This is a genomic window from Arthrobacter sp. ZGTC212, from assembly GCF_002929255.1.
Taxonomy (GTDB): Bacteria; Actinomycetota; Actinomycetes; order Actinomycetales; family Micrococcaceae; genus Arthrobacter_B; species Arthrobacter_B sunyaminii.
In genome coordinates this window covers 166,065-221,595 of the sequence record NZ_PJIJ01000004.1, presented here as the reverse complement: position 1 = coordinate 221,595, position 55,531 = coordinate 166,065, and the positions used below count along the sequence as shown (strand labels likewise).

General features: G+C 65.9%; 51 protein-coding genes and 1 tRNA gene. 25 read left to right on the top strand and 27 right to left on the bottom strand.

Features of this window, described 5'->3' with window-relative positions:
* The first annotated feature begins 199 nt into the window (after positions 1–199).
* Both CXQ89_RS16555 and CXQ89_RS16550 read left to right on the top strand, forming a co-directional pair.
* Positions 200–853, top strand: a complete 654-nt coding sequence (locus CXQ89_RS16555; RefSeq protein WP_104162063.1) for a TMEM175 family protein — start codon at positions 200–202, stop codon at positions 851–853.
* A 66-nt stretch (positions 854–919) separates the two neighbouring features.
* A tRNA-Ser gene (locus tag CXQ89_RS16550) sits at positions 920–1,007 on the top strand.
* A gap of 100 nt (positions 1,008–1,107) precedes the next feature.
* On the opposite strand, the gene CXQ89_RS16545 is transcribed toward CXQ89_RS16550, so the two are convergent.
* The 9 genes from CXQ89_RS16545 to CXQ89_RS16500 all read right to left on the bottom strand — a co-directional run bounded on the left by CXQ89_RS16545 (position 1,108) and on the right by CXQ89_RS16500 (position 12,037).
* Entirely contained in the window at positions 1,108–1,797 is a 690-nt protein-coding gene (locus CXQ89_RS16545) for a thioredoxin domain-containing protein (protein ID WP_104162062.1), read from the bottom strand.
* A gap of 186 nt (positions 1,798–1,983) precedes the next feature.
* Positions 1,984–2,565, bottom strand: coding sequence for a GNAT family N-acetyltransferase (locus CXQ89_RS16540; protein WP_104162061.1), 582 nt, complete (start codon positions 2,563–2,565; stop codon positions 1,984–1,986).
* A 132-nt stretch (positions 2,566–2,697) separates the two neighbouring features.
* Positions 2,698–3,606: an oxygenase MpaB family protein gene (locus tag CXQ89_RS16535; RefSeq protein ID WP_104162060.1), complete on the bottom strand. Its 909-nt coding sequence runs from the start codon at positions 3,604–3,606 to the stop codon at positions 2,698–2,700.
* A gap of 95 nt (positions 3,607–3,701) precedes the next feature.
* Positions 3,702–7,013, bottom strand: a complete 3,312-nt coding sequence (locus CXQ89_RS16530; RefSeq protein WP_104162059.1) for an ATP-binding protein — start codon at positions 7,011–7,013, stop codon at positions 3,702–3,704.
* Positions 7,010–7,825: a DUF4194 domain-containing protein gene (locus CXQ89_RS16525; protein ID WP_104162058.1), complete on the bottom strand. Its 816-nt coding sequence runs from the start codon at positions 7,823–7,825 to the stop codon at positions 7,010–7,012. The genes CXQ89_RS16530 and CXQ89_RS16525 overlap by 4 nt, the downstream gene beginning before the upstream one ends.
* On the bottom strand, positions 7,822–9,267 hold the full coding sequence (locus CXQ89_RS16520) for a DUF3375 domain-containing protein (protein WP_104162057.1): 1,446 nt from the start codon (positions 9,265–9,267) through the stop codon (positions 7,822–7,824). The genes CXQ89_RS16525 and CXQ89_RS16520 overlap by 4 nt, the downstream gene beginning before the upstream one ends.
* A 232-nt stretch (positions 9,268–9,499) precedes the next feature.
* Entirely contained in the window at positions 9,500–10,666 is a 1,167-nt protein-coding gene (locus tag CXQ89_RS16515; RefSeq protein WP_181032412.1) for a glycosyltransferase 87 family protein, read from the bottom strand.
* A 359-nt stretch (positions 10,667–11,025) separates the two neighbouring features.
* A complete protein-coding gene (locus CXQ89_RS16505; RefSeq protein ID WP_181032411.1) occupies positions 11,026–11,343 on the bottom strand; it encodes a GNAT family N-acetyltransferase in 318 nt (105 codons plus the stop codon).
* A 10-nt stretch (positions 11,344–11,353) separates the two neighbouring features.
* The gene (locus tag CXQ89_RS16500) at positions 11,354–12,037 is read right to left on the bottom strand and encodes a M15 family metallopeptidase (RefSeq protein ID WP_104162054.1); all 684 of its coding nucleotides are present in this window, start codon (positions 12,035–12,037) and stop codon (positions 11,354–11,356) included.
* Between the two features lie 86 nt (positions 12,038–12,123).
* Between CXQ89_RS16500 and CXQ89_RS16495 the strand changes: the two genes are divergently transcribed.
* The 6 genes from CXQ89_RS16495 (at position 12,124) to CXQ89_RS16470 (ending at position 16,894) form a co-directional block, all read left to right on the top strand.
* Positions 12,124–12,813, top strand: a complete 690-nt coding sequence (locus CXQ89_RS16495) for a response regulator transcription factor (protein ID WP_104162053.1) — start codon at positions 12,124–12,126, stop codon at positions 12,811–12,813.
* Positions 12,814–12,823: 10 nt separating this feature from the next.
* Positions 12,824–13,975: a HAMP domain-containing sensor histidine kinase gene (locus tag CXQ89_RS16490; protein WP_308471692.1), complete on the top strand. Its 1,152-nt coding sequence runs from the start codon at positions 12,824–12,826 to the stop codon at positions 13,973–13,975.
* A gap of 176 nt (positions 13,976–14,151) precedes the next feature.
* Positions 14,152–14,769: a transcriptional regulator gene (locus CXQ89_RS16485; protein WP_104162051.1), complete on the top strand. Its 618-nt coding sequence runs from the start codon at positions 14,152–14,154 to the stop codon at positions 14,767–14,769.
* Positions 14,766–14,984 (top strand): hypothetical protein, encoded by a 219-nt coding sequence (locus CXQ89_RS16480; protein WP_104162050.1) that lies wholly within the window; start codon positions 14,766–14,768, stop codon positions 14,982–14,984. Before CXQ89_RS16485 ends, CXQ89_RS16480 begins: the two co-directional genes overlap by 4 nt.
* A gap of 17 nt (positions 14,985–15,001) precedes the next feature.
* Positions 15,002–15,838, top strand: coding sequence for a PhzF family phenazine biosynthesis protein (locus CXQ89_RS16475; protein ID WP_104162049.1), 837 nt, complete (start codon positions 15,002–15,004; stop codon positions 15,836–15,838).
* A 243-nt stretch (positions 15,839–16,081) separates the two neighbouring features.
* Entirely contained in the window at positions 16,082–16,894 is an 813-nt protein-coding gene (locus CXQ89_RS16470) for an SDR family oxidoreductase (protein ID WP_104162048.1), read from the top strand.
* A 38-nt stretch (positions 16,895–16,932) separates the two neighbouring features.
* Here the strand turns inward: CXQ89_RS16470 and CXQ89_RS16465 are convergent, their stop codons facing one another.
* Positions 16,933–18,225: an MFS transporter gene (locus CXQ89_RS16465; RefSeq protein ID WP_258060177.1), complete on the bottom strand. Its 1,293-nt coding sequence runs from the start codon at positions 18,223–18,225 to the stop codon at positions 16,933–16,935.
* A gap of 270 nt (positions 18,226–18,495) precedes the next feature.
* On the opposite strand from CXQ89_RS16465, the gene poxB reads away from it, so the two are divergent.
* The 3 genes from poxB (at position 18,496) to CXQ89_RS16445 (ending at position 22,096) form a co-directional block, all read left to right on the top strand.
* On the top strand, positions 18,496–20,214 hold the full coding sequence (poxB, locus tag CXQ89_RS16460; RefSeq protein ID WP_104162047.1) for a ubiquinone-dependent pyruvate dehydrogenase: 1,719 nt from the start codon (positions 18,496–18,498) through the stop codon (positions 20,212–20,214).
* Between the two features lie 839 nt (positions 20,215–21,053).
* Positions 21,054–21,536, top strand: coding sequence for an N-acetyltransferase (locus CXQ89_RS16450; protein ID WP_104162045.1), 483 nt, complete (start codon positions 21,054–21,056; stop codon positions 21,534–21,536).
* Complete coding sequence (locus CXQ89_RS16445) at positions 21,533–22,096, top strand: GrpB family protein (RefSeq protein WP_104162044.1); 564 nt, start codon at positions 21,533–21,535, stop codon at positions 22,094–22,096. Before CXQ89_RS16450 ends, CXQ89_RS16445 begins: the two co-directional genes overlap by 4 nt.
* Positions 22,097–22,158: 62 nt before the next feature.
* Here the strand turns inward: CXQ89_RS16445 and CXQ89_RS16440 are convergent, their stop codons facing one another.
* The 5 genes from CXQ89_RS16440 to CXQ89_RS16420 form a co-directional block, all read right to left on the bottom strand.
* Positions 22,159–22,794: a response regulator transcription factor gene (locus tag CXQ89_RS16440; protein WP_104162043.1), complete on the bottom strand. Its 636-nt coding sequence runs from the start codon at positions 22,792–22,794 to the stop codon at positions 22,159–22,161.
* 13 nt (positions 22,795–22,807) lie between these two features.
* Positions 22,808–24,481, bottom strand: coding sequence for a sensor histidine kinase (locus tag CXQ89_RS16435; protein ID WP_104162042.1), 1,674 nt, complete (start codon positions 24,479–24,481; stop codon positions 22,808–22,810).
* A 23-nt stretch (positions 24,482–24,504) separates the two neighbouring features.
* Positions 24,505–25,146 carry a hypothetical protein gene (locus CXQ89_RS16430; protein ID WP_104104739.1) on the bottom strand — a complete coding sequence of 214 codons (642 nt, stop codon included), beginning with the start codon at positions 25,144–25,146 and terminating at the stop codon, positions 24,505–24,507.
* Positions 25,147–25,388: 242 nt separating this feature from the next.
* Positions 25,389–25,763 carry a hypothetical protein gene (locus tag CXQ89_RS16425; protein ID WP_104162041.1) on the bottom strand — a complete coding sequence of 125 codons (375 nt, stop codon included), beginning with the start codon at positions 25,761–25,763 and terminating at the stop codon, positions 25,389–25,391.
* A gap of 227 nt (positions 25,764–25,990) precedes the next feature.
* On the bottom strand, positions 25,991–26,734 hold the full coding sequence (locus CXQ89_RS16420) for a FadR/GntR family transcriptional regulator (RefSeq protein ID WP_104162078.1): 744 nt from the start codon (positions 26,732–26,734) through the stop codon (positions 25,991–25,993).
* Between the two features lie 170 nt (positions 26,735–26,904).
* Here CXQ89_RS16420 and CXQ89_RS16415 point away from each other — a divergent pair, with 170 nt between their 5' ends.
* The 5 genes from CXQ89_RS16415 to CXQ89_RS16395 are packed head-to-tail and all read left to right on the top strand — an operon-like array spanning position 26,905 to position 33,565.
* The gene (locus tag CXQ89_RS16415; protein ID WP_104162040.1) at positions 26,905–28,428 is read left to right on the top strand and encodes an ABC transporter substrate-binding protein; all 1,524 of its coding nucleotides are present in this window, start codon (positions 26,905–26,907) and stop codon (positions 28,426–28,428) included.
* A gap of 55 nt (positions 28,429–28,483) precedes the next feature.
* Positions 28,484–29,431: an ABC transporter permease gene (locus CXQ89_RS16410; protein WP_104104768.1), complete on the top strand. Its 948-nt coding sequence runs from the start codon at positions 28,484–28,486 to the stop codon at positions 29,429–29,431.
* A complete protein-coding gene (locus tag CXQ89_RS16405) occupies positions 29,431–30,318 on the top strand; it encodes an ABC transporter permease (RefSeq protein WP_104055666.1) in 888 nt (295 codons plus the stop codon). Before CXQ89_RS16410 ends, CXQ89_RS16405 begins: the two co-directional genes overlap by 1 nt.
* Positions 30,315–32,126: an ABC transporter ATP-binding protein gene (locus CXQ89_RS16400; RefSeq protein WP_104162039.1), complete on the top strand. Its 1,812-nt coding sequence runs from the start codon at positions 30,315–30,317 to the stop codon at positions 32,124–32,126. The genes CXQ89_RS16405 and CXQ89_RS16400 overlap by 4 nt, the downstream gene beginning before the upstream one ends.
* Positions 32,123–33,565: an amidase gene (locus CXQ89_RS16395; protein ID WP_104162038.1), complete on the top strand. Its 1,443-nt coding sequence runs from the start codon at positions 32,123–32,125 to the stop codon at positions 33,563–33,565. The genes CXQ89_RS16400 and CXQ89_RS16395 overlap by 4 nt, the downstream gene beginning before the upstream one ends.
* A 40-nt stretch (positions 33,566–33,605) precedes the next feature.
* On the opposite strand, the gene CXQ89_RS16390 is transcribed toward CXQ89_RS16395, so the two are convergent.
* Positions 33,606–34,379 carry an SDR family NAD(P)-dependent oxidoreductase gene (locus tag CXQ89_RS16390; protein ID WP_104162037.1) on the bottom strand — a complete coding sequence of 258 codons (774 nt, stop codon included), beginning with the start codon at positions 34,377–34,379 and terminating at the stop codon, positions 33,606–33,608.
* Between the two features lie 43 nt (positions 34,380–34,422).
* The gene (locus CXQ89_RS16385; protein ID WP_374952996.1) at positions 34,423–35,877 is read right to left on the bottom strand and encodes an aldehyde dehydrogenase family protein; all 1,455 of its coding nucleotides are present in this window, start codon (positions 35,875–35,877) and stop codon (positions 34,423–34,425) included.
* Positions 35,878–36,031: 154 nt separating this feature from the next.
* Here CXQ89_RS16385 and CXQ89_RS18465 point away from each other — a divergent pair, with 154 nt between their 5' ends.
* On the top strand, positions 36,032–36,184 hold the full coding sequence (locus CXQ89_RS18465; RefSeq protein WP_181032410.1) for a hypothetical protein: 153 nt from the start codon (positions 36,032–36,034) through the stop codon (positions 36,182–36,184).
* A 25-nt stretch (positions 36,185–36,209) separates the two neighbouring features.
* On the opposite strand, the gene CXQ89_RS18995 is transcribed toward CXQ89_RS18465, so the two are convergent.
* Positions 36,210–36,335 (bottom strand): hypothetical protein, encoded by a 126-nt coding sequence (locus tag CXQ89_RS18995; RefSeq protein WP_258060172.1) that lies wholly within the window; start codon positions 36,333–36,335, stop codon positions 36,210–36,212.
* 220 nt (positions 36,336–36,555) lie between these two features.
* Here CXQ89_RS18995 and CXQ89_RS16380 point away from each other — a divergent pair, with 220 nt between their 5' ends.
* Together CXQ89_RS16380 and CXQ89_RS16375 are read left to right on the top strand one after the other, a co-directional pair.
* On the top strand, positions 36,556–37,779 hold the full coding sequence (locus CXQ89_RS16380) for a toxic anion resistance protein (RefSeq protein ID WP_104162036.1): 1,224 nt from the start codon (positions 36,556–36,558) through the stop codon (positions 37,777–37,779).
* 2 nt (positions 37,780–37,781) lie between these two features.
* Positions 37,782–38,597, top strand: a complete 816-nt coding sequence (locus CXQ89_RS16375) for a hypothetical protein (protein ID WP_104162035.1) — start codon at positions 37,782–37,784, stop codon at positions 38,595–38,597.
* Between the two features lie 42 nt (positions 38,598–38,639).
* Here CXQ89_RS16375 and CXQ89_RS16370 read toward each other — a convergent pair whose 3' ends face one another.
* The 4 genes from CXQ89_RS16370 to CXQ89_RS16360 all read right to left on the bottom strand — a co-directional run bounded on the left by CXQ89_RS16370 (position 38,640) and on the right by CXQ89_RS16360 (position 43,613).
* Positions 38,640–40,019: an acetamidase/formamidase family protein gene (locus CXQ89_RS16370; protein ID WP_104162034.1), complete on the bottom strand. Its 1,380-nt coding sequence runs from the start codon at positions 40,017–40,019 to the stop codon at positions 38,640–38,642.
* A 445-nt stretch (positions 40,020–40,464) separates the two neighbouring features.
* Positions 40,465–40,593 carry a hypothetical protein gene (locus CXQ89_RS18990; RefSeq protein ID WP_258060171.1) on the bottom strand — a complete coding sequence of 43 codons (129 nt, stop codon included), beginning with the start codon at positions 40,591–40,593 and terminating at the stop codon, positions 40,465–40,467.
* A 202-nt stretch (positions 40,594–40,795) separates the two neighbouring features.
* The gene (locus CXQ89_RS16365) at positions 40,796–42,331 is read right to left on the bottom strand and encodes an LTA synthase family protein (RefSeq protein ID WP_258060168.1); all 1,536 of its coding nucleotides are present in this window, start codon (positions 42,329–42,331) and stop codon (positions 40,796–40,798) included.
* A gap of 208 nt (positions 42,332–42,539) precedes the next feature.
* Positions 42,540–43,613, bottom strand: coding sequence for a DNA polymerase IV (locus tag CXQ89_RS16360; protein ID WP_104055679.1), 1,074 nt, complete (start codon positions 43,611–43,613; stop codon positions 42,540–42,542).
* Positions 43,614–43,790: 177 nt separating this feature from the next.
* On the opposite strand from CXQ89_RS16360, the gene CXQ89_RS16355 reads away from it, so the two are divergent.
* The 3 genes from CXQ89_RS16355 to galK are packed head-to-tail and all read left to right on the top strand — an operon-like array spanning position 43,791 to position 46,914.
* A complete protein-coding gene (locus tag CXQ89_RS16355) occupies positions 43,791–44,591 on the top strand; it encodes a DeoR/GlpR family DNA-binding transcription regulator (RefSeq protein ID WP_104162032.1) in 801 nt (266 codons plus the stop codon).
* The gene (galT, locus tag CXQ89_RS16350) at positions 44,588–45,760 is read left to right on the top strand and encodes a galactose-1-phosphate uridylyltransferase (RefSeq protein ID WP_104162031.1); all 1,173 of its coding nucleotides are present in this window, start codon (positions 44,588–44,590) and stop codon (positions 45,758–45,760) included. The genes CXQ89_RS16355 and galT overlap by 4 nt, the downstream gene beginning before the upstream one ends.
* A complete protein-coding gene (gene galK, locus CXQ89_RS16345) occupies positions 45,757–46,914 on the top strand; it encodes a galactokinase (protein ID WP_104162030.1) in 1,158 nt (385 codons plus the stop codon). Before galT ends, galK begins: the two co-directional genes overlap by 4 nt.
* Before the next feature lie 10 nt (positions 46,915–46,924).
* Here galK and CXQ89_RS16340 read toward each other — a convergent pair whose 3' ends face one another.
* From CXQ89_RS16340 to CXQ89_RS16330, 3 genes are all read right to left on the bottom strand, one after another.
* Complete coding sequence (locus CXQ89_RS16340) at positions 46,925–47,947, bottom strand: NADPH:quinone reductase (RefSeq protein WP_104162029.1); 1,023 nt, start codon at positions 47,945–47,947, stop codon at positions 46,925–46,927.
* Between the two features lie 79 nt (positions 47,948–48,026).
* The gene (locus CXQ89_RS16335; protein WP_104162028.1) at positions 48,027–48,851 is read right to left on the bottom strand and encodes a histidine phosphatase family protein; all 825 of its coding nucleotides are present in this window, start codon (positions 48,849–48,851) and stop codon (positions 48,027–48,029) included.
* A gap of 60 nt (positions 48,852–48,911) precedes the next feature.
* Positions 48,912–50,105 carry a hypothetical protein gene (locus tag CXQ89_RS16330; RefSeq protein WP_104162027.1) on the bottom strand — a complete coding sequence of 398 codons (1,194 nt, stop codon included), beginning with the start codon at positions 50,103–50,105 and terminating at the stop codon, positions 48,912–48,914.
* A 106-nt stretch (positions 50,106–50,211) separates the two neighbouring features.
* Between CXQ89_RS16330 and CXQ89_RS16325 the strand changes: the two genes are divergently transcribed.
* Together CXQ89_RS16325 and CXQ89_RS16320 are read left to right on the top strand one after the other, a co-directional pair.
* A complete protein-coding gene (locus CXQ89_RS16325) occupies positions 50,212–50,817 on the top strand; it encodes a bifunctional 2-polyprenyl-6-hydroxyphenol methylase/3-demethylubiquinol 3-O-methyltransferase UbiG (protein WP_104162026.1) in 606 nt (201 codons plus the stop codon).
* 86 nt (positions 50,818–50,903) lie between these two features.
* The gene (locus CXQ89_RS16320) at positions 50,904–51,701 is read left to right on the top strand and encodes an SDR family NAD(P)-dependent oxidoreductase (protein WP_104162025.1); all 798 of its coding nucleotides are present in this window, start codon (positions 50,904–50,906) and stop codon (positions 51,699–51,701) included.
* Positions 51,702–51,739: 38 nt separating this feature from the next.
* On the opposite strand, the gene CXQ89_RS16315 is transcribed toward CXQ89_RS16320, so the two are convergent.
* Both CXQ89_RS16315 and CXQ89_RS16310 read right to left on the bottom strand, forming a co-directional pair.
* Positions 51,740–53,374, bottom strand: coding sequence for an alpha-amylase family glycosyl hydrolase (locus CXQ89_RS16315; protein ID WP_104162076.1), 1,635 nt, complete (start codon positions 53,372–53,374; stop codon positions 51,740–51,742).
* A 189-nt stretch (positions 53,375–53,563) separates the two neighbouring features.
* Positions 53,564–55,147, bottom strand: a complete 1,584-nt coding sequence (locus CXQ89_RS16310) for a triacylglycerol lipase (protein ID WP_104055697.1) — start codon at positions 55,145–55,147, stop codon at positions 53,564–53,566.
* 216 nt (positions 55,148–55,363) lie between these two features.
* Between CXQ89_RS16310 and CXQ89_RS18985 the strand changes: the two genes are divergently transcribed.
* A complete protein-coding gene (locus CXQ89_RS18985) occupies positions 55,364–55,486 on the top strand; it encodes a hypothetical protein (protein WP_258060167.1) in 123 nt (40 codons plus the stop codon).
* Positions 55,487–55,531 lie beyond the last annotated feature (45 nt).

Genomic DNA, 55,531 nt, shown 5'->3' with positions numbered 1-55,531 from the left:
GGAAGCTAAGACCCACTGCGCCGATGGTACTGCATCCGGGAGGGTGTGGGAGAGTAGGTCACCGCCGGACAATATTTCGGTAGAGAGAGTAAGGCCCCGCCATCGGCGGGGCCTTACTTGTTTAACCAACAACCAGGCAGCTGGACCTCCGGCGGTCTCCTGGGGTGACGCAGTGGGTGCAATCCGCCACACTGGCTGTGTGTCCATCAAGAGCATGAACGAAGCATTCGCCCAGCGGGTTAATTCCGGTGCGGACGTAGAGCGCACCGCTTTCTTCAGTGATGCAGTGTTTGCCATTGCCATGACCCTGCTGGCCGTGGATATCAAGGTTCCGCGGGTGGCCGGCGATGAGCTGGGCCGGGCCGTCGTCGAGCAGGGTCCGGAATTTGCCGCCTACCTGCTGTCTTTCGTGGTGACTGCAGCGTACTGGCTCAGTCATCACCGGCTTTTCCGGCTGTTGTCCGGCTATACAGTCGTCCTGCAGCGCCTCAACCTGGGGCTGCTCCTGATGGTCGGGCTTATCGGCTATGCCGCTGACATGATGGCCTTCTACAGTGATCAGGTGCTGGGTGTGGTGATTTACGCGACGATCCTCGGGCTGATCGGGGTGGCCAACACTACGCTGTGGGTCTATGCCGGGCGCCGCGGATTGTTTCAGGACGACATTGACCCCCAGCTTCTGGCCTACGCGCAGCGCCGCGTCGCGGTGACGCCTGCGGTCTTCCTGCTTTCCATACCGATTGCCTTTATTAGCCCCACTGCGGCCGCCTTGTCGTGGGCCGCCATCGTCGTCGGCAATCTGATATTTCGGTTCCTGGGGAGACGGGCGGCAGCGGCGGATGTGAAGCCTTGATCCCCGATTCGTTGGTTTGGCCCTTTGTCGGGTAGTCTTATATCTGCTTCTTCGGGAGCAAAGCCTGGAGGATTCGCCTAGCGGCCTATGGCGCACGCCTGGAACGCGTGTTGGGTTAACGCCCTCGGGGGTTCAAATCCCCCATCCTCCGCCAATAAGAAACACCCCGGTCCCTTGGACCGGGGTGTTTCTTTGTCTGGGCGGCGTTTGCGCCGGTCCAGCCGGGCGTGCGGGCCGCCTAGTAGGAGCAAATACTATTTTCCGAGTGCGTTATCCAGAGGCTTCTGGATTTCGCTGTAGGCGCCGGTCTCCAGCTGCACTGCCGTTCCATCGAGATACAGCGTGGGAGTGCCGGGTACCTCAAGGTCCTGGGCATCCTGCAGATCCCGGGCCACTCGCTCCTTGATGGCGTCGGAGGAGTAGTCGGACTGGAACTGCTCGATGTCCAGCCCCAGCTCCTCGGCGTAGCCGGTGAAGATTTCGTCCACGTTGGACTCGTTCTTCCAGTCTTCCTGGTGCTCGAAGACCTTGGCGGCCATGGCCTCCAACTTGCCCTGCTCCGCAGCGGCTTCGACGGCGCGGGCGGACGGCTCGGCGTTCTTGTGCTTGGGGAGCGGGTAGTTCCGGACGACGATGCGGACCTCGTCTCCGTAGTCGGCCTTGGCCTGCTGGATCAAGGGATCCATCATGGCGCAGTAAGGGCACTGGTAATCAGTGAAGAGGACCAGCGTGGCCTGCGGGTCCGCCGGGTTCGTAATGGCCCGGGCGTCCGCGGGAACCAGCTGGTCCATCTGGTCCGCCGGTACGGTGACTACCGGGGAGGGGGAAACAGAGGCGCTGACCGAGGTATCGGGGGAGGAAGAATCTCCGGAGGTTCCGCAGGACACCACGCCGCCGCTTACCAGCAGGCCGGCGATGATCAGTGACGGTACAGCTTTGTGCATAGTTCCTTTCCTGCATGGGGAGCGCGCGCCGATGCGCGCCGGATACGGGTTGGGAGTTGCTGTCCTTTAAATGGTTCCACCGGGGCCGGGGGGATTGGAAGGGGGCTTTCCGCCCGGTTCCTGTGATCTTGATCAGCTTGGCCTGTGACTCACAGGACGGTGCCGGTGAGCGCAGGACGACGCCGGTTACCGTGGCTCGATGCTGATACGCATGACGGTCTTGCGCTTGCCGATGTGCCGCTCGAAGGTGAATCCGGCCTTCTCGAACATGGCCCTCGTGCCGTTGTGGAGGAACGAGGATGAGGTTCTCTTGCCGGGGACGAGTTCGTTGGGGAACGAGACCACCTCTCCGCCGCCGGCCCGGGCGATCAGCTCAAGCGCACCGTCCAGTGCCTCCCGGGCCACCCCGGAGCGCCGGTGGTCCCGGTCGACGAAAAAGCACGTGATGCGCCACGGCGCCGGTCTGGTTTCGCCTGCGTCGTACTGCTTGCGGTGGTAGATCCCCGGCAGCTCGTCCGGACTGCCGTACTGGCACCAGGCAATCGCCGCGTCGCCGTCGAACACGAGTGCCGCGTGAGCTGCACCTTCGGCTACGAGCCGCTGCTTGAAGGTAGGGCCGTCGTACTCATTCTTGACGGTGTCCTGCGTGTCGCCGTGGAAGTACGAGCAGTAGCACCCGCCCCACACTCCGTTGTGCTTCTGCGCGAGGGCCAGCCACGCTGGATAGGTCTCCGGGGTGAGTGGTTTGATGACGTGTGCCTGTGCCATGCCCGCCTCCAGGATTGCCGCGGGATCACGCCACCCGCGTGTGTGCGAACAGTACATCCGATGCGGGGCCGGCCTTCAAGACGAAATCGGCCGGTGCGGCACTATTTCGAGTCCTGACTGGCTTCCCGCCGCTCAGTCCTGCTGCTGGGCCAAGCGGGCAAGTCGCTCGCGGGCTGAGCGTTCGGACGGGCCCATGTTTCCGAGCCCGAACTGGATGACGCGCAGCACCAGTCTCACCGGGCCGTGCACCGGCAGCTTGATTGGCCCCAGACGAGGTTCGCGGAGGCCGAGCAGTTCGCGGTGCCGCGGTTCCAGGGAGGCGACGGCGCCGGCGAACAGGACCCGGTAGCCGATGAGCTGATTCTTCGGCAGGGGAGGGTGGCGCAGGAACCGCACCACTTCCTGCACCGTGGCGCTGGAGCGCAGCTCGGGATCGAAGGCGGCCATCTGCTTCCGCAGCCCGGCCAGGTCCCGGGGCGGGCTGTCGATGCGCATCAGTTCACCGGCGGTGGCCCACTCGGCCACGTAGGCATCCGGGCCGCCGGGTATGGACCCGCCAAACTCCATGTGAGCGGTCAGGAACGCGTCGGTAAAGGCGAGGTGGACCCAGCGGGCCAGCTCGGGATCGTTCGCCGAATAGGGCCGTTCGACGCCGGCGGCATCCTCGTAGGTGCCCCGAACCCGTTCATGCAGCCGCAGCACCCAGTTTGATGCGCCGCGTGCCGCCGTCGTATCCCCGTAGGTGACGGTGAAGATCCAGCGGATGGTGCCCGCGAGCCGGCCGAGCGGATCTTCCTTGTAGTTGGAATAATCACGCACGCCGGCCATCGCGCCGGGGTGCAGCGCCTGCAGGAGCAGGGCACGGATGCCGGCGACGATCGTCGTCATGGACCCGTGGACCGCCCACACTGCGGAGTCCGGTCCGTAATAGCCGCGGTCAGTGCCGTTGGCGAGTTCCAGTTCCCATTCCGGGATGGTCTCGGCATTGTTGCTGAAGGTACCGACCAGCTGCCGGCGCCAGGAAGAAAGAAGCGTGCCCATCGTCCCAGTATGGCCCCGGCGGCTGGGAGGTGCCCGGCAAGGGGCACCTCTCCGGATCAGAGCACCCGGTGAGCCGAACCCCGGACCCCCGGGACCTAGCGCAGCTGGATGTCCACCGACCGGGAATTGCCCAGCCCGCGCTCCAGCACGCCGGAACGGTTGGTGACGTCGTCGCGCAGGATCTCGGTGACCGAACCCAGGAACCTGGACAGGTCCACCTTGTCCTCCGGGGCGGCGAGCAGCAGCTGGAAGCCGAACTCGTGCAGCGCGTTGATGGACGCCTCCGCGAAGGACAGCGAGGACTTCACGAACGCCTCATCCATCATCACGGTGCCGTAGGTGCTGAACCCCTGGGACACGATGCCCAGCTGGTAGGCCAGTGCTGAGGCCATGATGAACGCGGTGAACCGCTGGCCCTCGCCGCCGGACATCAGCGACGCCTGCAGGTTGGTGTACGTGTGGCCGTTGGCGAGGCGGTGGTTGCAGGTGATGGTCACGTGCGAGCGGACATCCAGCACCTCGGCCCGCCAGCGCTTCTCCTCCGGATCCTTCAACCGGTCCACCAGCGTCTCCAGGGCCGCGTAGCGGGCGTCCATCTCCGCCTTGTCCTGCCGCCGTCCCATCATCGGCAGCGCGTTCTTCAGCTCGGTACGGAACTTGTACGCGGCGTCGGGAACGGTGGTGGCTACCTCGATCTCCAGGTGGCTGCCCGCGTGGTATTCCACCCGTCGCAGCACGGAGTTCAAGGGCAGCAGCCGGGAGGAGATGCTGCGGCGTTCCTCATCGAGCAGCTGCAGCAGGTCGCTGAAGCGCTCGTAGGTGCGGTTGTTGAAGTACTCGCGGAACTCTGCCTCGCGCTGCGGCAGGCCCTCGGTGATGATGCCTTCGAACCGGTCCTCGTAGGCGCCGGCAGCCTCCACGGAGGTGCCGAAGTCCGAACCCCACTTGTCGGAGTACGTTTCGAAGGTCCGCTCCAGCTTCGCGCGGGTCTCCAGCAGGGTCTTCTCCAGCCGGCTCTGCTCGGTGATCAGGGACCGTTCCACCTCCCCGGCGGCCTCCTTCAGCGCGGCGGCCTCGGTCAGGTCCCCATACGGAGCAAAGAGATTCGCCAGCGCGGTGCGCAGCCCCTCGGAGAGATTGTCGGGCGCCTTGGCGGAGAGCGCGGTGCGGCGTTCGACGGCGGCGGCCAGGTCCGCGTTCAGCCGCGCAGTGTTCTGCTTCAGTCCGCCCACCCGCTCCGTGGCGGCGGTCAGGTCCAGCTCGGCGGTGTCCAGCTCAAAGCGGATCTGCTCCAGGTCCTCGTTGGCATCCCGCGCCGACTCCAGCCGGTCGGTGGCCTGCGCGACGGCGGCGCGGGCGGCCTCCGCGGACAGCTCCTCCCAGGTGCGGCCGTCGTCGAGCACGCGGCGCACAGCGGCCAGCCGGCGGACAATCTCATCCTGTTCCCGGGCGTGCTGCTGGGAGACGGTGTCCGCCTCCTCGAAGACGGCGCGCAGGGCCAGCAGCTCATTGCCGAGCGCCGCGACGGTGTCCTTGTTGTCAAAGCCCAGGACGTTGTCCGAGGCCTTGGTGTGCCGGTCATCCTTTTCCGTGGTGCTGCGGTTGCGCTTGACCGCACCGCCCAGGCTCACGCCCTTGGCGACGCCGGCCAGCCCGGCCGGGTCCTCCACGCAGACAAAGTCGTAGTGTGCGGTGATTTTCCGGCGCACCCAGTCGCCCATGGCGGAATCGTGGGTGACGAGCTTGGTGATCAGGTCATCGGGTCCGGGCTCGGCGGGGCCGTCCAGCGGCACGGAGACGTCGATGCAGCGCACGTAGCCCTGCATATCGTTTTCGCTCAGGAAGCGGGTAACGGCGGCCATGTGCTCGCCGGGCACCAGCAGGGCGGTGGCCAGGGAGCGCAGGGTGCGCTCGGCGGCCGGACGCCACTGGGCGTGCTCGGCGGGCAGGTCGATCAGCTCCGCGGCGAAGGGCATGTCCGCCTCGTCAATGCCGGTGGCCGCGCAGATCCGGGTCCGCTGGTCCAGGGATTCCTGCCGGATGCTGGATTTGCGGCGGCGGAAGGAACCGATCTCGTTCTCCAGCTTGGCGATCTGCCCCTTCAGCGACCACGCCTCGCCGTGCGCGTTGCTGCTGCGCTCCTTGGCGGCGTCCAGATCCTTGGTCAGGGACTTCATCAGGTCCGCAGCCCGGCTGCGGGCCGTGACCAGCCCGGCGGGGGAGAAATCGACGTCGATCCCCGCCGCGGTGAGCTCGTCGCGGAACGCGTTCTCCACGGTTTCGCGGGAGCGGAGCTGCGCGGCCGCGGCAGCGAGTTCGCGTTCCAGGGTGGCGATGGCGCCGCCGCCCTCTTCTGCGTAACGGGCGCTCAGGGCATCGCGCTGGTCCTTCAGGGTGGTCCGGCGGGCTTCCGCGGCGGACAGTTCCGCGCGGGCAGCCGCGGCTCCAGCTTCCAGCTTCTCGGCGGTGCGGCGTGCGCCGTCCAGGGCCAGGCGCTGCCGGTAGGCGGGAAGTCCTTCCTTGGTCAGGGCCCGGTTGTGCGCAAGGGCGTCCGCGGCCTGCCGGTAGCGGGTGTGCAGTTCGGGCACGGAGGCCAGGTGGTCGCGCTGCTGCCGGGCACGTTCGAGCTGGCGGCGGATGCTGCGCAGGTGGCTGAAGTCCTCCACCGCTTCCTCGGCGGCGGTGAGGGTGCGCGGGGTGTCCAGCACGTTGGTGCGGAAGAAGTCATTGACCGTACCGCCCAGGCCCTTGCCGGTCTGCAGGATGCGCAGCAGGTTGAAGGCCTTCTCATCTTCCACGCCCAGGGCCTGCCGGTAGCGTTCGGCGAACGTCTTGTGCGAATCGAACACGGCGGCGCCGGGCAGCAGCGTCTCCAGGCTGCCCTTGGTGAAGCGGCCGCGGATGCCGGTCTGCAGGGCGGCGAGGTCCAGCGGGCGGTTGTGCACCAGGTAGAAGCGGCCCAAGTTGTGTTCGGTGCCGGTGGCCGGCAGATCCATCACCACGGAGAGGGACGTGATCTGCCCCAGGCCGTTGTCGAAAGTCAGGCAGACCGCGGACCAGGTGGCGCCGGGCCGCTGGTAGGCGGTGCCCGCGCCGTCGTCCGCTCCCTGCGTGCCCAGCCGGCCGCGCATGTAGGAGAAGGCGGTGCGCTTTTCCTCGGCATTGGTGCCGTTGTTGTTCTGTGCAGCCTCGTTCATCTTCGGGCGGGCATCCATCACCAGCAGCATCGCGTCAAAGACGGTGGACTTGCCGACGCCGGAATCGCCGGTGAGCAGGGTGCCGGCACGGTCCACCTTGATGGTGTGCGCGCCGTCGAAGGTTCCCCAGTTCACGATCTGCACGGAGGAGAGCCGGTTCTGGCCGGGGTTGATCAGGTCTCCCATGGGGAGGGTGGTTTCGATGCTCATGCCGGCTCCTCGCCGTCGTTCGTGGCGGGTTCAGCGTTCTCAGGCACAGTGTCGGTGCCGTCCAGATCCAGGGTGGCCGCGCCGTCGTCCGCTGTGTCGTCCCCCGCGTCCCCGGACAGGGTGTTCATTAAGGTGACGATGTCGCCGATCTGGCTGTAGGGCAGGGCCAGCGGCAGGGCGGGGGAGATGACCCAGACGTTGTCCAGCTCGGTGGGGATGAGCAGGCGGCGGTCCTGGACGAGCTTGCGGATGGCGGCGTCCGCGGTGTCCTCCACGGATTTCGCGTCGCGCTGGCCCGGATCCACGTAGGACTCGAGCACCTCGAGGATGTCCTGCCGGGCGATGGTGGCCTCGTTCCCGGTGCCGGTGTGCCGGTCCAGGATCAAGCGCAGGCGCAGCAGCAGCAAGGTTTCCTCGCGGGTCATTTCGCGCTGGCGCTGCAGGGCGGAGGTGTGCGGTTCGGGCATTTCCACCGGGCGCAGCAGCGCGACCTTGCGGTCCTCGTCAATGACCAGGGTGAGGAACAGTTCGCTCAGCCGCACCCGCAGCTGCTCCTGGTTGTCCACGACGGTCTCGTACACGTTGTCGGAAGAGTTCGCGTCCAGGTACGGGCCGCGCAGCAGCCGGATCAGGGCCTGGCGCAGCTTCAGCGGCAGGGTGCCGGTGTCGCCGGGGAACAGTTCCGGGCCGTCGACGAGCAGGTCGCGCGGGGCGTCGGTTTCTTCTGCCTGGTCATCTGTCAGCTCCGGGTTTTCCGGGGTGATCTCGTCCAAGACGTTCTCGTCCGGGGCGGCGTGGATGGTCTCGCTCATTTTTCGGGGGCTTTCGCGACGGCGACGGCGGGCAGCAGCGCGGTGCGCTCGCTGCCGTCGATCTGGGTAAAGGTGACGGATTCAAGGGTGTCCCCGGCAGCACTGCCGCCGGCGAGCAGGGCACGGATGCTGTTCAGGTGCCGGTGCGCGGGCGGCAGCTGCTCGAACACCTGGGCCACCGTGGCACCGGGGCGTTTCGCCGTCGCCCGGGAGACGGCGTCGGCCAGCACCCGCCGGTCCGCGCGCGGGGTGCGGGCCGAGCGGTGGATGTCCGCCTCGGTGAACTGCGGAGGTTCGGGCAGTGTGCGCGGGGCGGCGTGGTCTTCGGGGTTGTAGACCCGGACCATGCTCAGGGACTCAAAGCCCGACCCGTACAGCTGCGGCGCGGGCACGACGGCGGCGCGGCGGCGTCCGCGCGGAGCCTTGTGGATCGCGGCCTCGGCGGCGCGGATGAGCTGGCGCAGCTGCACGGATTCGCGGTACTCGTCGCTCTGCACATAGGTGTGCATGGATTCGGAGAGCCGGCCGTAGATGCGGTGGATTTCGGTGGCCTGGTCCCGCATGTCGCTGATCAGCCGGTACAGGCTCTGCCGATCCTCGGAACTGAGGTTGTCCGCGAAGTCCCGTTCCAGCACCTCGGCGATGGCGGCCCGGAAGCGGGCCTGCTGGTCGGCGTCGTTCAGGAAGGCGGTGAAGCCCTCGTAGGTGCGGCCTTCGGCGGTGCTGCGCAGCTTTTTGTCCGCTTCCAGGATTTCGCCCATGGTCAGGCCCTTGGCGGCGTTGGATTCCACCATTTCCTGGCGCAGGTTGTGCAGCATCTTTTCCAGGCCGTCGCGCATGCGTTTGAAGTCGGCGGGCAGGGCGGCGGCGAGGTCGAGGATGTCGCGGGCGGCTTCGACGGCGGTGTCCTCCGGCAGCGGCGGGGGAGCCTCGCCGGTTTCCAGGGCGCGGATCATGTCCTCGCGGCGGGCGACCTCTTCCTTAAGGACGGCGATGCGGGCGGCGGGGTCCGGGTTCGATTCCTGCGCCAGGTTTTCCACCCGGTCCAGCAGGGTGGCCAGGCGGGAGGAGCTCAGGGACGTCTTGTCGCTGGTGTAGCCGTCAAGGTAGGAGAGGAAGCGGGCGGAGGATTCGGTGAGTTCGTAGACGAACTTTCCGTCCGCGCGGGGGCGGGCCAGGAAGCGGCGGGCCACCCAGTCATCGGCGTAGTTCCGGCCGGTCCAGTCTTCGCGCAGCTGCACACCATCCATGCGGAGCCGGTTCAGGAAGGAGTCCGTCATGGCATGGAAGTCGTCCAGCGGAACCCGCGGCCGGGGGCGGGTGAAGGCCTCCCGGAACAGCGCCAGCACCCAGGGATTTGCGGTGGTGAGTTTCCAGCCCGGGGTGGCTTGAAGCCGTTGCAGTTCAGCCCAGCGGGCAACGGCGTTTTCAGTGAAGGACATGCTGCGCTTTCCGCCCGGGGAACAAGGAAAAACGGGCCGTCTTGATTTTAGCCGCCGGGGGAGCGGAACCCTGCATTTGGTGCGGGCTGTGGCGGAGGAGGCCTGAAGCAGCCGTGCCGAAACTGCGGGGAGCGCCAACCGCTGGTGACGACGACGGCGCGGCTCGCCGATGCTCCAGTTCTCAGGCAGAGCACAGGTGTGCCCGACCCAGCTGATCACCCATTGGCGAGGGTTACGATCGGCATCCGGTTCCCCGCAGCGCCACCACCCACCAGACCATCAGCCCCACTGCCCAAAACACCCCCACACTCGAAGCCATCAGCCACGGTGCCGGAATCTGCGAGTCAAGGTTGGGAGCGCCCATAAGCAGTCCAATAGTTTTGGGAGAAAGCAGAAAGACACCCACGCCGGAAATGAGCAATCCCACGCCCCAACGCCGTAGCGCAGTCCCCGTTCGAGTGAAGTCCCCGATGTTGCGAGCCAGGACGGCAAGAAACAGGGGCACCCACACCCAGTGATGCGACCAGGACACCGGCGAGATGAGCAACATCAGGAGCGCCGTCGCCGCCGCGGCGGTCAGCCTATCCCCACGCCCGCCCGCCCGCCGAATGAGCAGCGCCGTCACACCAGTCGCCACCAGAGAGAGCACAAGCCAGGGGAGGTCCATGGCGAAATCCGGTCCGGCAAAGTGCAGGACCGCGCCCTTGAAGCTCAAATTGTCCACGTACCCGCCGCCGCCGATCCGCGAGGTATCCGGCAGCAGTTTCAGCCAGTAGGTCCGGGACTCGGCGGGAAGGATCAGGAAACCGATCCCGACGCTGGAAAAGAATCCCACTGCCATGTTGCGCAGCCCGCGCCAGTCGCCGCGGGCCAGGAAATACAGGCCGAAGACCAGGGGCGTGAGCTTGATGCCAGCAGCGATTCCGGTCAGCAGACCCGCGGGCCAGCTGCGACGGCTGATCAGAAAGTCGGCCATGATCAGACCGAACAGCAGGACATTGATCTGCCCGAACGCCACCGTCTCCCGCCACGGGCCAAGCAGCACCACAAAACCGACGCCGGCCACAGCCACTGAGCGTAGCCGGGAATGTTTCAGGACGGCGGACACCGAGGGTTGCCGGAAAATGTACGCCACAGCCACCAGCGAGGTCACCGCAGCGATCAACAGGGACAGCGCAGTGAAGAAATACAGTCCCCATACCGGTCCCAGCGGGGCAATCAAGGAGAAAACCAGAGCGGCAAACGGCGGATAGGTAAAGAGCAGGCTGCTGCCTTCTCGGTAAACCACTTCCTTGGTGTACAGCTCCCCGTGGGCATCGAGGACGCTCTGTCCGCCGCTGAGATAGACACTGAAATCCAGTCCGTGCAGCGGGGCAAATTTGAACGCAAGGGCGGTCATTGCAGTTGCGGCAACAAGCGCACCGAGTGTCATCGGCAATTGGCGGGACCTGGAGCGCGCAGGCACTCCAGATGGCGCTGGGTACGTCACGGGTGTTACTTCCTTCGTATCTAATGGGCGTTGCGGTGTGCAGGCAGGTGATGGCCGATCAAGCCGGATTCATCCGCGGATCCCAGGTTGGGTCCGGGTACATCGGCGGACAGCCGTACGCGACGGCGTCGGGTAGGTATTCGAAATGCCAGGGTTCGTTGCCGTCACCGGCTTGTTGAAGCTGATCTTGAAAAGCCCCAGACCGTAATGCGGGTGCGTGGTGTCCTTCAGCCGGTCCGACGGCGGTGTGCCGTAAAAGTCGTACAGGGTCACACCCTTGGCCCTGGCGTCATTGACGGCCGTCCATACACGAGGTGGGAATCGCCGCACCATGAGCACCGGGTCAGGGGTCCGCCGTCTTTGTAGGTGTCCCTGCGGCCGTAGGCGACAACAAAAGCGCCCACGGAGGGGCGGCCGTCCTCCATCACGCAGTACAGGTGCCCCTGGCCGCGGCGTGCGAACGCGGTCCAGAACGTCCGGTAATACTCGAACGAGCGGATCTCCGCGGTGCTTTTTGCGGCAATGGTTCTGCTCATCAGGTCGTACATGGACCGCATGGCGGAGTCGGTCAGCTCGGCGCGGGTCACCTCAACGCCTTCACGCAGCGCCCGGCGAATGGCATTGCGGCTGCGGGAGGGCAGCGTGCGCAGGATGCATCATTGGGTCCAGGGTAGGGTCGGCATACATGTCCGGACAGCCGGAGGTGACGGCTTCCGGGCGCAGTTCAAAGTGCCAGGGTTCGTTGCCGTAAATCTGGCACAACCCGTATTCGGCACCGTATGCGGACAACCATGCCGAGGCCTCCGCGTACCCGATGTCCACGGCGTCCCCCGACACGTGGGCAGATGTCTCCGGAGTGGCCACCCACCGGGCAGCTTCCTCAGCGGAGCCGTACTCAGCGACCGCCTCCTTGAGAAGCTCATCCTGGTACTGCGGCGAACGCCAACCGCTGGTGACCACGACGTCGATGCCGTAGTAGGCGGCGTCCTTTGCCGCCTGCTGGAGCGCGTCGAGCAGAGGGGAGCTGAGGTTGGCTATGGCTGATGAGCTCTCATCGAAGGCCGAAAAACGGTCAGAAACCGTGCCGCCGTCAGTGTACTGCTGACCGAAATCCTCAGCCAGGGGCGGGGGCTTGGGGCCCGCGCCCCCGGGGCTACCGCGCCCGACGTCGAGCGGCGGTCCGGCCAAAGCAAAGAAGGAGGCGACGGCGGCGAGGATGGCCGCGAAGACAAACCATCGGACGCGGCGGTCTGCGGCGCGCGCTGGGGAACTGTTGGTCATGCCTCCACTCAAGACTGCGGCATGTTCCCGGCACGTATGAAGTTTTTGATACGCGGAAGATACGTGCCGCCTCGTAGCATAGGGGCATGCGTGTGTTGATTGTCGAGGACGAGCCCTTCTTGGCAGATGCCGTCCGCGTCGGCCTCCGTCTGGAAGCCATTGCGGCAGACATTGCCGGTGACGGCGACACCGCCCTCGAACTGCTGAGCATCAACTCCTATGACCTGGCGATTCTGGACCGCGACATCCCCGGGCCCTCGGGCGACGAGGTCGCGCGCCACATCGTCTCTTCGGGCAGTGGTATACCGATTCTGATGCTCACTGCCGCCGACCGGATCGATGACAAGGCCTCCGGGTTCGAGCTGGGAGCCGATGACTACCTCACGAAGCCGTTTGAGTTCCGTGAACTGGTTTTACGGCTGAGGGCCCTCGATCGCCGGCGTTCCCGTGCCCGGCCTCCGGTTAGAGAGATCGCCGGGCTGCGGTTGGACCCCTTCCGCCGGGAAGTCTTCCGCGACGGGCGCTACGTGGCGCTCACCCGAAAGCAATTCGCTGTACTTGAAGTCCTGGTTACGGCAGGAGGAGGTGTTGTCAGCGCCGAAGAACTGCTGGAAAAAGCATGGGACGAGAACGCCGACCCCTTCACCAACGCCGTGCGCATCACGGTCTCCGCCCTGCGCAAACGGCTCGGTGAACCCTGGATCATCAGTACCGTCCCCGGCGTCGGCTACCGCATCGACACCCAGCCAAACGTCGATGCAGGAGACCGTGGATAGGCCACGGGGGTTGAGTGTCCGTACCAAACTGGCCCTCAGCTACGCCGGATTCCTGATGTTTGCAGGCGCCCTGATCATCGCTGTGGTGTGGGTCTTCCTGCTGCGGTACACACCCGACGAGGCGGTGTTTGTACCGGATCTGATCACGTACGGCCCCGTCACCTATGTTCCTGGCCGATCCGACCTCTGGCGCGCCTTCGCGCCCAAGGCGGCCGCAGCCCTTGGTGTCCTGCTGGTCCTCGGATTGGCTGGAGGATGGATTCTCGCCGGCCGCATGCTTGCGCCGCTGACGCACATCACCGCCGCCACCCTCACGGCAATGAAGGGCACGCTGTCTCACCGGATCCGGCTGGAGGGCCGCCGGGACGAGTTCCGTGAGTTGGCGGACAGATTCGACGCCATGCTCGAACAACTCGAAAAACATGTCGAGGAACAGCAACGGTTCGCTGCCAATGCCTCTCATGAACTGCGCACCCCACTTGCGATCTCGCAGACACTTCTTGAGGTGGCGCGCAATGATCCTGCGCTGGACCCGGTCCAGCTCATCGACCGGCTTCACGCCGTCAACGCCCGCGCCATCGACCTCACCCAGGCGCTGCTGCTGCTCAGCCGCGCGGACCGGAATTCCTTTGCCCGGGAAACCGTGGACCTGTCCCTGCTCATGGATGAAGCCACCGAGATTCTGCTTCCCCTTGCGGAGAAACGCCGTATCACCATCCATGCTTCCGGCGAGGTCGCCTCCACCACAGGGTCCCGCGCCCTCCTGCAACAACTGACAACCAACCTGCTGCACAACGCCATTGTGCACAATCTGCCCGAAGACGGGGCCGTGTGGGTCACCACCAAAGCCCACCCGAACAGCGTTGAACTGATCATCGAAAACAGCGGCGAACAGCTCTCGTCCCCATTGATCTCGACGCTCACCGAACCCTTCCAGCGCGGTACCGAGCGCATACGCACCGACTCTGCCGGCGTCGGCCTCGGCCTGGCCATCGTCAAAAGCATCACCCAGGCGCACGAGGGAACCCTCACCATCGCCGGACGGCCCCACGGCGGACTCCGCATCTCCGTTGAACTTCCCGATGCCACTCCTACAGGCGCGGCTGCAAGTGTCCGGCACCTTCGGTCCGGCGCCCCGCAGCCTGCTTTCGACCGGTCATGATGGGCACCTCCATAATGCGATCGGGTCTACTCTCCGACTTCGCCACCGGCCGGCTCGAGGGCTTCCTGCAACAGACGGACCTGGATGGCCTGCTGGTCGGAGCCCTATCGAGAAGCTCTTAACCCCAATGCAAAGAAACATTTGCAAATAAACCTTTGCAGTGCCATGCTGTCACCATGACCGCAGATTCACAGCCTGAACCGAGTCCAGCCCAGGACGGGGAACACGTCCTCGAAGGTCCCGTCCTCAAGGCCCTCGCCCACCCACTCCGTGTGCAGCTGCTCCAGGTCCTCTCTCAGTACGGGCCCCAAACAGCCAGCAGCATCGGCAAGCGGGTGGGGGAATCGAGCGGTGCGACGAGCTATCACCTCCGGCAACTGGCCCGCCACGGCCTGGTTCGTGAAATCACGGACCGGGGTTCGGGACGCGAGCGGTGGTGGGAGCGCACGCGCGGAGCCCTGACCATCAACGCACCGACGAAGCAGGACCCCGCCGTCCGGGAAGCAGTCCGCCAGGTCAGCCGGACTTTCGAACGCGGACGCGCAGAACTGCTGGCCACCTTCATGGAGAGCGACCTGTCCGCAATGCCGCCGGAGTGGGCTGAAGCGCCGATGATCAGCACCTTCAACGCCCACTTCACCGCGGATCAGCTGGAGGCGTTCACCAGGGACATGGAAACAGTCCTGCGCGAGAAGCTCGAGACCTACCGCAGCGATCCAAAGACACCCGGGGCCCGCCCCGTTCAGCTGCATTTCAACGCATTTCCACTCATCGATACACAGGAGCCGACATGAGTTCTGCCGTCCTCGGGTATTACCAACCCGCCCCCACCAGCGCCCACGCAGGTTTCACCTCCCGCGCTCTGATCCGTCTGGGTACGGCTTTCATCGCAGCCGGTTCCCGGCTCGCCGATCAGGAGGGTCCCGAAACTGTGCTCCTCAAACAGCATGCTGAGCGTCGAACCGATGCATCCGCCATCGCACACAGCGGCCTCCACCTGCTGCTGTAAAACACTAAAATAGCGCTATGAAAGCGCGTCCCTACAGTGCAGTTGATGTTTTCTCCGCCGACCCATATCGAGGCAATCCACTGGCGGTGGTGCACGGTGCCGACGGCCTGAGTGCCGAGGAAATGCAGCGGTTCGCCACCTGGACCAACCTCTCGGAGACAACGTTCCTCCTGACCCCCAGCAGTCCGGAGGCCGACTACCGGGTGAGGATCTTTTCCGCGAAGGAAGAACTGCCCTTCGCCGGCCATCCCACGCTCGGGTCGGCCAAAGCATGGCTCGACGCGGGCGGATCCTCAAAGTTCGGTGGGACGCTCGTTCAGGAGTGCGCGGCCGGGCTCATCCCGGTCCGGGCCGAGGGGGACCTGCTGGCCTTCGAGGCTCCGCCGCTCATCCGCTATGAACCCGTTGATGAACCGCTCACCCGCAGGATAGCGGCGGTCCTGGGGATCCCGCGGGACGCCATTCTTGCTGCATCGTGGCTGGTCAACGGCCCGCAATGGATCGGTGTCCGGCTTTCCTCGGCGCAGGAGGTCCTGGGCCTGGAACCTGATCCGGCCAAAGCCGGCGATCTGGAAATCGGCGTAGTGGGTCCGCACGAGTCCACGGAGGAAACCCAGTTCGAGGTGCGTGCCTTTGTGGGGGGAGATCCCGTCTGGGAAGACGCGGTGACCGGCAGCCTGAACGCGGGCCTGGCGCAGTGGCTCATCGACACAAAGCTGGCAACGCTGCCCTACACAGCATCACAGGGAACCCTTCTCGGACGGCAGGGCCGGGTGCACGTCAGCCTTCGCGACGGAGGAATTTGGATTGGCGGCCATGTCACGAGCTGCATTGAGGGAACGGTCCGTCTTTAGCGTTCGGATCACCGCCGCACAGGTCCTCAGCACAGGATTCCGTCACCGCCTGATCGATGAATGCGGTGTCCGCAGGGGGGAAGCTCGTACCCAGATCTGATGGCCGACGACTGACGGCGCTGCCCAGCGCTGCCCGGGAGGCAACCCCGCGGGACAACCGCGCCGGCTTTGCGGACAGAAACCGGCCGCATGCACTGCCACGATGGAGCTCAGCACCAGCCAGCCCCACCGAAAGGACCGCCCATGCGCATTCTCGTCACCGGAGCCACCGGGCAAGTTGGACGCCACCTCGTCGCCCAGCTTAACGACGCCGGCCACACGGTCCGCGCGCTCACCCGCACCCCTGCCAGGGCGGGCCTGCCGACCGGAGTCGAGACGGTGGCCGGCGACCTCACCGACAGCACCAGCCTTGCCGCAGCATTCGAGGGCATGGACGCCCTCCACCTGATCACGTTCGGCGGGGAGGAACGCGAAGACCTCGCCAACGGGACAGAGATTGTTCAACTCGCCGAGCGGTGCGGCATCAGCCGGGTTACGGTCCTCGGTGGCTGGGCGCCCACCAGCATCGAAATAGCCCTGGCGGTGAGTTCCCTCAGCTGGACCATCGTGCAACCGGCCGAATTCATGGGCAACGCACGGGAGCTCGTCCCCGAAATCCGGGCCTCACGCACAGTCTCCATGTTCGCGGACTACCCCGGCGCCGTCGTGCATGAAGCCGACATTGCCGCCGTCGCTGCCACGGCCCTAACGGCCGACGGTCACGGGGGCAAAACTTACCGGGTGACCGGACCGGAGTCACTCACCCCTGCGGAACGAACACGCCTGCTCGCGGAGGCAACCGGAGAGCCGATCGAGTTCGTGCAGCTGGGTGAGGAGGCAGAACGCCAACGGCTGCGCGGTTACGGCTATGCCGAGGACTACGTCGAGTTCGGCATCCAGCTGGCCGCGAATCCTCCCAATGCCGCCGGCGCCGTCCTGCCCACCATTCTCGACGTTACCGGCCGCCCGCCACGGACCTTCTCCCAGGGGGCCAGAAAGCATGCCGACCAGTTCTGAGCCACGCCGGCAGCCTGGGCGGCAGGCCCCGCTGGCGCTTAGGCCGCGGCCTCGTGCCGACGCCGGACGGTGAGCACGGTGAGCGGAAGCAGGACTGCGGTGGCCAGAACGGAGAGCGCCGGGAAGCTGCTGGCTGCCAGCAGCGGGCCGGCGGCGAAAGCCGCCACGGCGCCGCACAGGTTCGCGAGGGCATCGACGCCGCCCTGGGACGACGCGCGGGTTTCGGCTGAAACGACCCTGCTGAACAGGGCTGACCCGGCAACATTGACGAATGACCAGCCGACACCCAGCAGGAACAGGGACACCATAATCCAGCCGGTGTCACCGGGCCGGAGGGCGCCGATCGTCGCTGAGGCGCCGAAAATCAGGATGCCCGCCCCAATGCTGGGCCGGTGTCCGTAACGGTCAACGATGAATCCGACCACGGGTGCCAGCGCGTACATCCCGGCGATGTGCAGGCTGATCGTGATGCCGATGATCGAGATCGATCCGCCCTGATGCGCGAGATGCACCGGGGTCATCGTCATGATCGAAACCATCACCACCTGGGCGGAAAGGATCGCGATCATGGCGAAGCGGGCCGGCCGGTTGGTGCGCAGTTCGGCCAGGATGCGGCGGATCGGGGCCCGCTTCTTCCCGCCTGGTGCGGGGGAGAGCGCGGCCGATGAAGCAGAGCCCTGCAGGATCAGCAGCGGATCGGGCCTGAGCCGCAGGAAGACGATGACGCCGGCCAGACCCAGACAGGCGGCGGCCACCAGGAACGCCCCGGCGAAGACGGTAAGTCCGGTGGCCCGGTGGATGATCTCGCCCGGGACCCCCAGATTCGGGCCGAGCACGGAACCAATGGTGCCCACCCACACCACCAGGGCCAGGGACCGGCCCTTGTGATGCGGTTCGGCAAGGTCGGTCGCGGCAAACCTGGCCTGGAGGCTGACGGCGGACCCGGCACCGATCAGCAGCAGGCCGATGAACAGCGGCACCACGAGGCTCCACTGGGCCGCCGCGACCAGGATCGCCGCGCCTGCGGAGGCGGTCCACCACCCCGTGGCCAGGGCGACCCGGCGGCCGCGGCGTGCGGCCAGGTTTCCCAGCGGCAGTCCCAGCAGGGCGGCCCCGAGTGTGCTGGCAGTCCGCGCCAAGCCCGCCCAGGCTTCGTTCTGGGTAACTTCCCCGGCCAGCAGCACGCCAATCGAGGGTGCGACGCCTACGCCAACGGTGCCGATGATCTGCATGAGGACGAGCACGCGCATGGTGCGCCGCTGCACCAGGCCCAGCGGGTCCGGCGCCTCAGCGGGCAGCGGACCCCGGGCGGGAGGTTGCGGGTCTGACACTGGAGTCCTTTGTTGTGTTGTGTGGGGTTCGAGGCGGCTTGCTGCGCACGGCCGTCGGCTGAGGCATCCCCACGCTCATAGCCATACCCTATATCCGTAAGGGTCCCCACTTAGGTGGCAATTGTGCCTAGCTCGGGCAGTCCTGCGGCCGTCGTCGTACCCCCAACTACTCGTCACGCCGCGCCAAGTCAGGAGCCACACCTCTTTCACTGCCCGATCCCGCCGCTTAGACTGACCGGGCCGTCTGAACGCGCCGAACAGAGGAACAGCATGCCTACGATCGCCGAGACCGTTGTCCATAACCTCGCCGCCAACGGGATCCAGCGGATCTGGGGAGTTCCCGGCGACTCGCTGAACGCGGTGACCGAGGCCATCCGCCGGGAGAAGGGCATCGAGTGGATGCTCACCCGGCACGAAGAGGAAGCCGCGTTCGCTGCCGCGGGTGAGGCGGCGCTGACGGGCGAGCTCGCGGTGTGCGCAGGCAGCTGCGGCCCCGGCAACATGCACCTCATCAACGGGCTCTACGACGCGCACCGCAGCCGGGTTCCCGTGCTCGCCATCGCCTCGCACATCCCGAGCGACGAGATCGGCAGCCAGTACTTCCAGGAGACCCGGCCCACCGAATTGTTCCGCGATTGCACGGTCTTCTGTGAGATGGTCCTGAGCGCCGAGCAGATGCCGCGGCTGCTGGAGATCGCCATGCGGACTGCCATCGAAAAGCGGGGCGTCGCAGTGCTCGTGATGGCCGGCGACACCGCGCTGGAAGACGCCGACGACGAGCGCGTCTTCACGGTCCGCCGCACCGACTCCGTGACCGTGCCTTCCCCGGCGGAGCTGCAGGAAGCCGCCGCCACGCTGAACTCGTGCGGGAAGGTCACGATCCTGGCGGGCGCCGGCGTCGAGGGGGCACGCGAGGAGGTCCTCGCCCTCGCCGACGCCCTGGCCGCGCCGATCGTGCATGCCCTCCGCGGCAAGGAATTCATCGAACACGACAACCCGTTCGACGTCGGCATGACCGGGCTCCTCGGCTTCGCGTCCGGCTACCGGGCGATGGAGGACTGCGACGCGCTGCTGATGCTCGGCACCGACTTCCCGTACCAGCAGTTCTACCCGAAGCACGCGAAGATCCTGCAGGTCGACATCCGCGGCGAGCAGCTCGGCCGCCGCATTCCGCTCACCCAGGGCATGGTCGGCGGCGTGCGCGAAACGGCGGCGGCGCTGCTGCCGCTGCTCGAGCGGAAGACGAACCGCACGCACCTCGAGAAGTCGCTGGACCACTACCGCCGCACCCGGAAGCAGCTCGACGACCTGGAGAAGCAGGGACCGGGCACCATCCATCCGCAGCACCTCGCCCACCTGATCGACAAGCTCGCCGACGACGACGCGGTCTTCCTGCCCGACGTCGGCACACCCGTCATCTGGGCGTCCCGGCACCTGCACATCGGCGCACGACGGCGGCTGATCGGCTCCTTCTGGCACGGCACCATGGCGGCGGCGACCCCGCTCGGAATGGGCGCCCAGGCTGTGGACCGGAACCGGCAGGTGGTGGTCCTCGCCGGCGACGGCGGCCTCGCGATGATGCTCGGTGAGCTGCTGACCGTGGTGCAGCACAAGCTGCCGATCAAGATCGTCGTGGTCGACAACGCGGCGCTCAGCTTCGTCGAGGTGGAGATGAAGGCGGCGGGTCTCGTCAACTTCGGCACCGGGCTCGAGAATCCGGACTTCGGTGCGGTCGCGCAGGCGGTGGGAATGCACGGCGAGAGCGTGACGCGCCCGGAGGACCTCGAGGGTGCCCTGCGCCGTGCGTTCGAGTACGACGGCCCCGCGCTTGTCACAGTCGCGGTGGAGCGGCAGGAGCTGTCCATGCCGCCGAAGATCGAGGCGAAGCAGGCCACCGGCTTTGCGGTCTACGCGATGCGCACGGTGCTCGCCGGCAACGGCCGCGAACTCATCGACCTGGCAAAGGCGAACGCGCGGCAGCTGCTGTGAACGCGGCATATGCCTGAGCTATTTGGTCCTTCGCTGGACAGATAACAGGATTACTGCCCGACAGCTTTTTCAGTTGACGAGAATCCAGAGTGTTAGGCACATATGACGTATATGCCCGGGGGAGCAGGCAAAGGCCGGGAAGCCATTTCAACACTAAGCTGTTGTGTTGTTACATCGGCGAGTTGCAGGCAGAAGGCAAAAAGTGAAAAACCCTGGTGTGTGGCGTGAACCGCACCGTGACGTCAAGTTTCCCTATCAGGACGCTCTACAGCTTTGGGCTGATGCTGCTATCCCGGTCTTGGAGAATGTTGCTTCTCAATACAACGGTTACATCTTCTACAAAGACTTGCAGGAACGTCTCTTCACAGAGACTGGAGTCCATACAACTATCCAGTTGCCGAACTGGATAGGCAAACCGCTCGGCGCTGTCCTGCATCACTGCCACGAGCGGGGGTTGCCTGCCCTATCTGCTTTGGTTGTTCGGTCAGGAAGCGGCATGGTGGGGGAGGGTTTCAACGAGTACCTCAGGATCGCAGGGCGGGAAATCGTTACTGATCCGCTCGAACTGGAATGGGTAGCGGCTGAGGAGCGACTCAAGTGTTATCAGCGGTACTGCAGCGAGGTCCCAGCAAACGCGGAGGCATCCCTGACGTGCGAATACGGGGAACGCGTTAGTAGGAGGAAGGCCACCGTACCCCAACCACTTCCGGCGTGTACGAGCTGCGGAATGGTGCTGCCACGTTCGATGCAGTGCGACTACTGCGACGACTGATTGCTTCCGGCTGTGCTCGCCGCGGCGGCTGGGGCCCGCACGGCGGCCCACCCCCTAGAGTGATCGAATGACCATTGAACTGCGTGCGATGCCGGCTGAAAGACTCCCCGCATGGCTCGAGGAAACCCGCCGGAACTACGAGCAATCACGCATTGAGTCAGGCGAATCCGCGGAAGTGGCGGCCCGAAAAGCGCACGCATCGATCTCGCCGTCATTTCCGGACGGGCGGATCGCACCAGGCCACCTTGTTTACGACGTCCTCGCTCTGGAAAGCAACGGAAAGTCCACGATCGTCGGGTACCTCTGGATTTCACAAGCAGAGGAAGGAGCAGACGCGTGGTGGGTTTCGGATATCGAGATTCATGAGGATCACCGGGCCAAGGGCTACGGCCGTGCCGCTATGCAGCTGGCGGAGGTTGCCGCGGCCGAACAGGGCGCTGCGACGCTGGGCCTCAACGTGTTCGGCTACAACACCGTGGCCCGTGACCTGTATGAGTCCCTGGGATATGAGACCGTCTCCACGCAAATGCGAAAGCCGGTAGGGCAATGACACACCGAAAACGGTGCCGGCCTGACGTAACAACGCTGGAGCTGATCGGGGGTCTCGAACGGATCGAAGTGGCCCTGCACAGCTACGACGACCGGTGGCCGGACGTTTATCAGACGCACCGCCGCCGGATCGAGACCGCTCTCGCGCCACTACGCGTCGAGATCGAGCACATCGGCTCGACGTCGGTGCCGGGCTTGGCAGCAAAACCGACTATCGACATTGTGGTTGCCGTGGAGGACATCACCGCGGAAGAGGACTACCTCGATCCGCTCCTCGCCGCCGGGTACGAGCTGCGGGTCCGCGAACCGGGACACCGCCTGGTGCGCACACCGGCCCGAGACGTGCATGTGCACCTGTACCAGCAGGACGATCCAGCTGTGGCCGAATACCTCCTCCTGCGCGACCATCTGCGGGCCAATGCAAAGGACCGTTTGCTCTATGAGAGCACCAAGAAAGCCCTGATCAGCAAACAGTGGGACGACATGAACGACTACGCCGACGCGAAAACCGACGTCATCCTGGCGATCAAGGCCCGGGCCCGGGCCGCTCGGGGACACTGAGGAGGGCAGCCACCGCTGGGTGTCCGGCGGCACCAGTTCCATCGGGTTCCCGGCGACGCCCCCTACGGAGCAGGAGCCTCAGCGCCGTCCACCCCGGCATCGCGTGCTGCTGCCACGGCCTGCGCCCGGGTGGTGACACCGAGCTTACGGAAGATGCTCGAGACCACGTTGCGCACCGTTTTGACCGAGAGCACGAGCACGTCAGCGATATGTTCGTTGGTGCGGCCCCGGCTCATGAGGCCCAGCACATCCCGCTCGCGCGGTGTGAGCTGCGGGAACGGCTGCGGCGGATGCAGTCCTGCACGCAGGCCCTGGGCAACCTCCGGTGCGATCGTCATGCCGCCGGATTCCACGGCGTCCAGTGCGGCCCGGATTTCCGCATGGCCGGCGCCTTTGAGCAGGTAACCGCTGGCTCCTGCCCGCAGCGCCGCAAGCATGGTTGCCGGTTCGTCCACCATTGTCAGTGCCAGGACCCGGACTAACGGATGCTCGGCCACGATGCGCCTCGTGGCCTCCACGCCGCCCATGCCCGGCATCGACAGGTCCATGACCACAATGTCGGCTTCGCAGGCCGCCGCCAGCATCACCGCCTCCTCTCCGCTCGCCGCTTCGGCAACTACCTCGACTCCGAGCTCATCGAAGAGGGCCCGCAACCCGTCACGGTAGACCGGATGGTCGTCACACAGCAGGACTTTCATGCGCGTGCCAATCTCAATCCGGAACAGGGATCCGGGCGCGGACAGCGGTGCCCGCGCTGCTGCTGGTGATGGACAGTTCTCCGTTCAGCTCAGCGACGCGCTGGTGCATCGAGTCGAGCCCGACGCCGGCACTGGGCTGGGTGGGATCGAACCCGGTCCCGTCGTCGACGACCTCCAGATGCAAGGCGTCCCGGTCCGCCGTCAGCCGGATATCCACGGCGGAGGCACCGGCGTGCCGTACCGCGTTGCCCGCCGCCTCCGCTGCAAGACGATAGACCGCCACCTCGACCGCTGCCGGCAGAGATGTCGCCGCCATCGCCGTCACCCTCACGCTGGTTAGTCCCGAGAGCCGGACAGCGAGTTCGTTGAGGGCACCTGCCAGCCCGAGGGTGTCGACGGCGACAGGGTGCAGGTCGCGGGAGATCCGGCGAAGAGCGGTGACGGCTTCGCTGCCGGCGGTGCGTGCCTTGTCCAGGGACTCGCGGGCGCGCTCCGGTGAACGGTCCAGGGCCAGGCCGGCGACGTCTGTCTGGGCGATCACCGCAGCGAGCAGGGGGCCTACCTCATCGTGCAGATCACGGCGCACCCGCCGTCGTTCCTCCTCCCGGGCCACCGCCAGCTCGGCGCGGGAACGGCGGACGTCCGCCGCGAGCCGTGCTGAGCTGAGCACCGCGGCGATCGACGGTGAAACCGCGTCTATTTCTTCAGCGGCGTCTCCGGCCAGCTTCGGCGTGAGGAGGAACCCCTCGAGCCGGCCCAGATGAAGGAGCGGCACCCGGTGGTGGCCCGGATCGCCGTCGGAGGCCACGACGTTTTCACCGACCTTGATGGCGAGGCCCGAGAGGCCAAGGTCGCGGGCGACTTCAGCGAGCGTCGCGTTCAGGGCGCTGGAGGGATCGGCTGCGCCGTCGAGCTGGGGGCCCACCGAGCGGAGGGTGCGCGAGCCCGTGCCGACCGCGGTGAGGGACAGTGCGACCGGCAGGAGGGGGAGGGTGAGCACCTGAATCAGGGGCGACCATTCATTCGCGGCTGCTCCCACTGCGATTCCTGTGAGGCCCGCAACGGCTGCGATCAGTACCGGCAACGCCTGCCGGCGTCGGGCGGGACTTGTCAGCTGCAGCGCCAGGAACGCTGCCGCGGTGAAGGCGGTGCATGCGGTGAGCAGGACGCCTGTCAGGGACAGGGCTGGAGAAAAAGGAAGCTCGAGGGGGTTGGGGTACTCGACGCCTTCCTCCACCGTGACCGTTGGCAGTGTTGCGAATCCGAGTGCCATCACCGCGGTGCTGAGGACGGCGGCAAGCTTAAGCCGGGAGGAACTCCGCCAGCGCGCAGCCCTCAGCACGCCCAGCGTGTAGGACAAACCGACGGCGCTGCCCCAGGCCCAGGTGCATATCCAACCCGCGGTGACGGACAGGGGCGAGCCCGCCACCGCCAAACCACCCGTCGCGGCCGCCACACTCCATGCTGCCGCGATGGTCAGGACAGCCCCGGCCGGGCGGCCGCGGACCGTCCAGATGGCCGCAAGCACCGTCCATGACAGAGCCGCCACCGTGTCCTGCACCAGGTTTGACGTGAGTGCCCGCTCAGGACCCACGACGACGACTGCTCCGGCTGCGCCCACGGTCAAAAGGAAGCAGACCGTGGGCCCTGTCAGGGCGCGAAGGCGGCGGGCGGTTGGCTGGTTCATAACGCCTCGATGGGGACGTTCGTTTAGGCATCAGTGTGAACGCTTGCCGGTTGCGGAGCAAGGGAAAACACTTTGTAGACCGCCAGCGCGATCAGGGCGGCGACGAGTGGTATCTGGGTGAGTGCGACGACGGGACCTAGGCCGGCGGTGAGGAACCCTAGAACAACTCCGGCGAGCAACAGCAGGGGCATCCACCGGGGAGCTGACTTGGCGATCAGCAAGCCGATGCCCATGACGATGAGTCCGATGCCGAACAGCGGAACCGACCAGTACGAGACCACCAAACCCGCCGGGCCGTCTTCCAGGTGCAGGAGGGTTTGCATGGAGGCCCCGTGGTCGAGCCCCGGGGCCGTTGCTCCCCAGGCGGCGTAGCCCTGGACCGCCTGGCTGACGGCGTTGAAGAAGGTGCCCACAGCGGCGATGGCCGCGCCCGCGCGCGTGACAGTTCCGCCCAGTCCGGCTACCAGCCAGAACAGGGGAAGCAGCAGGTAGGCGCCGGCGGTGGTGAGGAGGCGGGAGAGGATGAGCTGGTCGCGGTATTCCAGCATCAGGGGAAAGGCCGTGGCAGGGTCACGGCCCAGATTCGGCAGGAGCGCCTGACCGGTAACAAAAAGGATTGGAGCGGCGAGGGCCGCTGCGAGCAGAAGGATACGTGTTGGTGTCATGTGCTGATGCTGGCCCGGGCCGTTCCCGGGTGGACAGAGGCGCAGGTCCCGGTTTGTCACCGTGCTTCGATATCACTGTCAGTGCGCCGGTTTCCGCACCAGGGGCAGGATGCAGCATGACGGGTTCCTAGCCCAGAAGTTCCTTCACCGCCTTGTCGATGAAAGCGGTGTCAGCGGGGTTGCTGCCGCCGCCGGCGAAGTGCCCCCAGATGCCGGGAATGACGCGCACTTCGGCCCGTCATTTAGGCGCCGGCAGGACTCTGGCCCATCCGCCTTTGGGCGACTAGCCAGGTTATCGCCCAATATGCGGCTGGTGTCAGCGCCAGCAGCGAAACGGCAGCCAGGGGAATGGCGGCACTTGCTGTCCACGTAAAGAGCGGAACTAGCAGCGACAACGTGAGAGTAAACATTCCAATGACTGCAAGATATTTTGAAGAGTTTTCCGCTCTCATAAGATCTGCAACCGCGAACGTCCCCGCGCATAAGGATGCAAGCGCCGCAAAAACGGACAGCGGAATTAAGCCGTTCGCGCCAACAAAGACGGAGCCGATCGAGAAAAGTGCAGCCACCAGGATGGTGGTCCCAGTTGAAAGACCCAGAAATTTCTGACGACCCATGGGTGACGCCTCCTTCCTTACTGCGATTGCAGTTCTTCGCGCTTTTTCGCAAGCTCGCAGATTTCATTCCATTCGGAGGCAGCAACGCTAACAAGGATCAAAACTGCGGGCAAAGCGCAAAGTTTCCCGCCTGCGGGCACGGCGCACCAATGAACCGAATCACCGGTTCATCACGGAGAGCGGCAGGTAGGCGCTGACAATCCAGTTGGGTGCACCCGGCTACAGGCTCAGAGCGCAGCCAGTCCGTTGCGTCCGTCGGCATCCAGATAGGCATCATGGGCGGCGGTGATGGAGCGGCGGGCGTGCTCGGCGGCGGCCGCGCTGTCCCCGCTGGCAATGGCACGGAAGAGCAGTCGATCGCTGGCGGCGGCATCCCGCATGGCAGCCCCGGGGTCACCGGCCGAAGAGATTCGATCATTCATGAGGTCCAGGAGCGCGCCGGAGACGGCCTGGCCGCTGGCCTGCAGCAGCTGGTTGTGGCTGGCCTCCCAGACGACGGCGTGAAACTCCAGATCCGCTGCATTGAACAGGTCCATGCTGCCTGCCGCCGATTCCATGCGCTCCACGGCACCGCGCATCGCGGCAAGCTGCACGGGGGTGTGCAGTGCGGCTGCCAACCGGCAGGCGGAGCTTTCCAGGATGATGCGGAACTGGACGAGGTCCGAGAGGGACAGAGACGCGATCCGAGCCAGCGTGGTGAAGGACTGCTGCAGCGCCTGTCCGGTGAGGGGAAGCACCTCCGGTCCGGAGCGTCCGCCGGGACGGGAGGCGATGAGTCCCCGGCTCTGCAGCACCCGGAGCGCTTCACGCACCGTAGGGCGGCTGACCGAGAACTGGACCATCAGCTCGCGTTCGCTGGGCAGATGCTGTCCGGGCTGAACCTCGCCGGAAATGATGACCGCTTCGATCTGTTCCACCACGCGTTCGTAGGTCAGGACGGGGACAGCGGGAGAGAAACTGATTTTGCTCATGCGGCCCTTCACAATCGAAGTTTTTTCGAATCTACCGGGCCGCATCGGCCAGCGATATACCTCCGTCCAAAACTTTCACTGGTAAGACCAGATAAATAGGTAGACAGGCTGGCACTCCATGAGGTTGTCTGGTTCAAATTGTTGGACTTGCCGGAGGATGGAGATCCCCAATGAATCGTGCACCTTCCCGGGCAGCTGCGGTCGCACTGCTGGCTGCATCGGCGCTCTTCCTGTCATCCTGCTCTGCGGGTTCGTCCGGGGAGGAGCCGGCCGAGTCCGCTGAGGAGCGGTCCGGAATCACAGTGGCCCTCACCGGAGAACCCACCAACCTTGACTTCACCACCACCGCCGGCGCCGCCATTCCCCAGGCGCTGATGACCAACGTGTATGAAGGCCTGGTGGAAATTGACCAGGACGGTGCCATCCAGCCGCTGCTTGCCGAGTCCTGGGACATCAGCGAGGACCGCCGCACCTACACGTTCACGCTGCAGCCGGACGTCACCTTCTCCAACGGCGAGCCGTTTACCGCCGACGACGTGAAGTTCAGCCTCGACCGCGTCAACTCCGGGGCATGGGTTTCGAGCCTGAAGAACAAGATGGCCATTGTGGAGGCGGTCAACGTCCTGGGTGACACCGAAGTGGAGATTGTGTTGAGCCGGCCGAGCAACGCCTGGCTTTTTGACCTCGGCACTCCGGTGGGAGCCATGTTCGATGAAAGCGGCGTGGATGATCTGGCGAACACCGCCATCGGCACCGGACCGTTCACCATCGAGGCCTGGAACCGCGGGCAGTCCATCGAGATGAAGGCCCGCGACGACTATTGGGGCGAGGCGCCCAAGGTGGAGACCGCCACGCTGCGCTACTTCGCGGACGCAACGGCGACCACCAATGCGCTGCGCTCCGGCGACGTGGACGTGGTCTACAACATGCAGGCACCCGAGCTGCTCTCCACCTTTGAAAGCGACGACGCCTACCAGGTTCTGGACGGCACCTCCAACGGCGAAATCATCCTGTCCATGAACAACAAACAGGCACCCTTTGACGATGTCCGCGTGCGCCAGGCGGTCATGCACGCCATCGACCGGCAGGCCGTGCTGGATACCGCGTGGAGCGGCTACGGCACCGTGGTGGGGGCGGCCGTACCGCCCACCGACCCGTATTACGAGGACCTGACCGACGTCAACGCCTATGACCCGGACAAGGCCCGCGAGCTGCTCGCCGAAGCCGGAGCCGAGGACCTGAACATCACCTTCAGTGTTCCTACCCGCCCCTACGCCACAGCCGTGTCCGAAATTGTGGTCTCCCAGCTGGCGGAGGTGGGCATCAACGCCACCATCGAATCCGCTGAGTTCCCCGCCGTCTGGCTGGACAAGGTCTTCACCCAGCATGACTACGACATGTCAGTGGTCCTTGCCGTGGAAAGCCGGGATTTCCTGACCATGTTCAACAACCCGGACTATTACCTGGGCTATGACAACTCCAAGATCGCCGAGACGGCCGCCACGGCGGACGCCGCCGACGAAGCCGGCTACGTCGACGGCATGAAGGACGTGGTCCGCACGGTGACCGAAGACGCAGCCGCCGGAGTCCTCTTCCTGTTCCCGAACATTGTGGTGGCCGACGCCGAGGTCACCAACGTCCCCGCCAACTCCGTCACCGAGGCCCTGGACCTGACCGGAATCGGCTGGAGCTGAAACCGGCGCGAGAGCATCCTGCGGCGCCGACGGCACGGACTGAAAAGAGGCACGCATGGGCATCAGGCTGCTGATCAACGCGGCACGGTTCGCCGTCACCTTCCTGGTGGCCACGGTGGCGGTCTTCATCTTCATGCGTGCCGTCCCCGGCGACCCGGCGCAGATTGCGCTGGGCGTCAACGCCACACCGGAGCTGCTCGAGCAAACCCGGGCGGAGTTCGGCACTGACCGGCCCCTGCCGGTGCAGTACTTTGACTGGACGCTGGGCCTGTTCCGCGGAGATTTCGGCACCAGCTACGTCACCCGCCAGGACATCACGCCGCTGATCCTGGACCGGGTGCAGGTCAGCCTGATCCTGGTGGGCCTGGCCATGGCGGTTGCCCTGCTGATCGCCGTTCCGCTGGGCACCCTGATGGCCGTGAACCACCGCCGGATCAGCGGCATCCTGCTCAGCGGGCTGAGCCAGGTGGGCGTGGCCATTCCCGGATTCCTGGCGGCCATCCTCCTGGTGGTGGTGTTCGCCGTCGGGCTGGGCTGGTTCCCGGCCAACGGCTGGACGCCGCCGGGCGAGGACTTCGGCGATTTCCTTCGCCGGGTGTTCCTGCCCGTACTAGCCCTGGCCTCCGTCCAGGGTGCCATCCTCACCCGGTACGTGCGGTCCGCGGTCCTGGAGATCATGAGCGAGGACTATCTGCGCACCGCCCGCGCCAAAGGGCTGGGGCGGACCGAAGCGCTGGTGAAGCACGGCCTGCGCAACGCCGCCATTCCGGTGCTTACGGTGACCGGGGTGCAGCTGGCCGCGCTGATCATCGGCGCCGTGGTCATTGAGCGCGTCTTCGTCATCCCCGGGCTGGGCTCCCTGCTCCTGGACGCGGTGGGCAACCGGGACCTGCTGACCGTGCAGTCCGTGGTCATGGTGCTGGTGGCCATCACCCTCACCATCAACCTGCTGGTGGATGTCCTGTACACCGTGTTGGATCCCCGAATCCGGAAGAAGGCCTGATGAGCGATCTCACCCCGGCTGCCCTCACCGGAGCCGCTCCGGTCCCCGTCGGGCGTCCCGGCCGCGGCAAACCTTCGCCCACCCTGCTGATCGGCGCGGCACTGGTGGCCGTCGTCGTCGCAGCCGCCCTCCTCTCCTTTTTCTGGACACCGTACGATCCGGTCCGGGCCGTACCCGAGGACCGGCTGCTCGGCTCCAGCGCGGAGCACCTGATGGGAACCGACCGCTACGGCAGGGACGTGTTTTCGGGAATCCTCTACGGCGCCCGGATCACCCTGCTGGTGGGCCTGATTTCCGTCGGCATTGCCCTTCTCATCGGAACGCCCCTGGGCATCCTGGCCGGAATGCGCGGCGGCGCGGCCGAAGAGATCAGCATGCGCGCCGCAGACATCCTGATGGCGTTTCCTGCCCTGCTGGTGGCCATCATGTTCGGCGCGGTGTTTGGAGCGGGAACGACGACGGCGATGGTCGCCATTGGCATCGGCTCAATCCCGGGCTTTGCCCGGGTGGCGCGCAGCGGAACCCTGCAGGTGATGAGCACCGAATATGTCCTGTCCGCGCGTGCTTCCAGCCAGAGCGCACTGCGCATCGCCCGCCGGCATGTGCTCCCGAACATTGCGGGGGTGCTGGTGGTCCAGTGCTCCGTCACGTTTGCGCTGGCCGTCCTGGCGGAAGCGGCACTGTCCTTCCTGGGACTCGGTACGCCGCCGCCAATTCCCTCCTGGGGCCGGATGCTGCAGGAATCCCAGCAGTTCCTGGGCACCTTTCCGGCGCTCGCAATTTGGCCCGGAGCCGCCATCGCCCTGGCGGTCCTGGGCTTCAACCTACTGGGCGACGGGCTGCGTGACCGGTTTGACCCCAAGCTGAACGGGGAGGCTCCGCGATGAGCGAGCGGCTGCTGGAGGTGAAGGACATTCGGGTGTCCGCCGGCGAGCACACCCTGGTGGACGGCTTCAACCTGGAGCTGGGCAAAGGTGAACGGGTAGGACTGATCGGTGAGTCCGGGTCCGGCAAATCAATGACTGCCACGGCACTGATGGGGCTGCTGCCGGAGGGGGTCTCCGCCACCGGCTCCATCCGGCTGGCCGGAACCGACCATGACCTGGTGGGGGCCCGGGACAGCCAGATGCAGCGGATCCGCGGCAATGCGATGACCATGGTGTTCCAGGAACCCATGAGCGCCCTCAACCCGCTCATGAAGGTGGGACCGCAGGTGGCCGAGGTGATGCTCAAACACCGCACGGTGCCCAACCGGCGCGCGGCTGCTGCGAAAGCCGTGGAGATGCTGGCCTCCGTTCGGCTACCCGATCCCGAGGAAGCGGCCCGGGCCTATCCGCATCAGCTTTCCGGCGGACAGCGGCAGCGCGCCATGCTGGCCATGGCGCTGGCCAACGATCCGGCGGTCCTGCTGTGTGACGAGCCCACCACGGCCCTGGACGTGACCGTGCAGCGCCAGGTCCTGGACCTCATTCTGGAATCCGTGAGCCGGCGCGACACCGGACTGCTGTTCATCACCCACGACCTGTCAGTGGTGGCCAGCGTCTGTGACCGCGTCCTGGTCATGAACAAGGGCCGCGTGGTGGAAGAGGGAACCACCGAACAAGTGCTGACCCGGCCCGCCCACGCCTACACCCGGGGGCTGTTGGCGGCCTCGGACCTGGAAGCGACGGACAGTGACGGCCGGCTGTTCACGGTGGCCTCGGCCGACGCCTATGTACCGCCAAAGATCGCCTCCCCGCCCGCCGAAGGGACGACGGCGGTCTCCCGGCCTGTCCTGCCTGACCGGCTTAACCCGCCTGCCGTGGACGCCCTGCCTGACCGCGAAGGGAACGACGGCGCCGCCGAGCCGCTGATCAGCGTGCGGGACCTGGTGCGCACCTACCGGCGCGGGCGCACCTCGCTCTTTGGTGCACCCGCCGAGGTGCAGGCACTGCGAGGCATCTCGTTTGAGGTGGCTGCAGGGCAGCGGTTCGGCGTGGTGGGAGAGTCCGGGTCCGGCAAGTCCACGCTGCTGCGGATCCTGGCCGGACTGGACCGGCCCACGTCCGGCAGCGTCAAAGTTGCCGGAAACGAGGTGGCCGGGGCACGGGAAAACGAACTGCGCCAGCTGCGCCGCGAGCTTCAGATTGTTTTTCAGGACCCCATGGGATCGCTGGATCCGCGGATGCGGGTGCGTGACATCATCACGGAACCGCTGCTGCTGCCGGGGGAAACGGCGCGCCGCGGCAGGCATGCTGAACGCGCGGCCGAAATGCTCCGGGCCGTTGACCTTCCGCCCGAAGCAGCGGACCGCTTTCCGCACCAGTTCTCCGGCGGACAGCGGCAGCGCATTTCCATTGCCAGGGCCCTGATCGGAGAACCGCGCATCCTGGTGGCCGACGAACCGGTGAGCGCCCTGGACGTTTCAGTGCGCGCACAGGTGCTGAACCTGCTCTCGGATCTGGTGGACCGGTACAGCCTGACCCTGGTGTTCGTGTCCCATGACCTCGCCGTCGTACGGCATCTTTGCGACAACGTGGTGGTGATGAACCAGGGGCTCATTGTGGAAAGCGGCCCGACGGAGCAGATTTACGAGGACCCGCAGCACGAGTACACCCGGACGCTGGTGGCGTCCTCGATGTCGCTGCGGACGGAACTCGCCGGGTGGGCGATGGACACCCGGGAAGAACTGACCAGTCAGGGAGAGGGAAAATGACGGAGACGGCCAATCAATCACCGCAGCAGGAGGGCACCCCGCGCAGCCGGGGCCTCCACGACCTCTCCGCCGCCGAGCTCAGCAGCGCATATGCCGCCGGAACCCTGACCCCGGTAGAGGTGGCAGAAGCGGTCATCGAACGGATCCGGGAGCGGGAACCGGAGCTGAACGCGTTCTACCGGTTTGATCCGCAGGACGTCCTGCGCCAGGCCCAGGACAGCGCCGAACGGTGGCAAGCGGATTCTCCCCACAGCGCATACGACGGCGTGCCCTGCAGCATCAAGGAGAACATTTCCCGGGCCGGCATCCCTAAGCCGTCGGGAACAGCCCTGCCCGATCCGCCGGTGCCGGCCGGGAACGCGCCCATCACCGACCGGCTGCTGGAAGCGGGAGTGGTCATTCTCGGGTCTACCACCATGCCGGACTGGGGCATGCTCTCCTCCGGAGTGTCCAGCCTGCACGGGGTCTCGCGCAGCGCCTGGAATCCGGCCTGGACAACGGGAGGCTCCAGCGCCGGAGCCGGCAGTGCGGCGGCCGCCGGATACGGGCCGCTGCATGTGGGAACCGACATTGGCGGATCCATCCGGCTGCCCGGAACCTGGCAGGGACTGGCCACGCTGAAGCCCAGCGCCGGGCTGGTCCCGCTCGATGCGCCGTACACCGGGCGGGCAGCGGGCCCGCTGGCACGCACGGTGGCGGACGCCGCCGTCCTGATGGAGCTGGTGGCACGGCCTGACCCCCGGGATTACACCACCAGACCGTTTCCGCCCCAGCAGTGGAGCGCCGAACCGGCAGACCCGGCGCCGCTGCGTGTTGCCCTGCAGCTGGACGCCGGCTGCGGAGAGGCACCCGACGCCGAGGTGCTGGCGGCGGTGCAGGCTGCCGCCGCCCTGTTTGAGCAGGCCGGAGCCGTGGTGGAAATCCTGGCTCCCTTCATCGACGAGGACATGCTGCACGGGCTCGACGAATTCTGGCGGACCCGGTCCTACGCGGATCTGGAGGAACTGGAACCCGCGCACCGGGAGCTGGTCCTGGATTACATCGTCCGCTGGTGCTCCCGCGGCGCCGACGTCTCGGGCAGCCAGACCATCCGGAATTTCCACAGCATCGGACGGATGCAGCAGGCGACGGCGCTCGCCGTCGCACCTTACGACGTCGTCCTCTCACCGGTGGCACCCATGGCGGCGTTCCCCGCTGAACAGCCCATGCCCCTGCCTGACCCCGAGCGGACCATGGGCCATATCGGATTCACCGTGCCGTACAACATGTCCGGCCATCCCGCTGCCACAGTGAACTGCGGATTCACGGCGAACGGCAGACCTATCGGCCTGCAGCTTGCCGGAGCGGTGGGCAGCGATGCGGAGCTGCTGAGGATTGCGGCCTGGTATGAAGCGGCGCGGCCTGGGTCTTCAACTCCGAACTGGACAGCGTTGGCCTGATTCGGACGCAGCTCTGAACCAGGCCGGAGCGATCCCGGAATCAGGCCGGAGGATCGAAGCGGCCGTCGACGGCGGTCCAGCCGCCGTCAACCGTCAGTACCGAGCCCGTGACGAAGGTGGAAGCGTCCGACGCCAGGTAGACCACGGCGCCGGCCAGCTCTTCGGGCCGGGACCAGCGGCCCAGGGCGCTCTTCGCCGCGTAGGCTCCGTACCAGTCCGGATTCTCCTTGATCTGCGCGGTCAGCGGCGTCTCGACGACTCCCGGAGCGATGACGTTGACGCGCACACCCGCGGGACCGAACTCAGCCGCCGCGGTGCGTGCCAGCTGGACCAGGCCGGCCTTGCTGGCCGCGTAAACGCTCTGGCCGGGCTCCACCACCGAGGCGCGGATCGAGGAGAACCCGATGATGCTTCCACCTCCGTTGGCCGCCATCCGCGGTGCGAAAGCCTGCAGCAGCGAGAAGGAGGCGCGCAGGTTCAGGTTCATCACCCGGTCAAATTCCTCCAGGGTGTAGTCGGCAATTCGCTTGCGGACGTTCGTAGCGGCCGTAAACACCAGGGCCGCGCAATCGGCGTATTGCTCAGCGGCCGCCTGAACGGCGTTCGGATCCAGCACATCGAGCACCGCCGGTTCCCCGGCTGCGCCGATCAGGTCCGCCGTCTCTGCCGCGGAAGCCGCGTCCCGGTCCGCGCACACCACCTTGGCGCCGTGGGCAGCCAGCGCCAGGGCGGACTCCCGGCCAATCCCGCTGCCGGCTCCCACCACCAGCACGCGCCGTCCGGCCAGGTCGAACAATTCCGAGTAGTTCGTCATCAGGGGTCCTATCGCTGAGGGGAATGCTGGTGTGCGGCCGGGGTCAGGGGCGGATCATCGCCATGCGGGTGACCGTGAATTCCTCGATGGCGAACCGCGGCCCCTCCCTGCCGATTCCGGAGTCCTTCACGCCGCCGTAGGGCATGATGTCCGAGCGGAACCCGGGGATCTCATTGACCACCACGCCGCCGACGTCGAGCTGTTCAATGGCCTGGAAGGCGTGCTGAAGCGACGCGGTGTACACGGCGGCCTGCAGGCCGTACCGGGAATCGTTCACCGTGGCGATCGCTTCAGCCATCCCGGAAACGCGTTCCAGGCACACCACCGGTCCGAAGATCTCCTCACTCCACACACTGCAGTCATGGGGTACATCGGCCAGGACTGTGGGGGCGATGCTCCGGCCCTCGGCGCTGCCGCCGGCAGCCAGCCGTGCCCCGGCGGACACCGCCTCCTTGATCCACCCCAGGACCCGCTCCGCAGCCGCGGTGTTGATGAGCGGCGCCAGGCGGGTGGCTTCGGCGCGGGGGTCACCCACCACCACTTCGGGCAACCGGGCGAGCAGGCGCCGCTCGAACTCGTCAGCGATCGGCTCGGCCAGGACCACGCGCTGGACCGAAATGCAGGCCTGCCCGTTGGCGTAGAAACCGCCGCGGATGACGGCGTCCACCGCATCGTCCAGGACAGCGTCCTCAGCAACAATCAGCCCGGTGTTGGAGCCCAGTTCAAGGACCGTTTTGCGCGGCGCGGCTGCTTTTGCGATCCGGTGGCCAACTGCGGCGGAACCGGTGAAGGAGACGACGGCGACCCTCGGGTCGTTCACCAGCGCCGCACCGACGTCGGGCCCTCCGGTGACCAGCTGGACAGCAGCCGGTGTCACGCCGTGCTTGTGGAGGATTGTCCGGATGAGATGGACGGCCCAGAGCGTGGTCAGCGGCGTATCGGGGGACGGTTTGATGATGACGGGGCAGCCGGCGGCGATCGCCGGGGCCAGCTTGTGGCTGGCCAGCAGCAGCGGGTAGTTGAAGCCTGCAATGCCGACGACGACGCCTGCCGGCCGCCGGGTGAAGTAGCCGAGCATCCCTTCCCCCTGGGGCTGCAGATCCAGGGGAACGGTTTCTCCGTGGATGCGTGCCGTCTCTTCTGCGGCGGCAGACCAGGTGGCGAGGGTCCGCTGGACTTCCGTGCGGCAGTCGACCAATGGCTTGCCGGTCTCCAGGACCAGCAGGTCGGCCATCGCCGTCGCTTCCCGCGAGAGCGCGCCATGGATGTCCATCAGCAGCGCCCGCCGGGTTCCAGTGCTGAGCTTGGATGTCACCGCGAAGGCTGCGGCTGCTTCACTCAGCGCCTGCCCGGCATGCTCCGCCGATGCCACCGGCGCCGAAGCCACCTCAGTGCCGTCATAGGGGAAGGAGATCACCGAGCTTTCCGGGCACGGGGCCCACTCATGGACTCCGGCTCCCAGAGGAAGTCCGTCGGGGTAGGGCGGCGCAAATATCACGATGGCTCCCGTGCGTGGGGGACTTTGCGGACAATCCAAGCGGTTCCAAGCTAACTGGTCAGGCCAGTACAGTGACGGTATCGGCCCGGAGGTTCGGGGTCAACGGTTTGATAGGTTGTTCGACTACTGACCTGTAAATGGACGGAAGGACGTTATGGCACCGGAAACAGCACTACTTGTCATAGTCGCCGCGACAGTCATCTTCCTGGTCGTGGTCGTGGTTCTCGTGCGCCGGTTTAGCAAGTCCAATGCCGGAAAATACCCGCCGGCAACTAAGGGCAAGTGGTTTGAGGTCCGGCGCCGGTAGGGAGAGCTCTGCCCGGGAGACCTGATCAAACAGTTTGGCGGGTGGCGGGTGTCAGGAACGCAGCCGGGGAGGAACGGGTCGAATCCACGGTCAGCGACATCATCGTGGACACTCCGTGCACGGAGTCCTTTGCCGGGGCTCCGGAAAACATGCACTTTGTTGCCTTGGATGTTTCGGTGAATCCGTCACCACTTACGCTTGAATTTCCTGCGTTTTTCGGAAGAATTCGCATGAATCACCTCAAGGCGCGCACGGTTTGGAATTACGGACGGCTGGATCATTCCGGACACCGGGATAAACAATTGCCCTGCCAACGCAAACTACGGCAGCACAGCTAGACTGCAATCCTGCCGGAACCCCAAGGAGTGAATATGTCTAACCCGCTCGACCTCAGCAATGCCCAATACTCGGAGGTGGAAAGCCCGCTGGTGTTGGAGCCGCCAAAGCCTGCGGTTGAGGTTACGGTTCACCGCCCTGAAAAGGTGGGCGGCATGATTCTCGTCGATGCCGAGGCTCAGGAGAAGCACGCCGCAACCGCTAAGAGTTTCCTTGATGACCTGCTGGCTACCCCGCTGCAAAGCCCTGAATTTCAGATGAAACTGGCGCAGTTGACTCGTCTTGGTGAGGGCACCATGCAGCAGGCCAGCACTGCGTCCAACCGCATGCTGAAAAGGCCGGCAGCAGCGCTCGCCGCCACTGGGGATGACCCCGCATCGCGGACAGGTAAAAGCCTCGTGGAACTGCGGCAGATCGTGACGGAGCTGGACCCGAAGCGGCATGATTTGACCGGAACGAAACGCATCCTGAGGTTCCTTCCCGGAGGCAGCGCCATCCAGCGGTACTTCATCAAGTATGAGTCCTCACAGGCGCAGCTCGATGCCATCACCAAAGCACTCAAGGGAGGGCAGGATGACCTGCGGCAGGACAACGCGGCCATCCAGACAGAGCGCGACGTCCTCTGGGAAGCAATGGGTCAACTCGCGAACTATGCGGTGCTTGCGAACCACCTAGGAGACGGTCTCGAGCAGCGAATCTCGGACCTTAGAAACCAGAGCAAAACGGATGATGCCGCTACATTGGAATCGGATGCTCTCTTCTACGTCCGCCAGCGGCACCAGGACCTTTTGACTCAGATGGCAGTATCCATCCAGGGCTATCTGGCCCTCGACGTGGTCAAGAAGAACAATTCGGAGCTGATTAAGGGTGTGGACCGGGCGCTCGGCACTACCCTGGCGGCCTTGCGGGTCGCTGTGATCGTCGCCCAAGCACTGGCGCAGCAAAAGATTGTGCTCGCCCAGATCGATGCCCTCAACTCGACCACCGCCGACATGATTGTCTCTACTTCAGAGCTCCTCCGCTCCCAGGGCACCGCCATTCATCAGAATGCCTCCAAGGCCACCATTGACCCCGCCAAGCTGCAACAGGCGTTCGACAACGTGTTCCAAGCCATGGACGAGGTCGACCGGTATAAGGCCGAAGCAGCCCAGTCCATGAAGCAGACGGTGCAGGTTCTTCAGGGACAGGTCAGCCGGGCCCAGCTGCAGCTGGAGCGCAGTCACGCCTCTGACGCCGCCACCCAACCCCTGAAGGGATAGCGATGTCACGTCTCACTCTGGGCAACGTCATCAAGGTCACGCTAGTTGTCCTGTTTTTTTACTTCATCGTTCTCCTCGTGCTCATGATCGGAATACGCAGGAAGAATCCGAAAGTAATCCTGGAGGGTGCCACTTACGTTGCACTATTCATTGCAGCGTTCTCCATCCCCGGAGACAGCGCGCTCTCCACTGCGGCAGCCTTTATGGGTCTCGGGGCCATGGCCGTATCAGCCGTGCGGTCCTACATGCTTCGCGACCTGTGGCTGCACCGGCGAGACCGGGGGCGGCGGCAGCATGACGTCACGGTTCAGCAGGGTGCACCAAACTCACCAATGCCGGCTTACCAGCCCACCCCGGCGATGGCGCCGATTGTTCCGGCGACAGGCGAGCTCTCATCCGCTTTGGCGTGGGTAGCCTCGCTTGCCAGGCAAAACAAGAACCAGCTTCCTGCCGATGCGTACGTGACCGTCCTGGAAACCTGCCAGACGTTGGACGCAGTTATCGACGCGGAAACGCGGCAGCCCTCGGGGGATGCCCGGTTTGAATATGAGCTGGCAGCAGTGGTGCGGGAGTACCTGCCGGCCGTTCTCCGCGGCTACCTCGCCATTCCGCCAAGCATGGTGGGCAACCGGCAGCCCAATGGAAGAACCCCCAACCAGGAACTGGTCGAGCAACTGCAGCTCCTCTCGGGACAAGCCGACGCACTGCACGCCAACCGTCACAGCCACACGTCAGCTGAGCTGACCAACACGGGCAACTTTCTCAGGGAGCGGTTTGGGCACCATCAGCGCGGCGGTTTCGACTTCGGCGTTGAGTAAGTCCTGACGCACTGGTTGCACTCTCGTACAGGGAAGCCGCCGTCAGCTGAAGTCCGCCTTGCGGATTAGCCCGTGCACGCCCACGGTCCGGTCCACCACTTGGGAGACGGCGAAGTCCGCCGCAGCTGAGAGGTACGCGTAGGCGACGGCCCGGTCCATGCCTTTCTCCTGCTGTAGGAAGTCCAGGGCGTTGACCACCGCCCGCCGCATGGCCACATTCAGGTCGCTGCTGACCCCGCCGCCGCCCAGGCCGTCGGGGTCGGACAGACCGATGGGAATCCACGCCTCCGGTGTTTCCCCGAACGGATACCGGTGCGCAAGCTTCGGAGCATCCCCGGCCCCGGGCTTGCAGACGGTCAGCCGGAAGGTGCCGCGCAGGGACCCTTCCATCGCGGTCAGGGCCACCTCGCCGTCGCCCATGCCCATGTGCGGATCGCCCACATAGAAGAGTGCGCCGTCGGCCTTCACCGGCAAGTAGAAGGTGGACCCGGGACCGAGGTGGCGGATGTCGATGTTGCCGCCGCCAAGGGTGGGCGGCACCGAGTTGGCCTCCGGATCGGTCAGTCCGCTGCTTTCGGCGAAGGCCACACCCATCATGCCCATGAACGGGCGGAGCGGAAAGCGCACCTTCATGTCGCCGCTGGTCATCACGCCTTTGCCCTCCTCGATCGCAGTGAACACCGAGACGTTGTGGTAATCCGTGGGCACCCCTGAGGCCCGGTTGTCCGTGGCGGCCGGAGGCATGACTTCGTCCAGCGTGATGCCGTCCGGCGCGGCCGGGCCCTTCTGCAGTGCCAGCGATCCCTTGCCGTGCCGGCTGGACACGACGCCGTACGGCACCCGGGGTACGGCAGCGAGGGTTTCGATTTTGAGCACGTCCCCGGGCTCGGCGCCCTCCACGGCAACGGGGCCGGTGACCACATGCGGTCCGTCGGTGTCAAAGTTCCGGGGCGTGCGGTTGTAGCCGGAGGCAATGTCGACGGCGTCCTGCAGCACCCCGTCCGCCTCGACGCCGTGACCGCCGAAGAAGGAGACCGGATCCCGTTCCTGGTCCTCCAGGATTCCTTCATGCGAGAGGGCATCGATGGTGATGGTCTGGCCGGATTTCATTCGCGCCACGGGCGTGGCATGCACGGTGGGAACGTAGCCCCACAGCACGTCCTCGGGGGTGGAAGCGAGATAGTGGTCACCGGGGATGTTCCCCGAGTGCGGCTGCAGGATTTCGTTTGGCTGTGCCTGCGACGGGTCCGGTGTGCCGGTACCCGGAGCTTCTGACACGGAAGGACTCTGGGCCGCCTGCGCAGTGCAGCCGGTGGTGACGGCGAGGGCTCCAAGCCCGGCTGCGGCACCCAGGAATCCCCTGCGGCCCAGTCCCTTGGTCAGTACCTCGGCGGCCTCGCGTCCGATCAGCATTCTGTTCATCGTGTCCTCCTGTAGCTGTTGCCCTTCAAGGTAGACAGCTGGAGTTTCGGTGCTGTTTCCAGCGGATGAACGCGCTGTGCCGTGATCGTGTTGCTGGACGCCCCGGACCTCGCCCGTTAAGCTCCGTCCATGGGGCCTAAACCAAATCAGACACGCAAAAAGCAGCCCACCTTGGTGGTGCCGGCGGTTTACTGCCTGCTCATCATCGGTCTCGGATTATGGGTAAGTCTGGCCACGGGCGAGTGGATTGCGATGGTTTGCGCCGCCGGTCTGCTGGTGCTGCCGGTGCGCGGTTACAGCAGCCGGCGTTCCACAGGATCAAAGTAGGCCGGGGCAAGGTGCTGAGCCGGGCCTGACGCCCGCGGCTGAACGCCGTGCGCGGCCCCTGCACTGAATTGAAAAAGCGGGCCATCCCGCATGGGGATGGCCCGCTTTTACGTGTTCTCTACTTCTGGTCGTCGTCTTTGTTGCCGTCCATTTTGTCTTTGACCTTGTCCTTGGCCTGATCAACCTGCTCCGGGTGATCCTTGGCCGCGTCCTTCGCCTTGTCTGCCATTCCGCCCAAATCAGCCATGGGATTTTGCCTTTCCTTCGAGGTCCAAGGCAGCACAGTGAGCGGCCTCGGTCTGACACGCCCCATCCTCCACCCGGGGAGCGTCGAGTACCACCCCCGTCGGCTTATCCCTTCAGCCGGCTTCGGCGCGCGGCTCATTTCCGGCGCAACCGCGGGTGCAGCAACCCGGCAACCGGCGGCTGCGGTCTGCGAAGAAAGAGCGTTATTGAGACGCGACCTTGCCGGCCCACGCCTGCGCGTAGAACAGCGGGGAATGCGAGTCCAGCAGCTCTGCGTAGGCGGCAGCTTCCTTGGCCTGCGCTGACCCGGCCGGGATGCCCGGCGAGAAGGCTGACACGCCCAGCCCTGCTTCATGATCCTGCAGTGTCAAGCCGGCGGCTTCCAGCACTGTGGGGTACATGCTCAGCTGGTCCACGCCGGGACGCTGCTGGATGGTCTTGTCCTGCCCCGGAATCCAGATCCGGTTGAAGATGGTGCGGTTCTCGTGGAAATCCAGCTGTTCGTGGAATGCGTCACCGGCACTCATGTGCTTGAGGTGGTCACCCATGATGACGACGGCGGTGTCCTCGAGGTAACCCATCTCCTTCATATGGCCCAGGAATCCTGCCACCTGCGTCATGGAGCAGTGGAACGCGGAGGTGACCTCGTTCTGGGTATCTACGTCGCAGTAGTCGTAAATGTGCACCGGCTCGTGGGTGTCCAGCGTCAGCATCGACAGATTGAACGGCTGGCCGGTCCTTTCGGATTCGGCGTGCAGCTCATCAACTTTGGCCTTGGCGTTGGCCATGAGCCGCTCATCGCTCAGGCCCCAGTCACTGCGGAAGCTGTTTTCCGGTTCGCCGGCAGCGCGCCAGTCCGCAAGACCCTTTACCTCGGAGTAGCCGTGGCTGGTCAGGAACGTGTCCTTTGCGGCGAAGGAGGAGCTGGCACCGCCCATGAAGACACTGGTGTAGCCCTGCTCGTCCAGGACATCGCCCAGGCAGGTGATTCCGCCCAGGTAGGTGTCGGCGTCTTCATCGACGGTGGGTGAGGATCCGCTGTCCGAACCGAAGCCCGCGCCCTTCAGGGGAACACCGCACTGGGTCGAGGCGAGACCGGCCATGGTCCAGCCCCCGCCCTTGTACTGCTGCAGGTCGTCGACACTCTGCCAGCCCTCTTCGGCCGCGGTGGCCTCCTTGAGCGGCACAAACGCGTCCTTTTCGAACAGCTGGTCGTCAGCGAGGGTCGCCTCGCCGGACTCCAGGTAGATCAGCACCAGGTTGCGCTTGTCCGTGTTGTCGGTGACTGTGGGCTCCACATAGTAATCACCGACGTCGTACGGGGACTGGCTCGCTTTGATGTAATCCGCCATGCCCACCGTGGTGCTGAAGGCGGTGGTACCGCCGACAACCACCGCGGACACCAGAACCGTGGAGATGCTGCGCAGGATCCATTGCTTGCGGCGGGGGAGCATGCCCTCACCGGCGCGGCGGCGTTTGCGCCGCCGGGTATGCCGCCAGAAGGCGATCGCCACCGTGATGAGCAGGGGCGCGACGCCGATCCCCAGGATGCCGGCCCAGACGATTGCTCCGCCTCCGCCGTCCGTCTCCACGGACACCAGGTTCAGGAGCATCTGGCCCACCGAAATCTCGCCCCAGTAGAAACGTATGCCGGCCGCGGCGATGAGGAGTGCAAGCCCCAGCCAGATCAGGACGTAGACCAGCAGCGATCCCACGACAGCACCGACCCGTCGGGTCACGTGAAAGATCCGGCCAGACATGACACCCCGCGTTCCGATACCGGCATTCCCACCGGGCACCCTTGACAAAACTCCTTGACAACCAACCCGTTCTCGGGCTCGTAACAGACTAGTACCGTTACGTTACCTGTTCAACAGTGGCGTTTCGCGGGCATCAAGCCGTTTGCTGAAGGAAATTCATCCGATCGTTAGCGCGTCTGCGGCTGGTTTACCAGCCGCCGCGCGTCGGTGTGTGTCCCTTGCGGGCACTGTCGGGCATTGGCATTTCGGCCCGCAGGCCCAACAGCCGTATCGGCCTGCCGGGGTCGATGGCGCCGGCGAGATCCAGGGCCCTGGCCAGGACATCGTTCGTGTCGAACGTCTCGGGTATTTTCCGCGCGTGGGTCTTGGTGGTGAACGGCGCATACCGAACCTTGAGGGTCAGCCCGATCACGGGCCGTCCCTCGGCTGCCACGTCCTTCAGGACATCCGCGGTCAGCTGCCGGATAGCTTCATCCACCTGGGCCGGCTCGGTCAGGTCCTGCTGAAAGGTGGTTTCCCGGCTATGTCCGCGGGCAACCCACGGGGTGTCATCCACCTCGGCGGACCCGTCTCCGCGCCCAAGTTCGGCATACCAGGGGCCCATCTTGGGGCCAAACTCCGGCACCAGGGCCTGCGGATCGGCTGCCGCGAGCTCGGCAACGGTGGAAATACCAAGCTTGGCGAGCCGGCCGGAGATCTTGGACCCCACGCCCCACAGCTCTTTCGTGGGCCGGTCGCCCATCACCTCCAGCCAGTTGTCGGCAGTGAGGCGGAAGACGCCGGCCGGTTTGCCGAGATCCGTGGCGTTCTTGGCCCGGACCAGGGTGTCTCCGATGCCTACGCTGCAGTGCAGCTGCGTGTCCTCAAGGACGGCGGCTTGAAGGGACCGGGCGTAGCTTTCGGGATCCTCCGTCTGCGTCCCCACAAACGCCTCATCCCAGCCCAGCACCTGCACGACGGCGCCGGGCTGGGTGCGCAGGGTGGCCATGACGACGTCGGACGCCGCCAGGTAGGCTTCGGAATCGACCGGGAGGATCACGGCGTCGGGCACTTTACGGGCCGCAATCCGCAGCGGCATGCCGGACCCCACACCGAAGGCCCGCGCCTCGTAGGACGCGGTAGAGACCACGGCCCGTTCCGCGGGATCGCCCCGGCCGCCCACAATCACCGGTTTCCCGGCAAGCTCCGGCCGCCGGAGCACCTCAACCGCGGCAATGAACTGATCGAGATCGACGTGCAGTACCCACTGGTTTCCGCTCACGCGACCAGTCTGCCCCACGCACTCCGAATCAGCATCAGCTTTATCGGGCCCGGCCTCCCTGTCGGGAAAGACGGGCCCTTCCGGCGCCTGCGCACCGGTCCGCAACCCCTTCGGGCGTGGTAGATTTTGTGAGAATTAGTGTGAACTCGTCCTTTTTGGTCCACCGGCAGGAGAACCATGCTCGCAGCAGAACGCCAGGCAGCCATCCTGGACCGCCTGGACCGCCAATCCGCTGTCCGGGTCAGTGACCTTGCCCTGAACCTGAGGGTTTCGGAGATGACTGTCCGCCGGGACATCGATTCCCTCGAAGCGCGCGGTGCCCTGGTGCGCGTCCATGGCGGGGCGGTCCGGTCCGGAAGCCTCAGCTCGGTGGAGCCGGGGTTCGAAGCCAACCGCACCCGCAGCAGCGAGGCGAAGCAGCGGATCGCTCAGACGGCGGTGTCCCTGCTGGCTCCCGGCATGACCGTGTCCGTCACCGGCGGAACCACCACCTATGCCTTGGCTCCGCTGCTGTCCGCCGTTCCCGGGCTGACCGTGATCACCAACTCGATGCCGCTGGCAAACGAGCTCCACCGGCTGCAGGCCGCCGCCCCGCACGGCAGCGCACCGGAGGTGCTGCTGGCCGGAGGCCAGCTCACGCCGTCGCAGGCGCTGGTGGGGCCGCTCGCCACCCGGACCATCTCCTCCCTGCGGGCTGACCTTTGCTTTATGGGTGCTCACGGAGTGGATGCGGCTGCCGGCATCACCACGCCCAACCTCGCGGAGGCGGAAACCAACACCGCCTTCGCCGGAAACTGCGGCCGGCTGGTCCTCCTCGCCGACGCCACGAAGATCGGCGTCGTCAGCCTCGCCCGGGTGGCACCGCTGGACGCAGCTGCGGCACTGGTCACGGACCGCAGTCCAGGCGCCGAATACTCCGCACTCACCCGCATCCTCACCGAACCCGTCTCAGATCCGCATTTGGAAGAGCGCCCATGACCTTCATGACCCCTGCCCGCCTGTCCGACGGGCGCGAGCTGATCTACTTCGACGCCTCCGAGCACAGCGCCGCACGGCACCGCGATGAAGCAGCCTCCGCGGATCAACGGGGCCTTCCCGCACGGGGGGCCGCCGGAACAGCACGCTTCGATGCGCTCTCCGGTGAATGGATTGCCGTGGCGGCGCACCGCCAGTCGCGCACCCACCTGCCTCCGGCCGATCAGTGCCCGCTGTGCCCCGCCACCCCCGGAAACCTCTCGGAGATTCCCGCCGCCGACTACGAGGTTGTGGTGTTCGAGAACCGGTTCCCCTCCTTTGGGCCGGACCTCGGTGAACTTCCGGACTCACCGGAGTGGGGCACGACGGCGACGGCGTACGGCCGCTGCGAAGTGGTCGCCTTCGATTCGGCGCACCAGGGCTCCTTCGGTTCCCTCAGCCCCGAGCGGGCCCGAACCGTCATCGACGCCTGGGCCCAGCGCACCGAAGCACTCTCCGCGATGCCCGGAATTAAGCAGGTCTTTTGTTTCGAGAACCGCGGGGCGGACATCGGGGTCACCCTGCTGCACCCCCACGGCCAGATCTACGCCTATCCGTTCATTCCGCCCCGGGCCGCAGCACTGGCGGACCGGGCAGCGCGGTTCCACGCTGCCTCCGGCGGCACGAAGACGCTGATGGGCCATATTCTTGCCTCCGAGCGCAGTGCCGGGGACCGGATGGTCATCGAAGGGAAGCACTTCAGTGCGTTTGTCCCGTTTGCCGCACGGTGGCCGCTGGAAGTCCATCTGGTTCCGCACCGCCAGGTTGCCGACCTGGCGGGATTGACCGGTGAGGAGCGTGACGAACTTACTGCGGTCTACCTTGATCTCCTGGGCCGGATCGATGCCCTCTACCCCACGCCCACTCCCTATATTGCCGCCTGGCAGCAGGCGCCGGTTGATCCTGTGCTCCGGCAGTCGGGCTATCTGCACCTGCAGCTGACCTCTCCCCGCCGCGCTGCCGACAAGCTGAAGTATTTGGCCGGCTCAGAAGCCGCGATGGGCGCCTTCATCAACGACACCACGCCTGAGGCCGTCGCCCGGTCACTGCGCAACGCGGTTCCGTCCGCTTCCCGTGCCAACGCCCAACCCGCCGTTGCGCGTCCCGCCACCGACCGAAAGGACCAGGCATGAACTCCACGCCGGCCAAGCTCGCGGAAGCCTTCACCGAACGCTTCGGCGGGGAGCCGGACGGTCTGTGGTCCGCGCCCGGCCGCGTCAACGTCATCGGGGAGCACACCGACTACAACGACGGCTTCGTCCTGCCGTTCGCCATCAAACACTCGACCACCGTAGCCGCCGCCGTCCGCCGCGGCCGGACGGTCCGTGTCGCGTCCACCTTCGCACCCGACGATGAGCCGGTTGCTGTTGATCTTGACAACTTGTCGGAAGGCAGCGTCCAGGGCTGGGCGGCCTATCCGCTGGGGGTCCTGTGGGCCCTGGAACAGTCCGGCCACCGCTGCCCCGGCATGGACCTGCTGGTGGACTCCTCGGTTCCGGTGGGCGCCGGACTTTCCTCCTCCGCCGCACTTGAGTGCGCCGTCGCCGTCGCCGCCAACGACCTCTCGCAGGCGGGCGTGTCCCGCCGGGAACTCGCCGTCGTCGGCCAGATGGCAGAGAACCGGATGGTGGGCGCCCCGACCGGCATCATGGACCAGTCCGCATCCCTCCTGGGGGAGGAGGGGCATGCCGTCTTCCTGGACTGCCGTTCCGGTGAATCACGGCTGGTGCCCCTGGACCTGGAGGGTGCCGGGCTGGAGTTGCTGGTCATCGACACTCGTGTCAGCCACTCCCACTCCACGGGCGGGTACGCAGCCCGCCGTCGCTCCTGCGAGCAGGGTGCGGAAGCGATGGGCGTTCCTGCGCTCCGGGACCTTTCCGTTGAGGATCTGGCCCAGGCTGAGCGCCTGCTCGATGACGAGACGTTCCGGCGGATCCGCCACGTAGTCACCGAGAACGTGCGCGTGGAGGAGGCCGTGGCGGTGCTGACCGGCAGGGGCCCCGCCGAACTCGGGCCCCTGCTCACGGCCAGCCATGCTTCCATGCGCGACGACTTTGAAATCTCCTGCGCCGAGCTGGACGCCGCCGTGGAGGCGTCGCTCTCCGCCGGGGCGCTGGGCGCCCGCATGACCGGCGGCGGTTTCGGCGGTTCAGCCATTGCGCTGGCCCGCGCGGAGGACGTTCCTGCTATCCGGGCGGCGGTGGAGCAGGCATTCTCCGCCGCCGGCTTCCGGTCGCCGGCCATCTTCAGCGTCCTCCCCGGCGACGGCGCAGGACGGGCAGCGTAACGGCCGTTGGTTAGGCGAGCTCGTCGCCGACGCGGATCAGGATCTTGCCGGTAGTGCCGTTTTCGACGGCGTCATGCGCGGCTGCGGTCTCTTCCAGCGGGAACCAGGTGAGCGGCAGGCCGGCTGACTCGCCCACGGGGAACACTCCGTCCCGAAGTGCGGCGGTGATGTCCTCCGCCGCGGCCTGCTGGGCATCGGTTCCCACGGTGTAGATGAGTACGCCCTGCCAGCGGACGTTCTTCGCGAAGCTGGCCACGATGGGGGCCGTGAACTCGTCGCCGTTGTTGTTCGCGTAGTAGGCAATGCTGCCGTGGTTGGCGATGACGCTAACGTCGAGTGCCGCGTTCTGGGCGGGGGAGACCTCCACAATCTGATCCACGCCGTCGGGGGCGATCTCGCGGATCCGGTCAGCCTGGGCGTCGTCAGGATAGCGGACAATGTGGTGCGCTCCGGCGGCGCGGGCGAGTTCGGCCTTAGCGTCGCTGCTGACTGTGGCGATCACCGTGGCGCCGGCCCAGACAGCGAACTGGATCGCGGCATGGCCCACTGCACCGGCGCCGCCCTGGACCAGGACCATGCGTCCGGCCAGCGCACCCGGAGCCAGGCGGTCCGGACCGAACTCATGGACGGTCAGGGCCCGGTGGGCGGTCATGGCCGGAACGCCCAGGCTGGCGGCGACGTCGAAGCCAATGCCATCGGGAAGTTTCACGGCGCGGTCGGCGGGAAGGATGGTGAATTCCTGGGCGGTGCCGGTCGGCCGGCCGTAGGCCGCCAGGTAGATCCACACCCGGTCGCCCGGCTTCAGGTCGGAGACGCCCTCGCCGACGGCGTCGACGGTTCCGGCGCCGTCCTGGTTCGGAACCACTTCGGGGAACGCAAGATCGCCGGCGGCGCGCGCTTTCCAGTCGGTGGGATTCACGCCGGACACGGCGACGCGGACCCGCACTTCACCCGGACCCGGGGCGGCGACGTCCCGGTCTACGGGCGTGAGGACGGACGAGGGACCTGTGGCGGAGTACACAATTGCTTTCATGGGCGGTACAAGTGCTCCGGTCAGCGTTCTATTCCCCAACCTCACCCTGCCCGTGACCCTGAACCCGCCGGACGGGTGCTCAGTTTCCGAACGTGTCCTGGAAGAAATGCCGGTTTGTGTCCGCCTTCTGCAGGAGCTCGTCGCCGGTGAAGTATTTGCGGTCAAACTCTTCCCAGTCGCCAACGAACATGGTCCATTCACCGTCCACCTGCACCGGCCAGCTGCGGCGGACCCGGTGGAGCTTTTCGTGCACCTGGTCCGGGTTCACCGGATCGGCGGAGCTGTACTGCAGGACGGTGCAGTTGTGGATTATTTCCGTCTTGTCGGCATCACGGTCCAGGAATTCTTCATCACTCCAGCGCTCCAGCACCAGGCGCGTCGCCCACATGAACTCCCCGTGGGTCACCATCAGGACGTTCTCCCTGGGGTTCTCGCGGTGCAGGGTGCTGAGGATGTTGCGCACCCGGTTCTCAGCGACGTTCGCAATGGATTCGCCGGCCGGAGGCGACCAGTACAGCGGATCATTGTCGCGGTACTGGGCGTTCTGCGAGTACTTCCGGGCGAAATCCTGCTTCGACATGGAACCGATCTCGCCCCAGGACCGCTCGCGGATGACCCGGCTCTCCTCCCAGCGCACATCCAGTCCCAACATGGCAGCTGTCTCACGGGCCCGGGTGTAGGTGGAGACAACGGCGCGGTCGAACTTGATGTTCTGTTCGGCAATCCACGCCCCGGCCACCTTCGCCTGCTGCACACCGAGTTCGGTGAGACGCCAGGACCGGTCGGGAACCGTCATGGTTTCCTCGGTGTAGAGGCTCGGATCACCTGCTTTGGAAGCCTTCTGCATGATGTTCGCTTCGCTCTGTCCGTGGCGGACAAGGAACAGGTTCCGGGGCATGACCATCGATCGGGTACTCCTTCTTATAACGAACAGAACCAGCCGGTTACATCTTAGAAGGTCTGCTCAGAACGGACGCTGCCGCACCTGCGGAAGGAAGCACCACACCAACAGCCCTGCCGACATCAGCGGCGCAATAAACCCGGCACCAGCCACAATGAACACACCGACGACTGTTCCGGCAAACCCAACACCAACGGTCACGCCAAGGCGCAGCAGCGAAGATCCGGGGACAAGCTTCCCGGCGGGCAGGGCAATCCCGAAGCCCAGTAAAACTGCCCCGGACAGTGTCAGCGGCCACTGCCAGGGGTGGCCTGCGCCGGCAAACTGGGATGCTGCTTCGCACAGGAAGGCTCCGGAGACGAGCAGCACGGTCCAGTGGATGACGCTGCCAAACCGCGGCAGAAGCATCAGGCCCACTGCCACCGTCAGCGGGACGGCGTTGAGCGCACCCGCCGCGAGACCGAGGTTCATTGCCGCGGTGGAATCCTCCGCAAGATTGGACCAGGTGCTGCCGGACAGTGCGAATCCAATGCAGAGCAAACCAGCAAGGAGGGTTCCGCCCGCAATGACGACGACGGAGGTCCGCACGCTTCGGGAGTCCGGGAAGCGCGTGGTCGGTTCCATCGGTCGAGGGTCCGCGCTTTCCGCTCTCAACGCCACAAACAGCAGCCCGGCCGCGGCAAACGGAGCAAACAGGAAACCAACCATGAACGCGATGACAAGGGCCAGCGCCGCCGGCGCTGCAAGCAGGAGGCTCTGTGCAGTGCGGGATGCCAGGGGACGGCTCGGATTCCAGAGAGAGTTGACGGCTGGGAGGAGAGCGGCCGTCCCTGCGATCAAGGCAAGGGCCAGGATGGGCAAAGTGGCCGCTTCGAACCAATTCAGGGGGACGCCTGCAGCAGCGGCGGTGAACCCGGCGGACCAGCTGATAACCGCCGCTGCTGCCAAGCCCCAGCCCGGCACTGCTGCCGCGGCGGTAAGCAGGGCTTCCGGTGCCGACAGCCGGCCGGACTGATAGGACAGCACCGCTGCCGAGAGTGTCAGGCTCAAGGGTCCGAGAAACATCGAGGCCAGGATTCGGACAAGGTCAGCCCCCGGCCAGTAAAGGGCTCCGGTCAGCAGGATGCCCGCTGCCAGGAGGAAGGCAGCCAAAGAAACCGCTGCACAGCCGGCGGCCCACTTGTACGTTGCGCGTCCGGCCAGGGCATCGGCCCGCGCGGCCCGCGTTTTCGCAGGTGAGAGGCGGTCCGGGTTCATGTCGAACAACCTACCTGCCGGGAAGGCCTCCGCATACGATCCGGGCGGAGCAAAACCGGGCAGAGGATCCAGCGTTCGCACTCTGATCGCCGCGTAGGCTGGAAGCGTGCGAAAAGAAACCCTCTGGGAAGCTCAAAAACGTTCATCGCCCGGCCACTCCGCCTGGTACATCTCGCGGTTCGCCCAAATGCGCGAGCAGGGCGCGGATCTGCACGGCGAAGCGCGGCTGATCGACGCCATGGTGCCGCGCGGAGCACGGATCCTGGACGCCGGCTGCGGCCCGGGCCGGGTGGGCGGCGAGCTGGCGGCCCGCGGGCACGACGTCGTCGGCGTGGACGTTGATCCGGAGCTCATCGAGGCCGCGCAGCAGGATTTCCCGGATCTTCCCTGGCTGGTGGAGGATCTGGCGGAACTGGACCTTCCCGCCGCCGGCATCGCGGAGCCGTTTGACGTGATTGTCTGTGCCGGCAACGTTCTCACCTTCGTGGCGCCCGGCACCCAGCAGGAAGTCCTGACCCGCCTGCGGAACCACCTTGCCGACGGCGGCCGGCTGGTCACCGGTTTCGGCGCCGGCCGCGGGTACGACTTCGGGACCTTCCTCGAGGACGCCGCCGCGGCGGGGCTGAAGTGCCAGCAGAAATTCTCCACTTGGGATCTGCGTCCGTTTGAACCGGATTCCGATTTCCTGGTGGCCGTCTTCGGGCGGGCCTGACGCGTTCCACTTTCACTGTGGCGGCGGGTTCGGATCCGCCGCTAGCCTTCGGAGAGACCGTATTAGTTCTCTCGTAAGGGCAGGCCATGGAACTCGTTGGCAGCACAGCAATCGTCACCGGCGGGTCAAAGGGCATCGGCTACGCGGTGGCCGGTGCCCTCATGGCGCACGGGGCCGACGTCGTGATCACCTCGCGGCACGATAAAGAGGTGGCCGAGGCTGCGGCAACCCTGGAGGCCGCCCATCAGGGCCGGCGTGTCCTTCCGGTGGCCGCGGACGTGACCAGCGCCGCCGACGTCGAACGCCTCTACGCGCGCGCGGAAGCCGAACTTGCCCCAGTGGCAATCGTGGTGAACAACGCCGGCATCCACTCCTATGAAACCATCGCCCATCTGTCCGAAGACGACTGGAACGGTGTGGTGGACTCCCACCTCAAAGGCACCTTCCTCGGGACCAAAGCGGCTCTGGCGCACATGCGGGCCAGCGGCACGGCCGGAGCGATCATCAATCTCGGCGCGGTGGACGCCGTCGCAACGACACGCGGCACAGCCCACTACGCGGCAGCGAAGGCCGGCATCGCGAAGTTCACGGAAGTGGCCGCGCTGGAGGCCGGCCGCCACGGCATCCGGGTCAACACGGTGTCGCCGGGGGTGATCGTGACCCCGGAGAACGCCGGGACCTTCAGCCCCGACTTCGAGGCCGCCTGGCACCGCAGCTTCGCCATCGACCGGATGGGCAAGCCGGCAGACGTGGCCAAGGCCGTGGTCTTTTTGGCCTCTGACTATGCCGGCTGGATCACGGGAATCAACCTGCTGGTCGACGGCGGCACCCACCTGCGCGGGCTGCCCGACTATGCGGATTACTTGCTCGGAGGCAACGAGTGAGGGGTATCCGAGGGCGCAGGGTCATAACCCGCAGCGCCTTACATGAGCCAGGCGGTGGTGTCGCCCGGAAGCATGCCGTCTGCCAGGGCAGAGCTGCTCAACAGCACCGTTCCCGCGGGCAGCGGTGCAGGAGTGGATCCGAAGTTGGTGATGCACTGCCAGCCGTTGGGCCGGGCGAAGTGCAGCACCTCGGGGGAAGCGGCGTCGATCCACTCGAAGTCCTCCCCGGTCTGCAGTTCGCGGCGAAGCTCAAGGGCTCGGCGGTAGAAGTTGAGCGCCGAGGCGGGGTCATCTTCCTGGCTTTCGACGGCGTACACGCTGAACCAGTCGGGCTGGGGCAGGTGCGCTCCGCCGGAGCCGAAGCCGAAGGAACTGCCCTCCATGGTCCAGGGCAGCGGCACGCGGCACCCGTCGCGGCCGATGTCCACGCCCTTGTTGCGGAAGAACGTGGGATCCTGGCGGTGCTCGTCGGCAATGTCGGCCACCTCGTGCAGCCCTAGTTCCTCGCCCTGGTACAGGTAGGCGGAACCGGGCAGCGCCAGCATCAGCAAGGAGACGGCGCGGGCGCGGCGCTCGCCGAGGACGGGGTCCAGCGCCGGTTCCGTGCCGCCGCTCATCAGCCAGGCGGAGCCGTCCTGGCTCTCCGGGTCGGCCGGACCGCTGACGGGCAGGCCATAGCGGGTGGCGTGGCGGACGACGTCGTGGTTGGAAAAGACCCAAGTGGAGGATGCGCCGGAGGACTTCGCTTCGGCGAGGTTCTTGGTGATGATGTCGCGGAACTGGGCGTGGTTCCAGCCGGCCTTCAGGAGGTCGAAGTTGAAGGCCTGGCCCAGTCCTTCGGGGCTGGCGTAGCGGGAGCGGCGGTCGGCGTGCACCCAGGCCTCGGCCACGGCGGTGCGCGGCGGGGTGTATTCGTTGAACACCTGCCGCCACTCGGCGAACACTTCGTGGACTTCGTCCCGGTCCCAGAACGGGTGCTTGCCGTTGTTGTTGTCATTCTCCGCGCCCAGATCAGCCTTGGACGCGAGCGGCTCGGTCATGTCCTTGGTCAGGGCATGCGCCACGTCCACCCGGAAGCCGTCCACGCCCCGGTCGGACCAGAATCGCAAAGTGGTGAGGAAATCGTCCCGGACCTCGCGGTTATCCCAGTTCAGGTCCGGCTGTTCCTTCGCGAAGATGTGCATGTACCACTGGCCGTCGTCGGTCCGTTCCCAGGCCGGGCCGCCGAAGACGGATTCCCAGTCCGACGGCGGTTCGTCACCGTTGGGGCCCAAGCCGTCGCGGAAGATGTACCGGTTGCGGGCGGCCGATCCCTTCGGGGAAGCCAGCGCCTCCTGGAACCAGGCGTGGCGGTTGGACGTATGGTTCGGCACGATGTCCGCGATCAGCTTGATGCCGGCCGCGTGGAGGGCTGCAATCATTTCGTCGAAGTCCTCGAGCGTGCCGAGCTTGGGATCAACGTTGCGGTAATCATCCACGTCATAGCCGCCGTCGGCCAGCGCTGAGGGATAGAACGGGCTGAGCCAGACGGCGTCGACCCCCAGGGACTGCAGGTAGGGGATTCGAGACGTGATGCCCGGCAGGTCGCCGATCCCGTCGCCGTTGGAATCCGCGAAACTGCGCGGATAGATCTGGTAGACGGCGGCCTGCCGCCACCAGTGCGGATCCTGCATGCGTGCGGCGAACTCCTCAGGGAAAAGCTGCACTGCGGGGTCGGCGGGCTGGAGCTGCGGATTGGCAGGAAACGTCACAGAGTCATCTTTCGGATTGGGACCGGCTTTCCGCGAGTCTACGTGATTCCCCGGACCGGGCCGCCGGCTCCGCCGGCCATACAGCACCTCCGGGGCGGACTGCAGGCCGGGTCAGTCGTTCCAGTTCCGGGGCGTTACGGTGAGGTTTATCCCGGCGGTGCCGCCCAGCAGCTCCTTTGAGAATTCCGGGACATCCACATGGCCTTTCCACCGGGCTGCGGTGGGGTCGATGTCCGCCAGGAGGTTCTCCTCCGCGGGAACCCAGTCCCTGAGTGCAGAGGGGATGGAACTGTTCCACGCCGCCCAGGCACGGGGCAGGGCCCGGTCAGATGAAGGAGGCTCGATGTCGACGAGCAGAGTGTCCTGCCAGTCTTCGGTTTGCTCGAGGTGGTCGGCGAAAAAGAAGTGACCTTCGCTCTCCCGGATGGACATCAGCCTCAATCTCAGTGCCTGGCGGAGCGTGGAGACCTCCCTGCCGTTGATCTGGGGGCGCGGCGCAGCGGAGGACAGGAAAGTGGTGAGCAGGGGAACCGGGGAGTCAATCGGGTCGCCTTCCTTCCAGTGCTCCACCTGAATAGGGCAGAAATGAGCCGCGCTCTGTTCGTGGACCAGGACCGGAAGGCCGCGAATAGCCAAACCAACATCCAGCTGGAACTCGACTCCCGGCGGGGCGGCCCTTCCGACGGTAAGTCCGACCAGTTCCACTTCAACCTTGAGATCGCCGAAAAGGAATCGCTGCAGGTTCTGGTATCCCTCTTCTGAGTTGACGATGCCGTACCGTCCGCTGTGGCTCCGGTGCACCACTGCCAGCTGTGCGCCCCTGACCGCGGCATTGTCGATTTGCACCAGGCCGTCGCTGCGGGCGCCCACCGCTTTTGAGGACATGCCCATGGCGACGTCATAGTCCTCCGGGTTGGACCCCACCAGGCAGAAGAGGTTTTCCACGGGGAACCCGTCCGCCGGCATGACGGTTCCCTGGAAGTCTTCCCGGGTCAGCTCCTGCCTCTGTGCCTGCGGGGTCAGATAGTCGTACATCCGGTCCGGCCCGAAGATGTCCGCGCCGTGGACGCCCGTGGCATCACGGAGGCGTTCCAGCAGCCCCATGCCCAGGGCGAAGTTGATTCCGCCGTGGGGAGTTGCGTAGGTAAAGACCCGGGCCACATATTTGGTGCCGGCGGCGGGATCAAACACGCCGGTCTCTGCGGCCGCGCTTTCCGGGATGACCCGCTGCAGCATGCAGCGGCAGATCAGTCCTCCCATGGAGTGGGCAACCAGAAACACCTTCGGTGCTCCCGTCTTTTCCAGTACCAGCCGGACGAGTGCAAAGAGGCTGGCGGCGGCTTCCTCGAGGGAAAACTTCTCCGGGTCCTCGGCAAAGGTGGTGGCGGCGTCGTCGTAAAACCGGTGGATCCAGACGGAAGCAGGGTTCAGGCTCCCCGCGTCAACGCTGTTTAGGAACGTCCATTGGTCCCCGTGGACCGGCACTTCGTAGGTGTGGTCGCTGATGAGGCGCAGCATCGGGGATTCGAACTGATGAAACTTGGCCCGGCCGCTGCTGTCAGCGCGGACGTGGACCGATCCCTGGCTGAAGCCGTAGAACGGGTCATCCACGGCATCGTTGATGGCCGAACCTGCACCGGCAAACCCGCGGACATAGATCACCGGGAGTTTGCCGTCATCACCGGAAGAATGCATCGTTTTCCTCCTCATGCTCCAGCGCCTTCGGCTCGGCGCGCCCGGGCCAAAGAAGTCCCATCAGGTGGCTGCGCAGAGAGGGGCGTCGCACGGCGAGTGCGGCGGGCAGACGGTGCTGCCGAGTGGTGACGTGAGTGACCGCTCCGTCGCGGCGACTGCAGGGCCTAGCAGTAGGATCCTCAACGCGCTGCGTTGTGTCAATGGAGATTCCGGTGGTTGACCCAGGGCCTCCTCATTGCCTCAGCAGCCAGCGGGCAGATGCAAAACGGCGCCGCCGGCAACCAGCCGGGCGGCGCCGTCGTGCCTGCGCGTTACTTGGCGGAAACCAGCTCCGGGTGATGCAGCTGGGCAACCTGCGGATGGGCGCGCAGCCAGCCCTTGAGG

Coding starts and splice junctions, on each gene's coding strand:
- CXQ89_RS16545 (WP_104162062.1), bottom strand. CDS start 1,797: ATGCACAAAGCTGTACCGTCACTGATCATCGCCGGCCTGCTGGTAAGC.
- CXQ89_RS16540 (WP_104162061.1), bottom strand. CDS start 2,565: ATGGCACAGGCACACGTCATCAAACCACTCACCCCGGAGACCTATCCA.
- CXQ89_RS16535 (WP_104162060.1), bottom strand. CDS start 3,606: ATGGGCACGCTTCTTTCTTCCTGGCGCCGGCAGCTGGTCGGTACCTTC.
- CXQ89_RS16530 (WP_104162059.1), bottom strand. CDS start 7,013: ATGAGCATCGAAACCACCCTCCCCATGGGAGACCTGATCAACCCCGGC.
- CXQ89_RS16525 (WP_104162058.1), bottom strand. CDS start 7,825: ATGAGCGAGACCATCCACGCCGCCCCGGACGAGAACGTCTTGGACGAG.
- CXQ89_RS16520 (WP_104162057.1), bottom strand. CDS start 9,267: ATGTCCTTCACTGAAAACGCCGTTGCCCGCTGGGCTGAACTGCAACGG.
- CXQ89_RS16515 (WP_181032412.1), bottom strand. CDS start 10,666: ATGACCGCCCTTGCGTTCAAATTTGCCCCGCTGCACGGACTGGATTTC.
- CXQ89_RS16500 (WP_104162054.1), bottom strand. CDS start 12,037: ATGACCAACAGTTCCCCAGCGCGCGCCGCAGACCGCCGCGTCCGATGG.
- CXQ89_RS16495 (WP_104162053.1), top strand. CDS start 12,124: ATGCGTGTGTTGATTGTCGAGGACGAGCCCTTCTTGGCAGATGCCGTC.
- CXQ89_RS16485 (WP_104162051.1), top strand. CDS start 14,152: ATGACCGCAGATTCACAGCCTGAACCGAGTCCAGCCCAGGACGGGGAA.
- CXQ89_RS16480 (WP_104162050.1), top strand. CDS start 14,766: ATGAGTTCTGCCGTCCTCGGGTATTACCAACCCGCCCCCACCAGCGCC.
- CXQ89_RS16475 (WP_104162049.1), top strand. CDS start 15,002: ATGAAAGCGCGTCCCTACAGTGCAGTTGATGTTTTCTCCGCCGACCCA.
- CXQ89_RS16470 (WP_104162048.1), top strand. CDS start 16,082: ATGCGCATTCTCGTCACCGGAGCCACCGGGCAAGTTGGACGCCACCTC.
- poxB (WP_104162047.1), top strand. CDS start 18,496: ATGCCTACGATCGCCGAGACCGTTGTCCATAACCTCGCCGCCAACGGG.
- CXQ89_RS16450 (WP_104162045.1), top strand. CDS start 21,054: ATGACCATTGAACTGCGTGCGATGCCGGCTGAAAGACTCCCCGCATGG.
- CXQ89_RS16445 (WP_104162044.1), top strand. CDS start 21,533: ATGACACACCGAAAACGGTGCCGGCCTGACGTAACAACGCTGGAGCTG.
- CXQ89_RS16440 (WP_104162043.1), bottom strand. CDS start 22,794: ATGAAAGTCCTGCTGTGTGACGACCATCCGGTCTACCGTGACGGGTTG.
- CXQ89_RS16435 (WP_104162042.1), bottom strand. CDS start 24,481: ATGAACCAGCCAACCGCCCGCCGCCTTCGCGCCCTGACAGGGCCCACG.
- CXQ89_RS16430 (WP_104104739.1), bottom strand. CDS start 25,146: ATGACACCAACACGTATCCTTCTGCTCGCAGCGGCCCTCGCCGCTCCA.
- CXQ89_RS16425 (WP_104162041.1), bottom strand. CDS start 25,763: ATGGGTCGTCAGAAATTTCTGGGTCTTTCAACTGGGACCACCATCCTG.
- CXQ89_RS16420 (WP_104162078.1), bottom strand. CDS start 26,734: ATGAGCAAAATCAGTTTCTCTCCCGCTGTCCCCGTCCTGACCTACGAA.
- CXQ89_RS16415 (WP_104162040.1), top strand. CDS start 26,905: ATGAATCGTGCACCTTCCCGGGCAGCTGCGGTCGCACTGCTGGCTGCA.
- CXQ89_RS16410 (WP_104104768.1), top strand. CDS start 28,484: ATGGGCATCAGGCTGCTGATCAACGCGGCACGGTTCGCCGTCACCTTC.
- CXQ89_RS16405 (WP_104055666.1), top strand. CDS start 29,431: ATGAGCGATCTCACCCCGGCTGCCCTCACCGGAGCCGCTCCGGTCCCC.
- CXQ89_RS16400 (WP_104162039.1), top strand. CDS start 30,315: ATGAGCGAGCGGCTGCTGGAGGTGAAGGACATTCGGGTGTCCGCCGGC.
- CXQ89_RS16395 (WP_104162038.1), top strand. CDS start 32,123: ATGACGGAGACGGCCAATCAATCACCGCAGCAGGAGGGCACCCCGCGC.
- CXQ89_RS16390 (WP_104162037.1), bottom strand. CDS start 34,379: ATGACGAACTACTCGGAATTGTTCGACCTGGCCGGACGGCGCGTGCTG.
- CXQ89_RS18465 (WP_181032410.1), top strand. CDS start 36,032: ATGGCACCGGAAACAGCACTACTTGTCATAGTCGCCGCGACAGTCATC.
- CXQ89_RS18995 (WP_258060172.1), bottom strand. CDS start 36,335: ATGTTTTCCGGAGCCCCGGCAAAGGACTCCGTGCACGGAGTGTCCACG.
- CXQ89_RS16380 (WP_104162036.1), top strand. CDS start 36,556: ATGTCTAACCCGCTCGACCTCAGCAATGCCCAATACTCGGAGGTGGAA.
- CXQ89_RS16375 (WP_104162035.1), top strand. CDS start 37,782: ATGTCACGTCTCACTCTGGGCAACGTCATCAAGGTCACGCTAGTTGTC.
- CXQ89_RS16370 (WP_104162034.1), bottom strand. CDS start 40,019: ATGAACAGAATGCTGATCGGACGCGAGGCCGCCGAGGTACTGACCAAG.
- CXQ89_RS18990 (WP_258060171.1), bottom strand. CDS start 40,593: ATGGCTGATTTGGGCGGAATGGCAGACAAGGCGAAGGACGCGGCCAAG.
- CXQ89_RS16355 (WP_104162032.1), top strand. CDS start 43,791: ATGCTCGCAGCAGAACGCCAGGCAGCCATCCTGGACCGCCTGGACCGC.
- galT (WP_104162031.1), top strand. CDS start 44,588: ATGACCTTCATGACCCCTGCCCGCCTGTCCGACGGGCGCGAGCTGATC.
- galK (WP_104162030.1), top strand. CDS start 45,757: ATGAACTCCACGCCGGCCAAGCTCGCGGAAGCCTTCACCGAACGCTTC.
- CXQ89_RS16340 (WP_104162029.1), bottom strand. CDS start 47,947: ATGAAAGCAATTGTGTACTCCGCCACAGGTCCCTCGTCCGTCCTCACG.
- CXQ89_RS16335 (WP_104162028.1), bottom strand. CDS start 48,851: ATGGTCATGCCCCGGAACCTGTTCCTTGTCCGCCACGGACAGAGCGAA.
- CXQ89_RS16330 (WP_104162027.1), bottom strand. CDS start 50,105: ATGAACCCGGACCGCCTCTCACCTGCGAAAACGCGGGCCGCGCGGGCC.
- CXQ89_RS16320 (WP_104162025.1), top strand. CDS start 50,904: ATGGAACTCGTTGGCAGCACAGCAATCGTCACCGGCGGGTCAAAGGGC.
- CXQ89_RS16315 (WP_104162076.1), bottom strand. CDS start 53,374: ATGCAGGATCCGCACTGGTGGCGGCAGGCCGCCGTCTACCAGATCTAT.
- CXQ89_RS16310 (WP_104055697.1), bottom strand. CDS start 55,147: ATGCATTCTTCCGGTGATGACGGCAAACTCCCGGTGATCTATGTCCGC.